This is a genomic window from Kitasatospora sp. NPDC001664 (assembly GCF_053596675.1).
This window is the reverse complement of sequence record NZ_JBSFGS010000047.1, coordinates 1-42,970: the sequence shown is the minus strand read 5'-3', so window position 1 is coordinate 42,970 and position 42,970 is coordinate 1. Positions and strand designations below refer to the sequence as shown.

Genomic DNA, 42,970 nt, shown 5'->3' with positions numbered 1-42,970 from the left:
CTCTCCCCCCCCCCCCCGCTCTCCCCAGGGGGGGCGCCCCCCCCCCCCCCCCGGGGGGGGGGGGGCCCGCCCCCCCCCGCCCCGCCCGCCCGGCCCACGTCCGAAACACCCTCAGTCCGAAACACCCTCAGTCGGAAAGCAGGACAGCCGCGATGACCCGCGAGGTACCGTTCGTCCGCGTCACCACCGCCGATGGCGTCACCACCCTGGAGCTGGACTCCCCGCACAACCGCAACGCCCTCTCCACCCGGCTGATGGCGGAACTGACGCGGGGTCTGGCCGACGCGGCCGCCGACCCCGGCGTGCGGGCGGTCGTGCTCGGCCACACCGGCAAGGTGTTCTGTGCCGGGGCCGACCTCTCCGAGGCCACCGGCGACGACCCGACGGTCGGACCGCGCGGGCTGGTCGACCTCCAGCGGGCCCTCGTGGACTGCCCCAAGCCCGTGGTCGCGGCGGTCGACGGCCACGTCCGGGCGGGCGGCCTCGGCCTGCTCGGCGCCGCGGACCTGGTGGTGGCCGGCCCGCAGTCCACCTTCGCCTTCACCGAGGTCCGCCTCGGTCTGGCCCCGGCGGTCATCTCGCTCCCGCTGCGGCCCAAGCTCGACCCGCGCGCCGCCTCGCGGTACTACCTCACCGGCGAGACCTTCGACGCGGTGGAGGCGGCCCGGATCGGCCTGGTCACGGAGGCGACGCAGGACGTGGCGGCGGCGCTCAAGGTCTTCCTGGACGCCTTCCGCCTGTGCTCGCCGCAGGGCCTGGCCGAGACCAAGCGGCTCGCCAACGCCGGGGTGGTCGCGTCGTTCGAGCAGGACGCCGAGGAGCGCGTCGCCCAGTCGGCGCGGCTGTTCGGCTCCGCGGAGGCCCAGGAGGGCATGCGGGCCTTCCTGGAGCGCCGCCCGGCCCCCTGGGCGCAGTAGGCGTCCCGCAGGGGAACGGCAGCACCTGGCTGGTGACGGTGGTCACCCCGGGGGCGCGAGGCTCTGCTGACCTGCGGCTCCGCCGCGCGGGCGCGGGTACGGAAGGCGGACCAGCGTGAGATCGGGGCACGTCAGCCGGTTGCACGTACTGCCGTTCCCCCGCGCGCCCCGGGGCGGAGCCGCCGATCAGCAGGGCCCCGCGCCCCCGGCACCACCACTTCCTCAGCGCGCGGCGACCGAGGCCAGCCGGCGGGCCGCCCGGTAGTCACGCATGATCTGGGCGAAGGTGGTGTGCCCCTGGGTGGTGCGGGCGAAAGCCCGCCAGGCCGGGCCGACCAGGCAGACGGCGGCGTGGAAGAGGTGCGGCCGCTTCTCGAAGGCGCCGAGCATCACCTTGCCGGCCCGCATCTCCACGCCCAGCCCGGCCTTGACGGCGAAGGCGTAGTTGAGCGCCTGCCGGCGGACGTCCGTCGTGCCGTCCGCCTCGGCCACCTTGACCGCCCACTCGCCGGCCAGCCGGCCCGACCGCAGCGCGTACGAGATGCCCTCCCGGGTCCACGGCTCCAGCAGCCCGGCCGCGTCGCCCGCGACCAGCACCCGCCCCTTGGAGAGCGGTGAGTCCTCGGCCCGGCAGCGGGTCAGGTGGCCGGACTCCACGCTCGGGGTGAACCCGCTCAGGCCCAACTGCCGGATGTACTCGGCCAGGTACTGCTTCGTCGCCTCGCCGTCGCCGCGGGCCGAGATGACCCCGACGGTCAACGAGCCGGAGTCGGTCTTCGGGAAGACCCAGCCGTAACTGCCGGGCAGCGGCCCCCAGTCCAGGTGGATGCGGCCCTCCCAGGCCCGGGAGACCTGCTCGGGGACGGGGATCTCCGCCTCCAGGCCGAGGTCGATCTGGTCGAAGGAGACCCCGACGTGGCGGCCGATCCGGCTGGCGCTGCCGTCGGCGCCGACCACCGCGCGCGCCTCGATCCGGCGGCCGTCCGCCGTGGTGACGGTGACGGTCCGTCCGCTGCCGAGGCCGGGGCCCTCGGGCTGCTCGACCCCGCTGACCGTGACGCCGGTGACCAGCACCGCCCCGGCCTGCTCGGCGGACTGCACCAGGCGCAGGTCGAACTCGTCACGGTTCACCAGGCCGAAGAGCATCCGCTTGGAGCGACGGGTGCGGGTGAAGCGGCCGCCGAGCGCGAAGGTGACGGCGTGCACCCGGTCCTGCAGAGGGAGCTTGAAGTCCTCCGGCAGGCTGTCCCGGGAGGGGCCGATGATGCCGCCGCCGCAGGTCTTGTACCGGGGGTGCTCGGCCTTGTCGAGCAGCAGCACCCGGCGCCCCTGCTTCGCCGCCGCGTACGCGGCCGAGGATCCGGCCGGGCCCGCGCCGACCACCACCACGTCCCACACGCCGCCCAGCGGGTCCTGCTCCCGCGCCACGGCGTCCGACGCGGCGTCAGGATCGGGCCCGGGCACGGCGGGCTGGTCGGAGAGGTCCTGGCCGAGGGTGCTACCGGTGTCAGTCACAGGCAGCAATCCTAGTGCGCCGGACCTGCGGAGGATCCAGCCCTCCAAGAGTGGCGGCCTATGATCGAAACCACCCGAACACCTGGTTTCCCACGGTGCCCTCCCCACCCCCGGAGCACTCCTGATGACCGAGCAGTCCCTGGCGACGGCCGTCCGCGACCTGATGCCGCGGGCCAAGGCCGACCTCACCGACCTGGTCGCCTTCGCCTCCGTCGCCGACCCCCGCCAGTTCCCCGTCGAGGAGTGCCACAAGGCCGCCCGGTGGGTCGCCGACGCCTTCGCCGCCGAGGGCCTGACGGACGTCCGGCTGCTGGACACCCCCGACGGCACCCAGTCCGTCTACGCCGAGTTCCCCGGACCGGCGGGTGCCCCGACCGTACTGCTCTACTCGCACTACGACGTGCAGCCCCCGCTGGACGAGTCCGGCTGGCACTCCCCCGCCTTCGAGCTGACCGAGCGCGACGGCCGCTGGTACGGGCGCGGCGCGGCCGACTGCAAGGGCAACGTCCTGATGCACCTCACCGCCCTGCGCGCGCTGCGGCAGGTGGACGGCGGCTACCCCGTCGGCCTCAAGGTGATCGTCGAGGGCTCCGAGGAGCAGGGCACCGGCGGCCTGGAGCGCTACGCCGAGGCCCACCCCGAACTCCTCGCCGCCGACGTGATCGTGATCGGTGACACCGGCAACTTCGCCCCCGGCCTGCCCACCGTCACCGCCTCGCTTCGCGGCATCGCCGAGGCCTCGATCAGCATCACCACCCTGGCCGGGAACCTGCACTCCGGCGCCTTCGGCGGCGCCGCCCCCGACGCGCTGCAGGCCCTGGTCAAGGTGCTCGCCTCGCTCCACGACGAGAACGGCGACTGCGCGGTGGCCGGTCTGACCACCGGTCAGACCTGGCAGGGCGTCCAGTACTCCGAGGAGCAGTTCCGCGCCGACGCCAAGGTGCTGGACGGCGTCGCCCTCACCGGAACCGGCACCGTGGCGGACCGCCTCTGGGCCCGCCCGGCCGTCACCGTCCTCGGCATCGACTGCCCGCCGGTGGTCGGCGGCGCCTCCTCCGTCCAGTCCGCCGCCACGGCCCGGGTCAGCCTGCGCGTCCCGCCGGGCACCGAGGTGAAGGCCGCCCAGGACGCCCTGGTGGCCCACCTGGAGGCGGCCGTCCCGCTCGGCGCCCACGCCGTGGTCGAGCGGCTCGGCAGCGGCTCCCCGTTCAGCGCCGACACCAGCGGCCCCGCCTACGCCGCGATGGCCGAGGCCATGCGGGAGTCCTTCGGCACCCCCATGGTCGTCTCCGGCGAGGGCGGCTCCATCCCGCTCTGCAACACCCTGCGCACCCTCTACCCCGAAGCCGAGATCATCCTCATCGGCGTCGAGGACCCCACCACCCAGATCCACGCCGTCAACGAGAGCGTCGACCCGCGGGAACTGGAGAAGATGTCCCTCACCGAGGCCCTCTTCCTCCGCAACTACGCCGCCTCCCGCACCGCCTGACCCACCCTCCGCCGGCCCGGCCCGGCTGCCGGGCCGGGCACGCTCTCCGTCATCATGGGAGCATGTCCGCGATCACCACCGTCCTGCTCAGCCCCGGCAGCTGGGAGGAGGACCAGCAGGTCCTCGACTAACCAGGAGGACCGCTACCGGGTGCTCACCCTGGCCGACCTACGGGCGGCGGCCCGCCGGGGCTGACCGCCGCAGGGCGCCGAGCAGCGTCGCGCCGAGGGCCGCGCCGGTGCCGGCGCCGAAGCAGAGCTCGTCGATCCGGCCGCGTTCGTGGCGGGCCAGGCGGTGCAGGGCGCCCGCGGCGGCGGCCGCGGTCAGGACGGCGGCGGCGCCGGGGGTCACGCGGCCGAGGGCGGAGCGGTGCGGGGCCAGGGCGGCCAGGCCGAGGAGCGAAGTGCCGTACTGGAGCACGGTGTGGAGGGGGACGCCGGCCACCCGGGTGTCGAGCACCGGAAGGACCCGGACGCCCCAGCGGCCCTCGTGGGTGAAGGAGTCCCAGAGCACGTGGGTGCCGGCCCCGACGGCCGCCGAGAGGGCGAACCACCCGAGCGGCGCCGCGCTCCGCCGCTCGGGCCGGACCACCCCGTACCACCAGGCCGCCGCCGCCCCGGCGATCACCACGTCCACCGTCGGCACGGCCCACCACCGGTGCGTCAGCCCGCCGTAGCGGTAACTCCCCCGCAGCACCGACTCGGCGAAGAACGGCGCGTCCGGCGCCATCGCCCCCGCCACCAGCCCGGCGGCCACCCACGACCCGCGCCCGAGCAGCGGCAGGACGGCGGCGGGGTGGCTGAAGGTGAAGGGCACACCGCCGATGCTAGGAGCCGCAGCTCGGACACGCCGTCAGGTGGCCGGTGTGCAGTGCTTGGAGTCGCGACAGCCGGGCCTCCTGGGCGGCGCCGTCCCCCGGCGACGGGGCGGTGGAGGCGAGGTGGGTGTCCCGGCCCTGGCGGTCCGTCAGGACCAGGCCGGCGGCTCCGGCCGGGCCCCAGGTGTGGCGCGGGCGGTACCCGATGGCGGCCACCTCGCACCACGGCGTCGTCCGGGTCTCGACCAGCGACCGGTTGACCAGTCCCTGCGCGTCGGCGCGGAGGCCGAGCAGGCAGACCCGGCAGAGCAGCGCCGAGCCCACCGCGGCGGGCCCCCCGAACATCACCCAGAACATCCACTGCGGGAAGTGGATCAGCTCGTCCTCGGGGACGCCCCAGGCCCGCACCAGTTCCGGCAGTTGGGGCAGCCCGAAGGCCAGCAGCAGAACGGCGAGCACGGTCAGCCTGATCCGCTCGTCCCGGGGCACGAACTCCACGGTGCGGTCGTCGTTCACGGTGCGTCCCCGAGGTGGTCGAGCTCCTCGGTGATCGCGCTGCGCAGCGCGTCGTGCCGCGGGCCGAGGGCGTGGGCCGGCCCGGTCCAGTGCTCGCGCGGGTAGAGCCAGACGGGGTGGCCGACCTTGTCGGCGGGCTCCCAGTCGTAGCGGGGCCAGACGTGGGCGTGCAGGAACGGGTCGGTGTTGCCGAGGATCTCCAGGTTGACCCGGCGGAAGGCCGGATCGAGGCGGGCGCAGGCCCGTTCGACGGCCTCGCCGAGCAGGGCCATGGAGTCCAGGAAGGCGGTGCGCTGAGGGCGGGTCAGGTCGGAGAGCCGTCCGGCGGCGGGGTCCTCGCCGAGCAGGACCGTGTACCCGGGAAGGAACTGCACGTCGCCGATCACGGCGAAGCCGCCGGGGAGCCGGCGCAGCACCGTGGGGTTCTCACCCCGCAGCGCCGCGCCGATCCGGTCCTTCTTCCAGCCGTCGTCCATCGGTTCCGTTCCGTTCCGTGCTGTTCGTGCGGTTCGTGCGGTTCGTGCTGTGCGTCGAGCCGGGTCAGGCTCCCGCTCCCACCGCGGCCGGCAGTCCGGCCTCCAGGTAGCGGAGTTCGCCGCGCTCGCGCGCGTCGAGCGCGGCGGCCAGGCGCCGCAGCCGGTTGGGCGGGAGCAGGCCGGCGGCCTCGTCCAGGGTGACGAAGCGCCAGCCGCGCAGCTCCTCGGCGGGCAGCCGCAGGGCGGCCCGGGCAGTGGCGTCCAGGTGGCCGCCGTCGTACATCAGCCGCAGGCCGCCGCGGCGCGGACCGGTGCGCGGCTCCCAGTCGACGGCGAGCAGCCGCAGCGCGGAGGCCTCCAGCCGCAGGCCGAGCTCCTCGACGGTCTCCCGCAGGGCGGCGTCGGTGGGGGCCTCACCACGCTCGACCACGCCGCCGGGGAACTCCCAGTCGGGCTTGTAGACCGGGTCGACGAGCAGCACCCGGTCCTGGTCGTCGAAGAGCAGGACGGCGGCGGCCACGGTGTCGCCGGTGGAGTCGGCGCTCTGCACGATCGGGCAGCGCGCGGTGCCCTGCTCGACCAGTTCGGCGAGCCGTTCGGCGGTCTGACGGGGCGTCAGCCCGGTCGTGTCCACCAGGTGGGCGTCCCGGCTGAGCCAGCGGCGGGCGGCACGGTACTGGGGCAGGTGCTCCTCGCACCAGCTCCGCAGCCGGGCGCTGGCGGCCGGGTCGTCGGGGCACTCCTCGCGGGCGGCTATCCGCTCGCGCAGGACCGTTTCGTCGGCGTCCAGCACCAGGTGGTGGACGGCCAGGCCGCGGGCGGCCAGCGCGCCGAAGATCTCGTCCCGGTAGTCCTCGCGCAGCAGCGTCATCGGCACCACCAGCGGCCCGGGCACCTCGGCCAGCAGGGCCGCCGCCACCTCGGGCACCAGCCGCCGCCAGGCGGCCAGGTCCTGGAAGTCCGAGACGGTGGCCATCCGGTCCGGCGGCAGGATGTGCCGCAGGCCGTAGCCGACCAGCTCGGGGTCGTAGAGCACGCTGCCCGGCAGCAGGCCGACCAGTTCCCGGCAGGCGCTGGTCTTGCCCGCGCCGAACGTCCCGTTGACCCAGACGATCACGTTTCCCCCGCCCTTCGCCGGTCGTGCACCGGCCCTCACCTCCCGGTCGTCCCCCGCCCGGACCCGGCCCATGCCTGCCCGGTCGGGCGACCGTCGCTTCCCGGCCGTACGGCATGTGTCAGCCGCACGCGCCAGCTTCCTGACCTGTTCAGGGCAGGCACGCCTGCCCACCGGGCCGGTCGCTCAGTCCAACTCGGGCAGCCGCTTCTTCAGCACCTTGCCCATCGCGTTCCTCGGGAGGTCGGGCACCAGCACCACCCGCCGGGGCCGCTTGTGCACGGAGAGCCGTTGCGCCACGAAGGCCGTGAGCTGATCGCCCGTCACCGAACCGTCGGCGACGACGTAGGCGACCACGGTCTGACCGAGGTCCGGATCGGGCGCACCGACCACGGCCGCGTCGGCCACCGCGGGGTGGTCGCGCAGCGCGGCCTCCACCTCGCCGGCGCCGATCTTGTAGCCGCCGCTCTTGATCAGGTCCACCGAGGCCCGGCCGACGATCCGGTGGAAGCCGTCCGGCTCGACCACCGCGACGTCCCCGGTGCGGAACCAGCCGTCGGCGGTCCACGCCTCGGCGTCCGCGTCCGGCCGGTTCAGGTACCCCGTGAACAGCGTCGGCCCGGCCACCTGGAGCTCGCCGACGCTCTCGCCGTCGGGCTCGACCGGGACGCCGTCCTCGCCGACCAGACGGGTGCGCACCCCGTCCAACGGCAGACCCACGCTGCCGGGGCGGCGCTCGCCGTCGGCCCGGGTGGACACGGTGATCAGCGACTCGGTCATCCCGTACCGCTCGATCGGCGCGTGGCCGGTCAGCGCGTGCAGCCGCTCGAAGACCGGCGTGGGCAGCGGGGCGCTGCCGGAGACCAGCAGCCGCGCCCCCGCCAGCGCGCGGGCCGACGGCGCGTCAGCGGTGACGCGGGACCAGACGGTCGGCACCCCGAAGTAGAGCGAGCCGCCCGCCGCGGCGTACGCCTGCGGCGCGGGGCGGCCGGTGTGCACCAGCCGGCTGCCGGTGCGCAGCGCTCCCAGCACGCCGAGCACCAGGCCATGGACGTGGAACAGCGGCAGGCCGTGCACCAGGGTGTCCTCGGCGCTCCACTGCCAGGCCTCGGCCAACGCGTCCAGGCCGGCCGCCACGGCGGAGCGCGGGATCACCGCGCCCTTCGGGGCGCCGGTGGTGCCGGAGGTGTAGAGCACGAACGCGGGCCGGTCGGCGGCCGGCTCGGCGTACGTCGCGGCCGAACGGACCGTCAGGTCCACCGGCAGCGCCTCGATCCCGTCCACCGGCGCGGCGCCCGCGGCCTGCGCCAGCAGGGCGGCGCCCGAGTCCCGGAGGATGTGCTCGCGCTCCTTGGGCCCGGAGTCCGGCGGCAGCGGCACCACCGGCACCCCTGCCAGCAGCCCGCCCACCACGGCCACCACGGTCTGCGCGCTCGGCGTGGCCAGCACCGCCAACGCGGGGGCCCCGGCCACCCGGTCGGCCACCGCGGCGGCGGCACCCAGCAGGTGCTCCCGGGAGAGCGGATGACCGTCGATCACCAGGGCGTCGGCGGCATCGCCGTACGCACCGTCCAGTGCCGTCAGGAGTCCCATGGCCCGGACTCTACCGGCGTGCCGTCACCCACCAGCCACGAGGTGCGTCCCACCGACCCACCGACGGACGGCAGGGCAACACCCCAGGGGCGCGAGGAACTGCGCGAGCCCGGAAGGCAGCCCACTGCGAGATCGGGGCAGACGAGCCAGCTGCACGCACTGCCGTCCCCCACCGCGCAGTTCCCCGGCTCCCTGACGTCAGAGGCCCGCCATGCCCCGGCCGGCGGCCTCCGAGCACTGTGGGTTCCGGCAGGCGCCGCCCCGCCAGGTGTGCAGCCGACGGCCTTCGGCGTCCACCGTCTCCCCCGCGTACTCCGCCTCGACGGCGGAGTTGCAGCGGGCACAGGTGAGGTGCCTCGGCTTGGTCGCGCCGGTCTGGAGCTCTTCCATCGGGATGCCATCCACTCTCCGCTCGGGGCACGCCACCGAGCGGTCGTCGTCCGGTCGTACCGCCATCGTCGGGCGGGCGGCGGCGGCCGGTCCACGGGCCGCCACCCGCCCGGGGCATCCGTCGGATGAACGCCGACCGGCTCCTGACCACCCGTCACCCCCGCCGACCTGCGGTTCCTCCGTCAGCGGGTGCTTGACACGGCGGCGTTCTGCACAGCACCGGGGAGGCCCGCCGTGACACCACGGACCTCGCTGGCCGCCCGGCGGTCCACCGTGCTCAGCGGGCCGAGACCGCCGAGCACCGTCAGCAGCCCGGCCGTGGTCAGCGAGCCGGGCGGGCCCGGCACGGGTTCGAGGACCGTCAGGGTGGCGGCCTCGGCGAGCAGTTCGGGCCGCAGCCCGGCCAGGCCGCCGGGGCGGACCGTGCGGCCGGCCGGGAGCCAGTCGGGCAGCACCGGGCCGAAGGAGCCGAGCAGCAGCACGAGGTCGCTCTGCCGGACCGCCGACTCGGCCGCGTCGCGCAGGTCCGAGGCGCGGTAGCACCACTGGTCGGGGTGCTGGCCGCGCAGGGTCGGGAACCTGCGGCGCAGCACCGTCAGGATGTCCCGCACCTCCTGCACGGGAGTGCAGGGCGCGGTGACGAAGGCCAGCCGCTCCGGGGTGGCGGGTGCGATCCGTTCGGCCTGCTCCACCGTACCCACCGTCAAATCCTCGGGGTGGCCGGGGAGCACGACCCGGGGCAGCCCGGTGCCGTAGGCGCCGGTGCCGGTGCCCACCAGCAGCAGCGTCTCGCCCTCCGCGAGGCGACTGTCGGCGGTCCGCCGGGCCTGGGCGGCGGCGGAGCAGCCGGCGGACCGTCCGGCGGCGAGCGGACCGACGGCCGGCGGCGGCAGGACCGAAGGACCGTCAGGCGCGCCGGCCGGACGCGGCCTCGGGGTGGTGACGGGCGGCCAGGCCGCGCAGGGGGCGGGCGGTCCGGGCAGCAGGACCCGGCGGGTGCGCAGCGCCGCCGTGAAGCCGAGCACCGCCCGGCGGGCCGCCCCGGCGAGGCGGGCGGGCGCGGCGGCCGCCAGGCCGACCGGGCGGCCCGCCGGGTCCAGGTAGGTGGTGGCCAGCAGGCCGGGGCGGCCCTGGTGCCGCTCGGCCGGTTCGGCCGCGCCCCGGGGCACGACCGGGCCGGTCGTGTGCGGGATGCCGAGCACCTCCAGCCAGGCCGCCAGCAGGGGCGCGGCCGGGCAGTGAACGGTGCCCCGCGCCGGGTGGTCGAACGCGGTCACCACGGTGACCTGGTCCGTCATGGCGCCTTCCGTTCGGAAGAACTCCGTCCTCGTCGACCGGTGCACGTGCCGTCTCCGTCCTTGGTCCGATGGCCGGACACCCCGCCCGGCACACCCCGTGATCTTCGGAATCGGACCGGCCCCGGATCGTCTCCACCCAGGGGCGCACGGTGGTGTGCTGACGGAGCGTCGGAGCGCTCGCCTCGACGGCCCGTGCGCCCCACCCGTCACCAGTGGCTCCCCCGGCCCGGGCGGGAAAGGCATTGCCGCCCGGGATCCCGGCTGGGAGAGTCGCGCGGGTGAGCGACGAACCCGAGGACCTGGTGCTCGAAGGCGGCCTGACCCCCGAGGAGGCGGTCGAGCTCGGCGGCCTCCTCGACGACCTGTTCGGCATGGCGGTGTGCGTGACCGTGGAGGCCGAGGTGCCCGTCCCCGGCTCGGCGGAGCGACTCGCACGGGCGGTCCGGGCCCGGATCGGCGAGCCGGGCTGCCGGATCCAGACGGACTCCGACGGCCTCAGCGCCCTGCTCGGCCCCACCGGCCTGGACCGCGACGACCCCCTGGGCGCGCTCGCCACCGCCACCGCCGCCCTCGGCGGCACCTGGGAGGCCCCCGTGGTCACCGACACCGACCTGGGGCAGGTGGCCCACGCGTCGCGGCGAGCCGAAGACGGCCCCGACGGGACCGGCACCACCCGGATCCACGTGTGGACGGGCTGCGCCTACGCGTTCACCGCGTACGCGGAACAGGAGGCGAGGCGGACCCCGCCCCCATGACCGCACGCCCCACCACCCGCCATCACCCGACTCGCCGTCCCCCCTCCCTCCGCCTCACCACCTCCGACTCCCACCCCACCTCCGACTCCCCCGGTCAGGGCCGGAAGCCCCCCGTGGAGCGGGAGTTGAGCAGGTGCGAGGCGTGCGGGCTGCGCCGGTGCGGCAGCAGGGCCGCCCGCATGGCGGCCTGGGCCTCGTCGATCCGACGGGACCGCAGCCCGGTGCGCAGGCTCAGGAAGCGTTCCCAGGCCAGGCAGGCGGCGTCCAACTCCCCCGCCTCGAGGTGGAGTTCCCCGAGCCGGGCGAGCACCAGCGCCTGTGCCCGGGGCTCCTGGGCCGGCCGCAGCCGGGTGGAGAGCCGCAGATCGCTGAGGGCCCCGGCCCGATCGCCGATGCGCTGCCGCACCTCGGCCCGCTGGTGGGCCAGGGCCGCGGCGTTGTAGCCGCCGATGCTGGGCCACGGGCCGGTGGCCCGGTCGAGCTCCCGCTCGGCCTGCCGGATCGCCCCGACGGCCTCCCGGTGCCGGCCCACCGAGGCGCGGGCCAGGGCGAGTTGACCGTGCAGTAAGGCCAGCGTGCGCGGGTCGGAGCGGCCCGCCACGGACAGTGCCCGATCGGCCAGCCGGAGCGCGGCCTCGTGGTGGCCGAGCCGGTGCGCCTGCACGCTGAGCGCCCGCAGCACCAGGGCGAGGGTCTTCGGTTCACCGCTCTCGTCGGCGAGTTCGGCCGCCGTGAGGTACCAGCGCTGGGCCGTCCCGTTCCGCCCGTGGTCGAGGTGCAGGAAGCCGCCGAGGGTGACCAACCGGGCACAACTGCCCAGCAGCGAGCGGCGGGTGACGGGGCTGGCGCTGAGCCGCAGCCAGGGCAGCGCGACGCTGGCGGTGAAGCCGCTCAGGGCCCGGAGCACGGTGCCCGAGCCGGTCAGGTGGTCGCTGTACGAGAACTGTGCGGTCAGCTCCTCGACACAGGCCACGTGCCGTCCGCCGAGCCGCTCGCCGCCGCCCTCCACCGGGCGCCGGGGGCGGACCACCCCGGGCCTCGGCGGCAGCAGCTCCAGGTCGGCGGTGCGGTACACCGCGGCCCCGGCCCGCAGCAGCCCCGGCGCGTACCGAGCCTCCGCCCCGTCCCCCGACGTCCCGTCGGAGGACGCCCCGTCGGACCCGACACCTCCCGACCCGAAACCTCCCGCCCCGGCCCCGGCCAGCCCGGCCTCGACGGGGTCGACCGGCCGCCCCAGCCGCCGGGAGAGCGCCTCGGCGATCAGCAGCGGCACCGGCGGCCTGGGCCGGGTACCGCTGAGCCACTGGCTGACCGAGGCCCGCTGGTAGTGCAGGCGCAGTCCGCTCTCCCTCCCGACGGCGTTGACGGCCCGGGCGAACTCCTCCCCGGTCCAGCCGGCCTGCGCCAGCAGCAGGCGCAGGGCCGCGTTGTCCTGGGGTGTTCGGGGCATGGCGGCCTCCACTGTTCGACCTGCCGGGCGGCGGGGTGCCGATCCCGTCATGCCCGGTGGAACGAGCCGGTGAGCGCCCAGCGAACGGTGGTTCATCGGCGCAGGGGAGCACGCGCTGGTGGTGCGCCGCTCCCCGCACTCCGCGCTCGCCCCGCAGAACCGTCGGTGCACGACCTCTTGACGGCGCGCCAGTCTTGACACACCGCTCCCCCCGGACCACTGGAGTCGTCCCCCGTCCCACCCGATGCATCAGAGTGGCCCGGCCGCCACGTGCCGGAGCCCGCGCCCCGCACACTCCGGGGCGCCGCCACGACAGAGCCGAGGAGATCGGTGTGACGCACCATCTGGCCCGCCGGATCGAGCGAGCCTTCGACACCCTGGACCGGGCGGCGGCCGACGCCCTGTGCGCCCCGCACTACCGCGAGCACGGGGCCGTGACCGACCCCGGCCCGGCCGACCGGCTCGGCGCCGTCCTCACCGGGCTGCCGCCGGACTTCCGGTACGGCCTCGAACTGACCCTGTGCGAGGGCGAGCTCCTCGTTCTGGTCGGCGTCTGCGAGGGCCTGCCCGGCGGCCCGCTCGGCGCGGTCGACCTGTTCCGGGTGCACGACGGCCTGCTGGTCGAGCACTGGGACGCCCTCGGCGCCCTGCCGGAGCGGCCCTTCGCCCCGCTCCATCTGCGGCGCTACGAGATCCCGGCCCCCGATTCCCATCGGCGCCTCACCGAACGGGCGCTGGCGCTGCTCGGCGCCGAGGGCGAGTTCGCGTACGCCGAGCGGCTGTGCGGCCGGTTCGGCGCACACGGGTACGGACCGCGGCAGCTGCGGACCGGCACCCGGCGGCTGGAACGGACCGTCACCGACGGGGACCAGGTGCTGCTCCAGTCGACCCTGGCCACCGCCACGGGCCCGCGCACCGAGTACCGCCTCTACGACCTCGGCCGGGAGGACGCACCGACCTGCTGGCGGCTGACGGCCCCTCAGGTCCCGGTGTCCGGGGTGTCCGGGGTACCCGCGGTCCCGCACGGTGACCTCCGGCCGCACCCGGACGCGGTCCTGACCCACTGACCCACCAGCCGGCCGGACCACCGGCCTACGGCCGGGCCCTCCGGGAAGGGCCCGCTCGCGAGAACGGCGGAGCCCCCGCCGGAGCGTGACGCTCCGACGGGGGCTCCGGGTGCCTGGAGGCGGGCTCAGCCCTTGCGGGCCTTCACCTCGGCGGTGAGCTGCGGCAGGACGGCGAACAGGTCGCCGACCACGCCGTAGTCGACCAGCTCGAAGATCGGGGCCTCGGGGTCCTTGTTGACGGCCACGATGGTCTTCGAGGTCTGCATGCCGGCCCGGTGCTGGATCGCGCCGGAGATGCCCGCCGCGACGTACAGCTGCGGGGAGACCTGCTTGCCGGTCTGGCCGACCTGGTTGGTGTGCGGGTACCAGCCGGCGTCGACGGCGGCGCGCGAGGCACCGACGGCCGCGCCGAGCGCGTCGGCCAGCTCCTCGACCACGCCGAAGCCCTCGGCGGCACCGACGCCGCGGCCACCGGAGACCACGATCGCGGCCTCGGTCAGCTCCGGGCGGCCGGAGGAGACGCGGGCGGTGCGGGCGGTGACCTTGGCGGCCTTGCCGGTGAACTCGACCGCGACGTTCTCGACGGCGCCGGCGGCCGGGGCGGCCTCGGGGCTGGTCGAGTTCGGCTTCACGGTGATGACCGGGGTGCCCTTGGAGACCTTCGACTTGACCTGGAAGGAGGCCGCGAAGACCGACTGGGTGGCGACCGGACCGCCGTCGCCGGCCTCCAGGTCCACCGCGTCGGTGATGATGCCGGACTCGAGGCGCAGCGCCACGCGGGCCGCGACCTCCTTGCCCTCGCCGGAGGAGGTGACCAGGACGGCCGCGGCACCGGAGGCCTTGGCGATCTGGGTCAGCGCGTCGACCTTGGGGACGACCAGCTGGGAGGTGAACTCGTCGGCGTCGGCGACGTACACCTTGGCCGCACCGAACTCGCCCGCCTTGGCGGCGATGTCGGCGGCGGCGGCACCGGCGCCCAGGACGACCGCCGAGGGCTCGCCGATGCGGCGGGCCAGGGTCAGCAGTTCGAGGGCCGGCTTGCGGACCACACCGTCGGCGTGGTCCACGAGAACCAGGATCTCAGCCATGATTTCTTGCTCCTGATGGATCGTGGGGCACTAACGGGTGGTCAGATGAACTTCTGCTCGGCCAGGTAGGAGGCCAGCGCCTTGCCGCCCTCGCCCTCGTCCTTGACGATGGTGCCGGCGGTGCGGGCCGGGCGGGCCGCGATGGCCTCGACGGCGGTCCAGGAGCCGGCCAGGCCGACCTCGTCCGCCTCGATGCCCAGGTCGTCCAGGTCCAGCGACTGGACCGGCTTCTTCTTGGCGGCCATGATCCCCTTGAAGGAGGGGTAACGGGCCTCGCCGGACTGGTCGGTGACCGAGATCACGGCCGGCAGCTCGGCCTCGAGCTGCTCGGTGGCGGCGTCGCCGTCGCGGCGGCCCTTGACCGTGGTGCCCTCCAGGGAGACCTCGGAGAGCAGGGTGGCCTGCGGGACGCCCAGGCGCTCGGCGAGCAGGGCCGGCAGGACGCCCATGGTGCCGTCGGTGGAGGCCATGCCGCAGACGACCAGGTCGTAGCCGACGTTCTCCAGGGCCTTGGCGACGATCGCCGAGGTGCCGATCACGTCGGTGCCGTGGATGTCGTCGTCGTTCACGTGGACGGCCTTGTCGGCGCCCATCGACAGCGCCTTGCGCAGCGCGTCCTTGGCGTCGTCCGGGCCGACGGTGAGGACGGTCACCTCGGCGTCGCCGTGGGCCTCGGCGATGCGGAGCGCCTGCTCCACGCCGTACTCGTCCAGCTCCGACAGGAGGCCGTCGACGGCGTCCCGGTCGGTGGTGGTGTCGTCCGCGAAGCGACGGTCACCGGTCGCGTCGGGCACGTACTTCACACAGACAACGATCCTCAAGCTCACGGCCTGTCTCCTGTACTGGTCTCGTCCGGCGGCAGCGGCCGCGCGAGTGGATGCGAACACGCCACGCACCCACTCCGGGCAGCGGATTCCTGTGCCCGTCCGGAACTTGCTGGCAGCATACTCGCGAGTAGCTTAGCCGTCACTACTGGCCAGTAGCTTAGCTCTGCCGCAGTCCGGCCGGGCGCTCCGCACCCCGTGCCGCCCACGGCCCGGAGGGCCCAGGACGACCGCACTGCCGTCTGCGCCCCATCCTGCCCCAGGCGGCGCCGCGTACCCCCTGACGGGGCGGCCGATCCGCTGTGAGATTGAACGAGATCGGACGGTATTGACAAGATCCACCCGAGCGGACGGGGGCTCGGACCGTCCGTCAGATCGCCTCGCCCAGGGCGGCTATGACGTCCGCGCGGCGGGGCTGGCCGGAGGCGCGGCGGACCACCCGGCCGGCCGCGTCCAGGACCAGGACGGTCGGTGTGCGCAGGATGTCCAGCCGGCGGACCAGGTCGAGGTTGAGCTCGGCGTCCACCTCCACGTGCGCCACGCCCGGCACCATCTGGGCCACCTCGCCGAGCACCCGTTTGGTGGCCCGGCAGGGCTGGCAGAAGGCGGTGGAGAACTGCACCAGGGTGGCCCGCTCCCCGAGCTCCGCGCCCAGCTCGTCCGCCACCAGCACCTGCGAGGCGTCCTTGGTCCGCACCTTCACCCTCCCGTCCCACCGCTTCCTCGCCAGGCCGAATCCGCCCGCGAGCACCAGCACTCCGACGCACACCCACAACCCGGTCACCGCACCAGTGTGCGGCATCTCACCCGGAAGGGGGCCACGCCCCCGGCCCGGGGTCGCCCGCGACCACCTGCCGGACACCCCTGGGCCGCACCCGCCGCCGGGCGTACGATCCGGTCCATGGACTCCGCCCGTCTGACCCGCCGTCGAGTGATCGACCTGTGCCGGGTCACGACGAGCCACTGTCGCTGAGACTCCGTCAGCTCGCAGTCCGTTCCGTCACCTCGGAGTCCACGTGCAGATCGACCCGCGCGGGCCGCGCTTCGCCGCCGCGCTCACCTCCCTCGTCCTGGCCGCCGTCCTGGTCACCGGCAGCTGGTGGCCGCTGGCCGCCCAGGCCGCCGTCTTCGCCCTCTCCCTCGCGGGCCGCTCCCCCTACGGATGGCTCTACCGGGTGGCCGTCCGCCCGCGGCTCGGCCCGCCGGCCGAGCTGGAGGACGACCGCCCGCCCCGCTTCGCCCAGGGGGTCGGCCTCGCGTTCGCCCTGGTCGGCACGGTCGGGTACCTCGCCGGAGCGCCCGTCCTGGGCCTGGCGGCCACCGCGGCCGCGCTCGGCGCCGCCTTCCTGAACGCGGCCTTCGGCTACTGCCTCGGCTGTGAGATGTACCTCCTGCTGCGCCGGAACCAACTCCGCCCCGGCGGCTGAGCACCCGCGATCCCGCCCGCCGCGGCGGCCACGGTGCGGACCGGCGTGACATCGACCCCCGCTTCGGGGGATCATGCGCCTGTATCACCCCGTGGCCACCGCGGCGTGCCCGCCTCCGGTCGGCCCCACCCGCACCCCGGGGCCACCCGACCGGGCCCAGGCCCGCTGGAAGTAGGGCTGACCGTGGCAGAGTTCGTCTACCCGCCGGTGATCGCGGCGGCGCTGACCGCCTTCAGAGCGCTGGACTGCCGGATCGAGATCGTCGGCGCCGAGCACATCCCCGCCAAGGGCGGCGCGGTGCTGGTGAGCAATCACATCAGCTACCTGGACTTCCTCTTCGCCGGCCTCGGCGCCTTCAAGGGCGGCAGGCGCAAAACCCGCTTCATGGCCAAGGACGACGTCTTCAAGCACGCCGTCTCCGGCCCGCTGATGCGCGGCATGAAGCACATCCCGGTGGACCGCGCCGACGGCCAGCCCGCGTACGAGGCGGCGGTCAAGGCGCTGCGCGAGGGCGAGGTGGTCGGGGTGTTCCCCGAGGCGACCATCAGCCGCTCGTTCACCCTGAAGAAGTTCAAGACCGGCGCGGCCCGGATGGCGGCCGACTCCGGGACCCCGCTGCTGCCGGTGGTGCTCTGGGGCACCCAGCAGCTGTGGACCAAGGGCCGGCCCAAGACCCTGACCAAGCGTCACGTCCCGGTCACCATCATGATCGGCGAGCCGATCGTGCTGACTCCCGAGGACAAGCCGGTGATGGTCACCCGGCGCCTGCGGGCCGCGATGACCGAGATGCTCGACCGCGCCCAGCGCGAGTACCCGGGCAAGCCGGCAGGCCCGGACGACACCTGGTGGATGCCCGCCCACCTCGGCGGCACCGCTCCCACCCTGGAGCAGGCGGAGGCCGAGGACGAGGCGGAGGCCGCCGCCAAGGCCGAGCGCCGCGCCCAGCGCTGACCCCTCCGGGCGGGGCGGGCCACCGGATCCGTTCCGGCGGCCCGCCCCGTCGGCTCACAAGGGCCACCACCGGCTCCGGGACTCCTCCGCCGCGGGCGAGTGCGGCCGGTCCCGCCCTCCGACCGGCCGGAGCAACCACCGCAGGAACGCCCACCGCCGCGCTCCCCGTCCCTGACCTTCCATCACGCCACCCCCGCAGTAGCTCCGTCCGTGCTCCGACGGTATTCCCGGAACGTCTCCGACCTGACACGGCCGGGTACCGGTCCTGCCCCGGGAGGGCGGAATCTCGCCATCCTCATCCCGCCGTGCATGAGCTCCCCCCACCGGGGCAGCGATTGCGGACAGTGTCCTGACGAACTGTCGGCGGAGGTGACGGCCCGTGTCAGCGTGGTGCGAAGAAGAGGAGACGGCCCGGTTCCTGGCCGTCTCGGCGGAATTGACGGGCCACACCGAGGGCGAACTGCTCGCCACCGGCCGGGCCGCGGAGTACCGCGCGGTGGCCCTGCGCGAGCTCGGCCCCGAAGGGCTGCGGCAGGTGCTGCGGGACGGCGCCCGCCCGGGTGCGCCGCTGGACGGCGCCCGGGCGCTCGCCCTGCTCTGGTACACCGGCAGCTGGGCGCTGGGCGGCGGGCTGCCCGTCCCGGTCTCGGCCCGGGCGTACGAGGCCGGGCTGGTCTGGCGGGCCGTCGGCACCCACGCCCCGGGCGCCGGGGCGGACGGTTTCGGCGGCTGGTCGCAGCCGCCGGTGCCGGGGGCCCGGCCGTGAGCGCCGGGGCCGCGGACCGGCACTACGACGTGATCGTGGTCGGCTCCGGGGTGGCGGGCTCCCTGGTGGCCGCCCGGCTCGGTGCGCTCGGCCGGCGGGTGCTGGTGCTGGAGGCCGGGGCCCGGCCGCCCGGTACGGCCGAGCTGCTGGCGGCGCAGTCGGCCGGGCCGCTCAAGCTGCCGACCCTCGCCTTCCCGCAGACCGCCGGCGCGCCCTGGCCGGAGGTCACCGACCCGCCCGCGCCCGGCGGCTACCTGGTCCAGGCCGGACCGCTCCCGTACGGCAGCGGCTACCTGCGCGCCACCGGCGGCACCGGGAACGTCTGGACGGGGCTGGCCCCGCGGATGCTGCCGGAGGACTTCCGCCCCTCGCGCTACGGCCGGGGGCGGGACTGGCCGCTGGACTACACCGCCCTGGAGCCCTGGTACCGGGAGGCGGAGCGGGAGTTGGGCGTCTGCGCGGACGTCACCGAGCAGCGCGAGCGGCTCGGCCTGGAGTACCCGGACGGGTACGTCTACCCGATGCGCGCCCTGCCGCCCAGTCACCTCGACACCGTGATGGCCTGCAAGCTGGACACCCGCAAGGTCACCGACCCGGTCACCGGGGAGCTGGTCGAGCTGCGGGTCACCGGCACCCCGCAGGCCCGTAACGGGCTCCCCCACCCCGGCTACGACCGCGGCCGCGGCTTCCTGCCGCAGGGAGCGGACGGCCGCCCCGACCCGGAGAGCCGCTGCCAGGGGCACGCGTCCTGCATCCCGCACTGCCCCTCGGGCGCGAAGTACACGCCGCTGCGCACCCAGGGCACCTGGGCCCGCTCGGTGACCCTGGTGGAGCAGGCCGTGGTGAGCCGGGTGCTGGTGGACGGCACCGGCCGGGCCACCGGCGTGGAGTGGCTGGACCACCGGGGCGAGGTCCGGCGCCGCGCCGCCACGGCCGACGTGGTGGTGCTCACCGCGCACGCCGTCGAGAACGCCAAGCTGCTGCTGCTCTCCGGTCTGGCGAACCGCAGCGGCCAGCTGGGGCGCAACCTGATGGACCACCCGGTGCTGCTCACCTGGGGCCTGATGCCCGATCAGACCGGCCCCTACCGGGGACCGGGCTCGACCTCCGGTCTGGAGGGCTTCCGCACCGGGGCGGGCCGGGCCCGCCGCGCCGGGTTCCGGGTGGAGATCGGCAACTGGGGCTGGGCCTGGGCCGCCGGCGCGCCCTCGGGCGAGATCGCCCGACTGCTGCGCGAGGGCGGGCCGGACGGGCGCGGGCACTTCGGCCCGGAGCTGCGGGCCGCCGTGACGGACCGGATCGGCCGTCAGTTCGCCCTGCAGTTCGAGCTGGACCAGCCGCCGGACCCGGCCAACCGGATCACCCTGCACCCGACCCTGCGGGATCCGCTCGGCCTGCCCCGCCCGGTGGTCCGCTACGACGTCGACGCGTACGTCCGGGACGGCATGGCCGCCGCCGCGGCCGTCTCCGACCAGCTCTTCGCCCTGCTCGGCGCCGAGGACCACACCGACTACTCGCCGGCCGCCCTGTGGCCCGGGCGCTTCGAGCGGGACGGCCGCGCCTACGCCTACCGGGGCGCCGGGCACGGCGCGGGCACCCACCTGATGGGCCACTCCCCCGCCGACTCGGTGGTGGACCAGTGGCAGCGCTGCTGGGACCACCCCGGCCTGTACGCGGTCGGCTGCGGCTCGATGCCCTCGGTGGCCACCTCCAACCCGACCCTGACCATGGCCGCGCTGGCCCTGCGCTCCACCGAGCGGATCGAGGCCGAGCTGGCCGAGCGCGACCGCCCCGCCACCGTCTCGCCCACCGGAGTGCCCCGATGAGCCCCCTGCCCCTGCCGCCCGTCCCCGAGCCGTACCGGGTGCCGTTCCACTACGGCGCGCTGCACATGGTCGGCCTGGACTTCCTGGTCGACCCGGGCCCGGTCCGCGCCCTGCTGGGCAAGCACCACCCGGCCCTGGCCGCCGCCGAGTTCGAGGGCAGCGCGGTGGTCTCCGTCAACTACCAGCTGTACTTCGCGCAGTACCCGGGCGGCGGCGGCATCACCCAGGAGATCGAGGTCAACCTGCTGGCGCACCCCGTCGGCGCGGCAGACCGGCTCCCCGAGCTGACGTACCGCCAGTACGCCCACGGCTGGGAGCGGACCGGGCTGACCGGCATCGCCCGGATCCACGTGCTCTGCGACAACCCGCTGGCGATCGACGCCGGCCGCCGCCTGTACGCCGAACCCAAGTACCCGGGGAGCTTCGAGTCCCTGATGCCCTCGCCGAACGGGCCGGATGACGGCCGCACCTGGCGGGTGGACTGCCGGGACGGGAGCGGGCCGCTGCTCTCCTTCGAGGTCGACCTGACGGACCGTCCGTCCACCGTGGTCAACCACACGCCGATCACCGGCTACGGCACCACCGCGGAGGGCCGGGCACTGGCCGGCCCGATGGCGGTCCACCACCCCGGCACCTGGTACGACCTGGAGGGCACCGGAACCCGCCTGGCCCTGCACGCCCCCGGCTCCCCGGTCGGCCAGGACCTGGCCGCCCTGCTCGGCGACACCCCGGCCACGGCGGCCTGGGCCTACCAGTCGCCCCCGGTCGCCGCCCACCAGCGGCCCTACTACCTGCCCACCCGCTGACGGGAGGTCAGAGCGAGCCGGTCCAGTAGATGGTCCGGCGGTTCGTCAGGTCGTAGTCGAAGGAGACCTCGACCTTGTCCGTCGCGCCGGGCGGAACGGCGAAGGCCTCCCGGCCGGTCATCGTCTGCCCGGCCGGGACGGAGCGGCCCAGCGGCTGGTGCCGCCCGCTGCCGTCGACCACGGTCTCGGCGCGGCCGCCCACGCCGTCCGTGAGCTTGAGGTAGTTGAACTGCATGGTGCGCTGCTCACCGGTGGTGTTGGTCACCGTGATGACCACCTCCACCACCTTGTCGCCCTTGGCGATCCCCTGGGCGAACTCGTCCGGGGAGAACGGCCCCGGCTTCTCCACCGTGAACCTCAGGCCGTCCGGGGTGGTGTAGCTCTGGCCGAAGGCCAGGTGCCGGGACCGCTCCTCGGCGGCCTTCCGCTCCTGCTCGGCCTCGGTCCGCTTGCGCTGCTCCTCGATCTCGGCGCGCCGCTTCTCCAGGTCGGCCTGCCGCTGCTTCTCCTGGGCCTCGATCCGCTCCCGGGCGGCGTTCTCCGTCGCCTTCACCTCCTGCCTCGCCTCGTGCACCTGCCAGGCGAAGAACCCGCCACCGGCCGCCGAGAGCAGCAGGCCCGAGACGCCGAGGACCACCCCGGCCAGCGCCGTGCCCCGGTTCGTCGCGACGCCCTTGCGGACCTGGCCCATCGCGACCACGCCGAGGACCAGGCCGACCAGCGCGGGCAGCCAGGCCACCCAGAACAGCACGTAGGTCAGCGCCATCACGGTGCCCACGATGCCGAGCACCATGGCCGAGACGCCCAGCCCGTTCCGGGGCGCCGGCGGCATCGGGTAGGAGTGCGGCCAGTACGGGACCGCTCCCGGGTACGGGGGAGCCTGACCGGGCACCCCGTTCCCGGGCGCCTCGTTTCCGGGCGCCTCGTTTCCGGGCGCCTCGTTTCCGGGCTGCCCGTCGGGCGCGGCGAACGGGTTGGCGGCAGGAGCGGGGGGCGCGGCGGGGACCTCGGCCGGTGCCGCCGCCTCGGGGGCGTCGGGGGTGCCGGGGGCGTCGGGGGCTTCGGGCAGCGGGGCGGGAGTGGTCATGCGGGGTCCTTCTGGCGGTTCGTGTGCGGGAACGTGGCGGAGCGTCAGACCGAGCCGGAGCGGTCGGTGGTGCTCCACCGGGCGGTCTTGTGGCCGACGAGGTCGGGGGTGTACTCGACCGTGAGCTGCTCGGGGGCGACCAGGACGGCGTAGGCGTACTTGCCGACGCTCTGCTGGCCGGGCTGGAGCGGGTCGGAGCTGAGGAACTTCGCCCGTCCGCTGCCGTCGATCAGCAGCTGGTACCAGTTGCCGCTCGGTTCGCGCACGGTGGGCAGGCCGGCGATCTTGGCCGGCTGCGAGCCGGTGTTGACCACGGTGATGGTCACCTGGAAGGCCTTGGCCCCGTCGAGCAGCCTGGTGTACCGGTCCACCGCGTAGGGCTCCGGGCTCGACACGGTGACCTTCAGACCGTCGGGGTAGGTGTAGCTCTGACCGAAGACCAGCTGCCGGGCCCGCTCCTCCGCGGCCTCCTTGGCCGCCTTCTCCTCGGCCTCCTTGCGGCGGCGCTCGCGCTCCTCGTCCAGCCGCTTGATCTCGGCCTCGGCCCGCTGGCGCGCGGCGTTCTCCTCGGCCTTGCGCTCCTGGACGGCCTCGTGCGCGGCCCAGGCGACGAAGCCGCCCTCGACGACGGCGCCGAGCAGGCCCAGGACGCCGAGGATCACCCCGGCCAGGGCCATGCCCCGGTTGGTCGCCAGACCCCTGCGGACGTTGCGCAGCCCGATGCCGCCGAGCACCACCGCGACCAGCGCGGGCAGCCAGGCGACCCAGAACAGGAGGACCACCAGCACCATCACCACGGCGACGATGCCGAGCACCAGCGCCGCGACCCCGGGCCCGTTGCGCGGCTGCGGCGCCGCCACCGGGTACGGCGGCCAGTACGGCGGGACGCCGGGCGCACCGCCGGGGTACTGGCCCTGGGCCTGGTGCGGGACGGGGCCGTACCCGGGGGCGGGCTGGGGGGCGACGGCCGGCTCGGCCGGTGCCGCGTCCGCGGCCGGTGGCGACCACGGGTCGGTGGCATCCGGCGGCGGGGCTTGCGTCGTCATGCAGGGTCCTTCTGGCGATCGATGATCAGGCCCCTGAACGTACCAGTCACCGCACGAACACTTCTCCGCCATTTCCGCACGCCACGGCCCCGCCTCCTTGACGTCCCGTCAGGGTGGCCGCCGGTTCACCGGCCGAAGGTGTCGATGGCCTCGATCCGCCAACCCCCGCCGGAGCGGACGGCGTCCAGGGCGAACATCGCGGCCGAGTAGGTCGGCCCGCCCTTGGCGTCGGCGGCGGTGCTGGTGTTGCGCTGGTCGGCGAAGACCAGCAGCCGGGCCCGGTCGCCGTCCAGGGCCGAGACGGCGGCGTCGGTGACGGTGGTGGTGAGCACCAGCTTCTTCGCCTCGGCCTGGGTCCGGACCTCGGCGAGCAGCGCCTTGTGCCGCTCCACCGCGCCGCCGGTCAGGTAGCGGGCGGCGGCCCGGTCGGTGCGCGCCGGGTCGGCGTGGTCGTAGGAGAAGAGGGCGTTCACCGCCTCGCTGAGCTGCCCCTTGGCCTCGCTGGTCCGGGCCGGGTCGGTGAGCGCCGTGTTGTGCCGCCCGGAGTCGGCCCGCAGCCCGGCGGCGGCGTAGGAGGCGTAGGCGGCGAACGCCGCGAGCAGCAGGGCGAGGGCGAGCAGCACGGCCGACAGCCGACGGCGGCGGCGCACCGGCGCGGGGACGGGGGCGGGGGCCGGGGACGGGACGGCCGTCGCCGGGGGCCGGGCGGCCGCGGCCAGGCGGCGCTGACGGTTGATCAGGTGTCGGGTGGTGGTGGACATCGCTGCTCGCTCCTTACCGGCCGGTGGTGGTGGTGCCCATCGGGGCCTGGCCGAGGGCGCTGAGCTTCCAGCCCTCGGCGGTCCTGGTCAGACGGGCCAGCATCCGGCTGTCCTTGCTGGTGGGCTGGGTCTCCTTGGCGGTGCGGACGGTGATCCGGACCGCGACCATGACGGCCGCCTGGCCGGTGCGCTCGTCCAGCTCGGTGACGGCGCCGTCCAGCACCCGGGCGGTGGTGGTCGACTGGGCCTGCTGCACCTGCTTCTCGAACTCGCCCCGCCCCTGCACCAGTTGGGCGTGCAGCTCACCGGTGGTGGAGCGTTCCCAGAGGTCCAGGCCCGGGGCCAGCGCGGCGTGGTCGAGGGTGTTGAGGTTCTGCACCGCCTGCTCCCCGGCGGCCAGCACCTGGTCCCTGGCCCGGGCCAGCTCGCCGGTGCGGTCGTGGGCGGCGGCGTACCAGGACCAGCCGCCCCAGGCCGCGAGCAGGGTGGTGACGGCCAGCAGGGCGACGGCGAGCAGCTGCAGGCGTTCACGGATCGGGCGCACGGGGCGGGGGCGGCGTCGCACGGGTCTTCCTCCGGTGGTGGTGGGGCGTTCAGAGGGACGTCAGGTCGCTGATCACCCAACGGCCGTCCACGGGGCGGGCGGTGACGCGGAGTTGGGCGCCGGTGAGGACCGGCGGGTCCGCACCGCGACGGGCGCTCTGGTCGAGCAGCACCAGCAGCTCGGCCCGGTCACCGGTCAGCCGGATCACCCCGGTGGCCACCGCACGGGTGGTGAGGGTGAGCCGCTGCTCGGCCGTCCAGCCACGGAGTTGCTCGCTCAGCCGGCGGTACTGCTCCTCGGCCGCGCCGGTGAACGCGGCACGGGCGGCCGACCGCCCCGCCTCGTCCTGGTCGGCGCTGTAGGAGAAGGCCCGCCCGAGGGCGGCCTCCACCTGCCCGACCACCTGGCCGGCCAGCTGCTCCCGGGCGGCCGCGTCCCGGTCGCGGGCCCCGGCGCGCACGCTCCAACCGGCGGCGGCCATCGCCAGGCCGAGCAGCAGGGCCAGCGCGGGCAGCCCCCAGCGGAGTAACTCCCCTGCCCGGGAGGCCGGTTGCTCTTCGGCAGCGGCCGTGCCGGGGACGGTCTCGACGGCCGTCACGGCGCCCCCACCGGCACGGTGGTCAGCGCGGTCGCCTTCCAGCCGCCGCTCCGGCGGGCCAGCTCCACCGCCACCCGGCGGCGGTCGGTGGTCACGGTCCCGTCCGCGAGGGTCTGCCGCAGCCGCAGCACGGCGATCAGGCCGGCCGTGCCGGAGGCACGGTCCAGCCGGGTCAGCGCGGCCTCCGCGACGGTGGCCGAGGTGGTCGAGTCCGTTGCCGCCGCGCCGAGTTGCGCGAGCAGCGGCCCGTCCGCGACCGCCCGCCAGCGCGACCGGGTGCCGTCCGGGTCGCGGCCGTCGGCGCTGCCGAGCACCTCCGCCGCGCTCCGCCCGGCGGCCAGTACGGCCTCCCGCTCGCGCACCCCGTCCTCGCCGCGCCCGGCCTGCCACCACCAGCTCAGGGCGCCCGCCGACAGCACCAGTACGGCCAGGACCCGGAACACCCGCAGCCTCACCGGCCCGCCCCCGGGGTGGCCGGTGCGACAGGGGTCGGCACCCCGCCCTTGGGGGCGTTGGCCGAGCCGCGCACGGCGGTGCCGGAGGAGGCGGAGGCCGCGCACCGCGCTGCGGTGTTCAGCGGCGGGGCCGCGCCGGTGTCCAGGCCGTTCCGGTAGGTGGTGGCCCCGTACCCGTCGGTGCAGGGCAGCGGGGAGAAGAAGGTGACGGCCATCCCCATCCTCGCGCCCTGCTCGGTGACCGCGGTGGAGCCGGCCGCCGCCACCGCCGGGAGCCGGACCAGCAGTTCCTCGATGCCGTGCTGGCGGGTGACGCCGAGTTCGGCGGTGGTCAGCAGGTTGGCCAGCAGCACGCTGGTGGACGGGTCGAGCTGCTTCATCAGCGCGCTCACCTGCCCGGCGGCCTGCGGGCCGCCCGCGATCACCCGCTGCAGGTCGCCGTCCGAGCGGGCCAGTTGGGCGGCCAGCTCGGAGGCACCCGTGGCGAAGGAGCGGATCGCGTCGGCCTCCTCGGCCTGGGTGCGCAGCACCGTCTCGCCGTCCACGATCAGCCGGGTGGTGGCGGGCAGCGCGGCGTCGGCCGCCTTGAGGAAGGTGCGGCTGCCGTCGAGCAGCGCCTGGAGGTTGTCGGCCTGGCCGTTGAAGGCGGTGCCGAGTTCGTCGACGACGGTGCGCAGCGAGGCGAGCGGCACCGAGCCGACCAGCGCGTCGGTGCGGGTCAGCAGGTCGGTGACGGGCGCGGGCACGCTGGTGGCGGAGCGGGGGATCCACGCGCCGTCGGCCAGGTAGGGGCCCTGGTCGGTGCTGGGCCGCAGGTCGAGGTACTGCTCGCCGACGGCAGACAGGCCGGCCACGGCGGCGGTCAGCGTGGCCGGGATGCGGGGCGCGTCGGAGGAGATCCGCAGTTCCGCCCGGACCCCGTCGGGGGTGAGCCTGATCGCTCCCACCCGGCCCACCGAGACGCCCCGGTAGGTGACGTCGGCGTGCTCGAACAGGCCACCGGTGCGCTCCAGTTGGACGTCGACCCGGTAGTAGTCGCGCAGGCCGACGTAGCGGCCGAGGTCGGCGTGCTGGACGGCGATGTAGCCGAGCACCAGCACGGCGATCAGCAGGAAGGCGAGGTTCTTCGCCCGGACGGCCAGGTTCGGCATCAGCGCGCCTTTCCGGACGGGCGGCCCACCGAGGGCAGCGGCAGCGGCAGGCGCCGGGCCTCCGGGGAGGCCGGATCGGTCGGCTGGTCGGTGGGCGGATCGGTCGGAGGGTCGGTGGGCGGGTCGGTGGGCGGGTCGGTGGGCGGGTCCGTCGGCGGGTCGGTCGGCGGGTCCGTGGGCTCCTCGGTGGGCTGCGGGGTGGGCTGGGGCGGCGGCGCGGCGGTGTCGTCCGGGTCCAGCTCGGGGAAGATCCGGGTGCCGGGAGCGGCGGCCAGGTCGAGGTAGACGTTCAGGTAGTCACCCTTGACCCCGCGCAGCACCTCGTCGGTGAACGGGTAGGTGAGCAGCACCTGGAGCGAGTCCGGCAGCGCCTTGCCCGCGTCCGCCAGGCCGCGCAGCACCGGGGCGATCGCCTTGAGGTCGGCCACCACGTCCTCCTTGCTGCGGTTGACGGTGTCCACCGCGACGCCCGAGAGGGTGTCCAACGCGCGGAGCAGGGTGACCAGTTCGCCGCGCTGCTGCTCCAGCACCCGCAGGCCGGGGCTGAGCTCGGTGAGCACGGTGCCGATCTGCCGGTCCCGGGTGGCCAGGGTGGCGGCCAGCCGGTCGATCCCGTCGAGCGCGGCGGTCAGGTCGGCCCGGTGGGCGTCGAGCTCGCCGGTGAAGGTCTTCAACCGGTCGAGGACGGACCGCAGTTGGGCCTCGTTCCCGGTCATCGCCCGGCCCAGTTCGGTGGTGATGGTGCGCAGCTGGTCGATGCCGCCGCCGTTGAGCAGCATGGAGAGCGCCCCGAAGACCTCCTCCACCTCGGTGGAGCGGCCGGTGAGCTGGGCCGGGATCACCGCGCCGTCGCCGAGCCGTCCGCCGCCCTGGGCCTGCGGGTCGGCGGGGGTGGTGAGCCGGACGTACTTCTCGCCGAGCAGGCCGGCCTGGGCCACCTCGGCCCGGCTCCCTGCGGGCAGCCGGACGTCGCCGTTGACTCGTAGGGTGACCACCGCGCTCCAGTCCTCGGCCAGCGTGATGGCGGTGACCCGGCCGACCGCGACGCCGTTCACCTTGACCGCCGACTGCGGCACCAGGCTGAGCACGTCGGCGAACCGGGCCTCCAGGCGGTAGGAGTGGTCCCCCAGTTCGGCCCCGCCGGGCAGCGGTGCGTCCTGCAGGCCGCCGAACCCGCCGCAGCCCGCGGTCAGGCCGGCGGTCAGCACGGTGGCCAGCGCCAGGGACAGGTGGTGCGGTCGACGGGTCATCGGTCCACCCCGGGCAGTGGCAGCGGCAGGGTCAGTTCGGTCAGGTTCGCCCGGCCGGTGATCGTGCCGGCCTTCGGGTCGTAGGCGCGCAGCAGGTTGCCGGCCGCCAGCGGGGCGGTGTCCAGCAGTTCGGCCAGGGAGGCCCGCTGGTCCACCAGGCTCTGGGTGATCGGCACCAGCTGGTCGATCCCGTGGGCGAGGCGGGTGCGGTTGTTCTCCACGAAGGTCTTCACCTCGCCGAGGGCGACGGCCAGTTGGTGCAGGGCCTGGCCCAGCTCCTCCTTGTCCTCGGCCAGGTAGGAGCTGACGGCGGCCAGCCGGTCGGTGACGGTGCGCACCCGGCCGTCGTTCTCCTTGAGCATCGCGGCGAAGGACTCCAGCTGGGTCAGCGTGGCGAACAGGTCCTCGCTGGAGCCGGAGAGGGTCTTGGCGGCCCGGCCGAGCTGCTCGATCGAGTCGCCGATCAGCTTGCCGTTGCCGTCCAGGTTCCGCGCCCCGGTGTCCAGCAGCCGGGAGAGCGCGCCCTGGGAGTTGGCCCCGTCCGGGCCCAGCGCGGTGGCCAGCTCGGTGAGGCTCTCGTAGAGCTGATCGATCTCCACCGGCTGGGCGGTCCGCTCGACCGGGATCACCGCCCGGTCGGCCAGCAGCGGCCCCTCCGTCCAGGCCGGGGTGAGCTGCACGTACCGGTCGGCGACCACGCTGGGGGCGACCACCACGGCGGAGGCGGAGGCCGGCACCTTCACGCCGTGGTCCAGGCCGAGTTCGACCCGCACCTTCGCCCCCTCGGGGTGGACCGAGCGCACGGTGCCGACCTTGACGCCGAGCACCCGCAGGTCGGATCCGGCATAGACCCCGACGGCGTGGTCGAAGTACACCGTCACCCGGCTTCCCTCCGGGCCGGGGACGGCGATCAGGGTGGCCGCCACGGCGGCCGCGGCGGCGGCCAGGGCGATGAGCGCCCGGCCGCGGCCCGAGAGCACGCTCATCCCCGGCCCCCCGTCGGCCGGACCGGGCGGCAGCCGGTGGCGGGCGCCGTCCCCTCGGGCAGGTAGGAGGGCGGCACCACCCCGCACAGGTAGGCGTCGAACCAGCGGCCGTTGCCCAGGGTGTTGCCCATCAGCCGGTAGTACGGGCCGAGCAGTGCCAGGGTCTGGTCCAGGCTCTGCTGATTGGCCCGCAGCACCCCGGTGACGCGCTCCAACGCGCTGAGGGTGGGCGCCAGTTGGCGCTCGTTGTCCTTCACCAGGCCGGTCAGCTGGGTGGCCAGCGCGCCGGTGCCGGTGAGCAGTTGGTGCACCGCCTCGCGGCGGCGCTGGAGCTCGGCCAGCAGCGAGTCGCCGTCGCTCAGCAGGGCGCTGAAGCGCTCGTTCTGGTCCGCCACGGTCTTGGTCAACTTGCGGCTCCCGGCGAGGAGTTCGGCCAGCCGGGCATCCCGGTCGGCGATGGTGCGGGAGAGCCCGGCCAGGCCCTCGGCGGCGCTGCGCACGGATTCGGGGGTGGTGGCGAAGGTGTCCGAGATGGTCCGGAAGGACTCGGCCAGCTTGGCGGTGTCGATCGCGCCCACCGTCCGGCCGAGGCCCTCCAGGGCCTGGGTGACGTCGTAGGGCGAGGTGGTCCGGCTCGCCGGGATGGCCACCTTGGGGTCCTGCTCGCCGGCGCCCAGCGGGTCCAGCGCGAGGTACTTGGCGCCGAGCACGGTGCGGATGCCGATCGCGGCGGTGGTCGCGTCGCCCACCCACACCTCGCGGACCCGGAAGCCCACCCGGACCTTGGCCCCGCTCAGCACGACCTCGGTCACCTTGCCGACCTTGGCCCCCGCCACCCGGACCTCGTCGCCCGGCCGCAGCCCGCCCGCCTCGCTGAACTCGGCCGTGTACGCGGTGCCCCGGCCGAGCAGCGGCAGCCGGTCGCCCTGGTAGGCCAGGCCGCAGACCAGCAGGATCAGCAGCAGCCCGACCGCGCCGACCACCACCGGGTTGCGCTCGCGCAGCGGCCGGAAGAGCGGCCCGCGCACGGCGGTGCCCCCGTCGGAGCGGCTCATCCCCGGCACCTCGCTTCGTCCACGGTGACCCCGGTCGGCGGCACGGAGCCGTCACCGGTGGTCACGCCGGTCACGGTGGCCTGGCACAGGTAGAGGTTGAACCAGGAGCCGTAGGAGGCCAGCCGGCCGAGGGTGGTCAGCTTCTCCGGGCTGCGCCGGAGGAAGTCCTCCAGCTGGGTGCTGTTGTCGGCCAGTCCGGCGGAGAGCCGGCCCAGCTGGCCGATGCTCTCCTTGAGCGGTGCCCGGCCCTCGGCCAGCAGCCCGGCGGTGGAGGTGGTGAGCGCGCCCACGGCCTGCACCGCCTCGCCGATCGGCTGCCGGTCGCGGTTGAAGCCGGCCACCAACTGCTGGAGGGTGGAGACCAGTTCGGTGAAGCCCTGGTCGTGGGTGTTGACGGTGGCGACCACCGTGTTCAGGTTCTCGATCACCCGGCCGATCACCTCGTCCTTGGCGGCCAGCGTGCCGGTGAGCGAGCCGACGCTGCGCAGCAGCCCCTCGACCGTGCCGCCCTGGCCCTGGAGGACCTGGACGATCTCCTCGGCCAGCTTGTTCACCTCGTCCGGGGCCAGGCCCTGGAACAGCGGCTGGAATCCGCTGAACAGCTGGGTGAGGTCCAGCGCGGGGTGGGTGCGCTCCACCGGGATGGTGGCGCCGGGCGCCAGCTTCTCCTCCAACGGGCCGGTGCCGCGCGCCAGTTCGAGGTAGCGGCGGCCGACCAGGTCCAGGTACCTGACCGAGGCGGTGACGCTGCCGGGCAGCGGGGTGCCCTTGCGGACCTTGAACCGCACCAGCGCGTAGCGCCGGTCGGTGACGCCGACCGACTCGACCTCGCCGACCCGCACGCCCGCGATCCGCACGCCGTCCCCGGCGGCCAGGCCGGTGACGTCGGTGAACCGGGCCCGGTAGGCGACGGTCTCGCCCACCCCGGTGTCGGCGATGCCGAAGGCCAGGGCGGTGGTGGCGAGCGCGGTGACCACGACGAAGACCAGTGACTTGACGACCGGTCCGATCAGGCTGCGGCGCCTCACTTCAGCCTCACCTCCGCCCCGCGCAGCAGCGGCCCGGCCAGCACGCTGCTCCAGTCGGGCAGGTCACCGGCCGGCGCGAGCAGTTCGTTCACCAGGGCGTTCTCCTGCGGTGAGTTGGGCAGGCCGAGGCCGGCCTCGCCGGGCGCCGGGAAGCCCTGGCCCGGCGGCACCGCCGCCGGGGTGGTGCCGCGCCCGGTGTAGGGGGTGTCGTAGCACTTCGGGCCGCCGGTGGCGGTGTAGGCCGGGGCGTCCTTGCCGGGCCGGTAGGCGCCGGGGCTGGGCACGGTGTTCACGGTGACGTGCAGGCCCGGCCGGTCGGTGCCCTTGCCCAGCGCCTTGTCCATCACCGGCACGAAGTCGGCCAGGGTGCGCAGCGTGCACGGGTAGGCGGGGGCGTACTCGGCCAGCAGCCCCAGGGTGCCCCGGCTGTCGGCGGAGAGCCGGATGAGCGTGTCCCGGTTGCGCGTCAGGAAGTCCGTGACGTCCCCGGCGGCGGCCGTGGAGGAGGCGTAGAGCGCGCGCAGCCCGGCCCGCTCGCGGGCGATCGTGCCGCTGGTGGTGGTGAAGTCGGTCAGGGCCTGGAGCAGGTCGGGCGCGGCGTCCCCGTAGGCCTGGCTGACCGTCACCAGCTGCGCGATGTCCCGGTTCAGGGCCGGGAGTTCGGGGTTGAGCCGGGCCAGGTGGGCGTCCAGTTCGGTGAGCGTGGCGCCGAGCTGGGCGCCGCGGCCGCGCAGGGCGGTGGCCACCGCGCTCAGGGTGGCGGCCAGCTTGTCCGGCTGGACGGCGTTGAGCAGCGGCAGCAGGTGGTCCAGCACCTGCTCCAGCTCGGCGGCCTCGGCGGTGCGGTCCTGGGCGATCACGGCCCCGGCCCGCAGCGTCCCGCCCGCGGTGGCGGTGGTGTCGGGCACCAGGGCGACGTAGCGCTCGCCGAAGAGGGTGGTGGGCAGCAGACGGGCCGTCACCCCGGCCGGGATCTCGGCCAGCCGGGCCGGGTCGAGGGCCAGGGTGAGCCGGGCCCGCTCGCCGTCGGCGCCGATCCGGCTGACCCGGCCGACCACCACGCCGCGCAGCTTGACGTCGGCGTTCACCCGCAGCTCGTTCCCGGTGGCGTTGGTCTCCAGCAGCACGGTGCTCTCGTCGCTGAAGGCCTTGCGGTAGACCGCCACGCAGAGCCCGGCCAGCAGGGCGGGCACCAGCAGGAAGACCAGGCCCAGCACGGCCCGGGCGGGGCGGCGCCGGTCGGTGGCGCGGAAGGCGTTCATCCGGTCACCCGCACGGTGGTGGTGGCGCCCCAGATCGCCAGCGAGAGGAAGAAGTCGGTGATGCTGATGATCACGATGGCGTTGCGGACCGAGCGGCCCACCGCGATGCCGACCCCGGCCGGGCCGCCGGTGGCGTGGAAGCCGTAGTAGCAGTGCGCCAGGATCACGATCACGCTGAACAGCAGCACCTTCAGGGCCGACAGCAGCACGTCCTCCGGGGCCAGGAAGAGCCCGAAGTAGTGGTCGTAGGTGCCGGGTGACTGTCCGTTGACGGAGACCGTGACGGCGCGGGAGGCGGCGTAGGAGGAGAGCAGCCCGACCCCGTACAGCGGCACCACGGCCACCACCCCGGCGATGATCCGGGTGGTCACCAGGTACGGGAGGCTGCGGATGCCCATGCCCTCCAGGGCGTCCACCTCCTCGTTGATCCGCATCGCGCCGAGCTGGGCGGTGAAGCCCGCGCCGACGGTGGCCGAGAGTGCGAGGCCGGCCACCAGCGGGGCGATCTCCCGGGTGTTGAAGTAGGCCGAGATGAAGCCGGTGAAGGCGGTGGTGCCCAGCTGGTCCATCGCGGCGTGGCCCTGCAGGCCGACCACCGTGCCGGTGGCCGCGGTCATCCCGACCATCACCCCGACGGTGCCGCCGATCACCCCCAACCCGCCGCTGCCGAAGGCGACTTCGGCCAGCAGCCGCTGCACCTCGCGGAAGTAGCGGCGCAGCGCGCGGGGCACCCAGAGCAGCGCGGCCAGGTGGAAGACCAGGTGGTCCCCGACGGTCTCCAGCCACCCGAGCGGGCCCCGGGCCGCACGGCCGGGCAGCGCCATCTCAGGCTCCCTTCTGCGGGATGATCCGCAGGTAGACGGCGGTGATCACCACGTTGATCACGAACAGCAGCAGGAAGGTGACCACCACGGTCTGGTTCACCGCGTCGCCCACGCCCTTGGGGCCGCCGCGCGGGTTGAGGCCCCGGTAGGCCGCCACGATCCCGGCCACGAAGCCGAAGACCAGCGCCTTGAACTCGCTGACGTACAGGTCCGGGAGCTGGGCCAGGGCGGAGAAGCTGGCCAGGTAGGCGCCCGGGGTGCCGTCCTGGAGCATCACGTTGAAGAAGTAGCCGCCGAGCGTGCCGACCACCGAGACCAGGCCGTTGAGCAGCACCGAGACCGCCATCGCGGCCAGCACCCGGGGCACCACCAGGCGCTGCACGGGCGAGACGCCCATCACCGCCATCGCGTCCAGCTCCTCGCGGATCTTGCGCGAGCCGAGGTCCGCGCAGATCGCCGAACCGCCCGCACCGGCGATCAGCAGCGCCACGATCAGCGGGCTGGCCTGCTGGATCACGGCCAGCACGCTGGCCCCGCCGGTGAACGACTGCGCGCCCAACTGCTCGGCCAGCGAACCCACTTGGAGTGCGATCACGGCACCGAACGGGATCGACACCAGCGCCGCCGGCAGGATCGTCACGCTCGCCAGGAACCAGAACTGCTCGATCAGCTCCCGCCACTGGAACGGCCGCCGGAACACGTCCCGCACCGTGGTGGCGGCCAGCGCCAGCAGCTGCCCGCTCTGCCGCAGCCCACCCGTCAGCGGGTTGCCCTTCACCGGGTCGGCCGCGCTCACCGCAGCACCGCCCCGCGGCGCGGCGGCAGGCCCGGCGATGGCTGCAACTGCTGTGGCAGTGGCCCCGGTTCGGCCTCCTGGTAGGGCTCCTCCAGCGCCAGCTGGGCCTCGTCCTTCTCCTCCGACATCCCGATCGGCCCCTCCCGGCGCCCGCCGAGGAACTGCCGCACCACTGGCTGACGGCTGGTCAGCAGCTCCTCCCGGGAGCCGAAGGCCACCAGCCGGCAGCGGAACAGCATGCCGATGTGGTCCGGCACGGTGGCCGCGATGTCCAGGTTGTGGGTGACGATCAGCATGGTGGCGCCGATCTGCGCGTTCAGGTCCACCAGCAGCTGCGACAGGTAGGAGGTGCGCACCGGGTCCAGGCCCGAGTCCGGCTCGTCGCAGAGCACGATCTCCGGGTCCAGCACCAGCGCCCGGGCCAGGCCCGCGCGCTTGCGCATCCCGCCGGAGATCTCCCCCGGCAGCTTGGCCTCGGCGCCGTTCAGGCCGACCATCTCCATCCGCTCCAGCACGATCCGGCGGATCTCCGCCTCGGTCCTGCGGGTGTGCTCGCGCAGCGGGAAGGCCACGTTGTCGTAGAGGCTCATGGAGCCGAACAGCGCGCCGTCCTGGAACATCAGGCCGAAGCGCCGGCGGGCCCGGTAGACCTCGCGCTCCGGGCCGCGCACCATGTCGACGCCGTCCACCAGCACCCGGCCCCGCTCGGGCCGCAGCAGACCGATCACCGACTTCAGGAAGACGGTCTTGCCGGTGCCCGAGGGCCCCAGCAGCACCGTCACCTCCCCGGGCGGCAGCGTCAGCGTGACGTCCTCCCAGACGGTCTGGCTGCCGAAGGACTTGGTCAGCCCCTCGACGGTCACTTCGATCCCCATCCCGGCTCCTAGCCCTGGTCCGTGGTGCGGCGGTGCGGCAGGGCCGGCAGCTGGATCTCCGGCTCGCAGCCGTTCGGCTGGTCACTGGTCGGGGTGCAGATCGCGCCCTGCACCAGGTTGAGCGAGTTGCCCGGCCCGGAGACGGCCGCGGTGAAGAGCGCGTCCAGGTTCTCCGCCCCGTTCCCGCAGCCCTTGAACTCCGGTATCACCAGGTCCCGTTGGGAGAGCGGCCCGCCGCCGATCAGGGTGTAGTCGGGCTTGCCGTCGCCGCCGCCCGGCAGGTGGTCGTCCTGGCGGCCCTTCAGCTCCAGGTTCACCGGCCGGGCCGTGCGGCAGTTCGGGCCGACGTCCAGCGGGGTCCCGTTCACCTTCACGTCCCGCAGCCTGATCGACTGGTAGCCGCCGATGGTGAACTCGACCGGCTGGTCCCAGTCGGTGTTCCCGGTCGCCACGATGGTCAGCAGGCCCCGCGGCTCCAGCTCCATGACGGCGGTGGTCGGCATGAAGCCGTAGGTGAGGAAGGTGGTCTCGCTGGGCGGGAGTTGGAGGTAGCCGAGGTTGTCGGCCTCGAAGTACGGCTGCTGCCCCTCCGGCGGGTCCCAGAGCGTGACGAACCGCCGGCTCATGTTCACCGCGGTCAGCGCGGGATGCCCGGCCGGGTCGTTGAGCACCGAGGCCTGGTGCTGCTTGCGCACGTTGGCGAAGCCGACCGCGTAGGCGCAGGCCCCCACCGGCGGGAACGGGCCGGTCTCCTCGTTCGGCACCACGAACGCGCCCTCGGGCACCGGCGGCAGCCTGGCCTGGTCCAACTCGCCCTCCGGGGCGGGCGGGCAGGTGTTCACCCCCGAGTGCGGCTGCTCCTGCGCCGCCACCGCGGCCGGAGAGCTCCCGGGCACGGCCCCGGACGGGGCACCCGGCACCGTGCCCGCCAGCAGCGCGGCCGCCAGGACGGCGGCCGGCTTCACGGGCACGGCAAGGCGACGCACCGCGTCCCTCATCTCAGGACTCCTCTTGGCTCGGGACGCAGGACAGTACGGCCGGGTAACAAGCCCTCACAAGCGATCGCACGCGGATCGTCGGGAGCGCTCTCCCCGGCCCGGATTTCCTGTCACCGGATGACAAAAGGACCCTGACGGCCTGTCATCCGGTGCGTGTGTTCGTACCCGGACCCGGGTGGTGGCCCGGGCCCGGGTACGGATGCCTCACGGGGAGGTGATGACCTGCGGGGCGCTCAGCACGTACGCGGCGTTGTAGACCGCCGGGTCGTTGTTGTTCAGCAGACCGAGGCAGGAACCGGAGACGTTGTACGCCCGCAGGTCACCGCCGCTGATGGTGAGGGTGTTGGTGGAGTTGCTGTAGCTGCCGGTCAGGGTTGCCGTCGAACCGGCGGTCGGGCCCTGGAAGTCGGCCGTGCAGCCGGCCCCGCTGATGTGGGCCTTCACCCCGGTCAGGGTGCCGGTGGTGACACCGGTGCCCGCGTTGTAGCTGACCGCGTTCAGCGACCACGGCAGGCCCTGCGGGGTGACGCTGAAGGTGATGCCCAGCGGACCGGAGCAGCTGGTCCAACTCACCGAGGTGATCGAGGAGATGCCCGCGCCGGTGGCGGAGCTGGTGGCCAGCGTGCCGGCCGCGGAGGAGGAGGTACAGGTCAGCTTGGTGCCGGTCTTGGTGTCGGTCAGCTTCGGCGAGGTCGCCTTGGCCGTCCAGGGGCCGCCCGGGCTGGCGGTCCAGCCGGCCAGCAGGCCGGAGGAGGCGGACTGGGTGCCGGCCGTCGCGGTGGTCGGGGCGAGCGTCATGCCGGCCACGGCGGCGAGAGCCGCCGCAGCCACCAGGGCGCCCTTGACAGGCTTGCGCACGATGGGTCCTCTCTGTGGGGGCGGACCCGCCGGGGCACGACCAACTCTCCTGACGAAGAAATGAGTTGGCGCCGAGGCGAATCCGGGGAAGCGAGGCGAACGGGTGGGGCCGTCCTCGCTGGTCCCGGACATTACGCGCCGGTAATCAGGCCCCGCAACGGAGCCGGAACAGTTCCGGGATTCCCGGCCGCGCGCTGCGGATTTCTTGTTCCGGCGCTACCAGAAAACCCCCGCGCCGTTGTCCCGGAGTGAGCCCCGAGTCCCCCTCCGCGGCGCAGAGTGCCAATCCGGTAGCGGAACGCCGACCGGCAGTTCGACGTCACGACTGGTGCGCTGACGACCACTCGTGCCCTATCGTCAGCGAACCACCACACGTCGTATGCGTCCGGCCGCCCCCGGACGCCAGGGGGACTCATGGCCACGCCACGCCGGGCGCCCGGCTCCAGCTCGCCGCTCGACCAGGTGCCGCGCGAACTCGCCGCCGTGATGCGGCCCGAACTCCCGGGCCTGCTCAAGGAGATGGCCGCCGAGATCGTCGCCACCATCCCCGAGTACCGCGAACTGCTGGAAGGACCCGCCGCCCGCGTCATCCGGGTCGGCATCGAACAGAACATCGCCACCTTCGTCGACCAGGTCGCCGCCCCGACCGCCACCACCTCCCTGCGCGACGAGATCTGCCGCCGCTTCGGCCGCCACGAGGCCCTGGAGGGCCGCAGCCTCGACATGCTCCAGGACGCCTACCGGATCGGCTGCCAGGTCGCCCTGCGCCGGGTGCGCGCCGTCGGCCGCCGCCACAACCTCTCCGCCACCGTCCTGATGGCCTTCGCCGACGCCCTCTTCGCCTACATGGGCGAGATCGCCGAACTCTCCCGCGAGGGCTACCTCCAGGCCATGGCCGAACTCGGCGAGGAGCCCGACAACCGCCGCCGCCGGCTGCTGCGCCGCATCCTCAGCGGCACCGGCGCCGCCCGCACCGCCCTCGCCGAACTCGCCGACCACGCCGCCTGGCCGCTCCCCGACCACGTCACCCTGGTCGCCCTCGCCCCCGGCGCCCGCCCCCACCGCGGCGTCCTCGACCGCGACGTGCTGCTCGACCTCTCCGACCGCGAACCCCACCTGCTGTTACCCGGCCCGCTCACCCCCGCCCGCCGCGAGGGCCTCACCGCCGCCCTGGCCGGCTGCCGCGCCGCCGTCGGCCTCACCACCCCGCTCGCCGAGGCCGCCGACTCGCTGCGCTGGGCCCGCCGGCTCCTCCCGTACACCACCGGCCCCCTGACGTACTGCCAGGACCACCTCGTCCACCTCTGGCTGCTCAGCGACCCGGCCCTGCTCCACCAGCTCGACCGGCACTACCTCGCCCCGCTCGCCGCCCTCACCCCCACCCGGCGCTCCCGGCTGCTCGACACCCTGCGCGCCTGGCTCACCACCCGGGCCAGCGCCCCCGACCTCGCCGAACAGCTCGGCGTCCACCCGCAGACCGTCCGCTACCGGCTGCGCGTCCTGGACCGCGCCTTCGGCGAACGGCTCGCCGACCCGGAGTCGCGCTTCGCCACCGAGATCGTGCTCCGCGCCACCGCGCTCACCGGCCCGCCCCCGCCCGCGCGTTGACCGCCCGACCGCCCCTCGGTCCCCCGCCCGGGGTGCGGCGGCACCCTTCCGCTCCGTGCGCGGAGCACCCAGGATGACCCCATGACGACCGCGATAACGCACCGCTACGTCGAGTCCGCCAGTGGCCTGCGCATGCACGTCGCCGAGGCCGGCACCGGACCGCTCGTCCTGCTCCTGCACGGCTTCCCCGAGGGCTGGTACTCCTGGCGCCACCAGCTCACCGCCCTCGCCGAGGCCGGCTACCACGCCGTCGCCCCCGACCAGCGCGGCTACGGCCGCACCGGCGGCCCGGACGCGGTGGACCAGTACACCATCCTCCAACTCGCGGGTGACGCCCTCGGGTTGATCCCCGCCCTGGGCGCCGACCGGGCCGTGGTGGTCGGCCACGACTGGGGCGCCCCGGTCGCCTGGCACACCGCCCTCTTCCGCCCCGACCTGGTCCGCGGCGTGGCCGGCCTCTCCGTCCCGCCCTACCCGCGGATGCCGGTACGGCCCACCGAGCTGTTCCGCAAGGTCTTCGGCGACGCCTACTACATGCTCCACTTCCAGCGGCCCGGCGTCGCCGACGCGGAGCTCGCCCGCGACCCCGCCACCACCTTCCGCCGCCTGCTGGCCGGCCGCGCCGCCGACCCGGCCGGCCTCACCCCGCTGGTCCCCGAGGGCAAGGGCTTCCTCGACGCCTTCCGCTCCCCCGAGACCCTCCCGGCCTGGCTCACCGAGGCCGACCTCGCCCACTTCGCCGCCGAGTACACCGCGTCCGGCTTCACACGCCCGCTCAACTGGTACCGCAACCTCGACCGCAACTGGGAGCTCACCGCCCCCTGGCAGAACGCCCGCATCCGCACCCCGGCCCTGCTGGTCGTCGGCGACCGCGACCTGGTCGTCGCCAACGACGCCGCCAAGGCGCTCATCGCCACCCTCGACCAGCACGTCCCCGAACTCGCCGCGCCCGTCTGGCTCACCGACTGCGGCCACTGGACCCAGCAGGAGAAGCCCGCCGAGGTCAACGCCGCCCTGCTCCGCTTCCTCGACGACCTGGGCTGACGGAACGCCGGAGGGCCCGGGCGGCCTCATGAGCGCCCGGGCCCTCCCTCCGCATCCGCCTACTGCCCCATCACGTACCGGACCGTGGGACCGGTGGTCCACCCACCGTCCACCGCCAGCTCCGCACCGGTGATGTACGAGGCCTCGTCCGAGAGCAGGAACACCGTGGCCGCGGCGATCTCCGGCGCCTCGCCGACCCGGCCCATCGGGGTGTTCGGGTAGTTCCCCTCCCCGCGCTCGATGCCCACCTGCGCCGTCATCGGCGTGTAGGTCATGCCCGGGTGCACCGAGTTGACCCGGATCCGGTCGACGCCGAGCTCCACCGCGCCGATCTTGCTCAGCCCGCGCACCGCCCACTTGGAGGCGCCGTAGCCCGCCGTCAGCGCCAGGCCCATCAGCCCGGCCGCCGAGGAGATGTTCACGATCGAGCCGCCACCGGCCTCCCGCAGAGCCGGGACCACGGCCTTCATGCCGATGAACACCCCGGTCAGGTTGATGTCCACCACCTTCCGGAAGTGCTCCACCGACTCGTCCACCAGGAAGCTCCCGGTGGAGATGCCCGCGTTGTTCACCAGCCCGTGCACCCCGCCGAACTCCGCCACCGCGAAGGCGACCACCGCAGCCCAGTCCGCCTCCGAGGTCACGTCGTGGTGGTGGTAGCGGGCCCGCTCCCCCAACTCGGCGGCGGTGGCCCGGCCCTCCTCGTCCAGCACGTCGGTGATCACCACGTTGGCACCGGCCGCCACCGCCTGGCAGGCCGCCTCGGCACCCAGGCCGCGGGCTCCGCCGGTGATCAGGACGGTCTTGCCGTTGAGCTCGGTCATGACTTCTTGCTCCCTTGCGATGGTGGTGCTCGGTGCTCCCGGACGGCGGGGTGGTGCCGCCCGGCGTGTGTGGCGCCGCGTCCGGGCGGGTCAGCCGTCGATGTCGAGCGCGGGCAGCGGTGCCGTGAGCATCGCCCCGGCCATCGCCACCAGATCCGCCCGGAACAGCGCGTCCCCCGTCAACAGCCGCTCGCCCGCCTCCAGTTGACGGGCCCGCTCCGCCAGCGCCGCGCCGACCAGGATCAGCGCCAGGTCGATCCGCTCCAGCCGTACCGGCTCGGGCAGTTCGAGCAGCGAGGTCTCCAACTCCCCGATCAGGCGCCAGTACCCGCCCCCCGCGAGGTGCGGATGCGGCTCCCGCGTCCGGATGCCGCTCCGGTAGCTGATCTGCGCCGCGATCCGCAGCCCGTCCCGCCCCGCGTCACTCGCCAGCTCGGCCGCCTCGGATGCCACCAGCGCGTCCAGCAGCACCGGGAGCGGCTGCCCCTCCGGCCGCGGCAGCAGCGCGTGCAGCGACCGCTCGGCCCGCTCCTGCCGTTCGCGCATCACGGCGTCCAGCAGCCCCTCCCGCGAGCCGAAGTGGTACTGGACGGCGGAGGGGTTGGACTGCCCCGCCAACCTGACCACGTCGCGCAACTGGGCACCGTGCACGCCCTGTTCGGCGAACAGACGGGCACCGGCCCGGATCAGTCGGTCACGGGTGGGCGTGCCACCCGCCGGAGTTCTCGGCATGCCTCCACTCTAATGCTCACCATTATTAAAGTCGAACGCCCGTCGGGCCGACCCCGGATTGCCGAAGGAAGATCATCAACTAGTAGGCTGCCTGCGCAACACGGCGCGACGAAGGGGAGAGCGATGGCGCGGGTTGCGGTGGTCGGCGGAGGAATCAGCGGGCTGGGCACGGCCCTCATGCTCGGACGGCGCGGCCACACGGTCACCCTCTTCGAGCAGGACGACCGGCAGGCCGGGGCCGATCTGGAGCAGGACTTCTACCACTGGAAGCGACCCCGGGTACCGCAGGCCAACCACCCGCACTCCTTCCTCGCACCGGTCCGCACCGTCCTGCGCGCCGAACTCCCGGACGTCCACGCCGAGCTGCTGGCACGCGGAGCCCGCGAGTACCACGACTTCGACTGGTTCGGGCAGCACCCCCCGTACCGGGCCGGCGACGAGGACCTGGTCACCCTGCGCACCCGCCGCATCGTCCTCGAGACCGCCCTGACCACGGCCGTCCGGCACGAGCCCGGCGTCCGGGTCCGGCGCGGCTGCCGCGTCGAGGGCCTGACCTTCCGTCAGGACTCCCCCACCCGGGTCACCGGCGTACGGACGGACTCCGCCACCCACCCGGCGGACCTCGTCGTCGACGCCTCCGGCCGCCGCTCCCCTGTCCCCGGCTGGCTGACCGCTGCCGGCCGCCGCCCACCCGTGGTCGAGAGCCACCGCGCCGGCATCGCCTACCTCTGCCGCTGGTACCGCCTGCGCCCCGACGGCCCGCGCGACCCCGGGCGGGTGAAGACCGGCTCCGACGCACCGTTCGCCCTCGCGGGCGTCTTCCCCTCCGACAACGACACCTTCGCCGTCAGCGTGGTGCTCTCCACCGGCGACCCGACCCGCAGCGCACTCCTCGACCCCGCCGTCTTCGAGACCGTCGCCCGCCGCTTCCCCGCCCCCGCCGCCTGGCTGGCCCTCGACCCCGAACCGCAGACGCCGGTCCTGGCGATGGCCGGGCTGGACAACCGCTGGACCTCACTCGTCGACGACACCGGCCCCGTGGTGACGGGCCTGGTCAACGCCGGCGACAGCCTCGTCCACACCAACCCCACCCTCGGGCACGGCGTCGCCCTCGGCCTGCGCGCCGCCCAACACCTCGCCGCCCACGCTGACCGGATCGCCGCCGACCCCACCGAGTACCACGCCTGGACGGTCCGCGAACTCCGCCCGTGGTTCGACGCCCAGGTGACCGCCGACCGCGGCAACGAGCAACGCCTCACCGGGACTTCGCCCTCCCCCGACCTCCGCGCCGCCGCCCGCGCCGCCTGCGCCTTCGACGACCCGGTCGTCATGCGCGCCCGCGCCCAGGTCCGCCACCTCCTGAAGCCGGCGGCGGACGCCTACGGCACCGAGGAGGTGGACCGCGCCGTCACCGACTGGCTTGCCGCCCGCCCTGACTTCGCACCGACCCACGACGGTCCGACCCGGGCCGAGTGGGACGCCCTCATCCCCGGCTGAGCCGAGAGGGCGAAGGGCCCCGCCCCCGTCAGTCGAGGCAGAACTCGTTCCCCTCGACGTCCCGCATCACGATGCAGGACTCGTTCTCCTCGTCGGCGTACAGCACCACGTCGCATACGGCGCCGAGCGCCACCAACCGGTCGCGCTCGGCCTCCAGCACCGCCAACCGCTCGGCCCCCACCAGCCCGGTGCCGGCCCGCACGTCGACGTGCACCCTGTTCTTGGCGACCTTCCCCTCCGGCACGGACTGGAAGAAGAACCGCGGCCCCTCCCCCGTGGGATCCACCGCCGCCGACCAGGCCCCCACCCCCGAGGCCGGCAGCGTACTCACGTACTCCTCCCAGTCGGCGAAGCCCTCCGGCGCCGCCGGAGCGACGTAACCGAGCACCTCCCGCCAGAAGCGGGCGACCCGCTCCGGCTCGGCGCAGTCGAACGTGATCTGGACTTTCCTCAGTGCGGCCATCCGGCCACCGTAGCAACGAAGACGATCACAGGCACCAGGATTTTCCGCCCCGGAAACGCAGAGAAGCCCCCTGACGAATCGTCAGGGGGCTTCTCTTGAATGATTGTTCGGCGGCGTCCTACTCTCCCACAGGGTCCCCCCTG

General features: G+C 74.6%; 43 protein-coding genes and 1 pseudogene. 12 read left to right on the top strand and 32 right to left on the bottom strand.

The window, feature by feature from the left end:
• The first annotated feature begins 152 nt into the window (after positions 1-152).
• Positions 153-917, top strand: a complete 765-nt coding sequence (locus ACWCYY_RS38365) for an enoyl-CoA hydratase family protein (protein WP_345289481.1) — start codon at positions 153-155, stop codon at positions 915-917.
• Positions 918-1,139: 222 nt separating this feature from the next.
• Here the strand turns inward: ACWCYY_RS38365 and ACWCYY_RS38360 are convergent, their stop codons facing one another.
• Entirely contained in the window at positions 1,140-2,381 is a 1,242-nt protein-coding gene (locus tag ACWCYY_RS38360; RefSeq protein WP_380148773.1) for a geranylgeranyl reductase family protein, read from the bottom strand.
• Between the two features lie 175 nt (positions 2,382-2,556).
• Between ACWCYY_RS38360 and ACWCYY_RS38355 the strand changes: the two genes are divergently transcribed.
• Positions 2,557-3,921, top strand: a complete 1,365-nt coding sequence (locus ACWCYY_RS38355; RefSeq protein ID WP_449798686.1) for a M20/M25/M40 family metallo-hydrolase — start codon at positions 2,557-2,559, stop codon at positions 3,919-3,921.
• 168 nt (positions 3,922-4,089) lie between these two features.
• On the opposite strand, the gene ACWCYY_RS38350 is transcribed toward ACWCYY_RS38355, so the two are convergent.
• The 7 genes from ACWCYY_RS38350 to ACWCYY_RS38320 form a co-directional block, all read right to left on the bottom strand.
• Complete coding sequence (locus ACWCYY_RS38350) at positions 4,090-4,737, bottom strand: DUF4184 family protein (protein WP_449798685.1); 648 nt, start codon at positions 4,735-4,737, stop codon at positions 4,090-4,092.
• A 10-nt stretch (positions 4,738-4,747) separates the two neighbouring features.
• Complete coding sequence (locus tag ACWCYY_RS38345) at positions 4,748-5,254, bottom strand: PH domain-containing protein (protein ID WP_449798684.1); 507 nt, start codon at positions 5,252-5,254, stop codon at positions 4,748-4,750.
• Positions 5,251-5,730 carry a diadenosine tetraphosphate hydrolase gene (locus tag ACWCYY_RS38340; protein ID WP_345289477.1) on the bottom strand — a complete coding sequence of 160 codons (480 nt, stop codon included), beginning with the start codon at positions 5,728-5,730 and terminating at the stop codon, positions 5,251-5,253. Before ACWCYY_RS38340 ends, ACWCYY_RS38345 begins: the two co-directional genes overlap by 4 nt.
• Positions 5,731-5,794: 64 nt before the next feature.
• A complete protein-coding gene (locus ACWCYY_RS38335; protein WP_345289476.1) occupies positions 5,795-6,847 on the bottom strand; it encodes an NUDIX domain-containing protein in 1,053 nt (350 codons plus the stop codon).
• A gap of 183 nt (positions 6,848-7,030) precedes the next feature.
• Complete coding sequence (locus ACWCYY_RS38330; protein WP_449798683.1) at positions 7,031-8,437, bottom strand: acyl-CoA synthetase; 1,407 nt, start codon at positions 8,435-8,437, stop codon at positions 7,031-7,033.
• 198 nt (positions 8,438-8,635) lie between these two features.
• A complete protein-coding gene (locus tag ACWCYY_RS38325; RefSeq protein WP_345289474.1) occupies positions 8,636-8,827 on the bottom strand; it encodes a hypothetical protein in 192 nt (63 codons plus the stop codon).
• 182 nt (positions 8,828-9,009) lie between these two features.
• Positions 9,010-10,125 (bottom strand): hypothetical protein, encoded by a 1,116-nt coding sequence (locus ACWCYY_RS38320; protein ID WP_449798682.1) that lies wholly within the window; start codon positions 10,123-10,125, stop codon positions 9,010-9,012.
• Positions 10,126-10,403: 278 nt separating this feature from the next.
• On the opposite strand from ACWCYY_RS38320, the gene ACWCYY_RS38315 reads away from it, so the two are divergent.
• Positions 10,404-10,880, top strand: coding sequence for a hypothetical protein (locus ACWCYY_RS38315; RefSeq protein WP_449798681.1), 477 nt, complete (start codon positions 10,404-10,406; stop codon positions 10,878-10,880).
• Positions 10,881-10,974: 94 nt separating this feature from the next.
• Here ACWCYY_RS38315 and ACWCYY_RS38310 read toward each other — a convergent pair whose 3' ends face one another.
• Positions 10,975-12,330: a hypothetical protein gene (locus tag ACWCYY_RS38310; protein WP_449798680.1), complete on the bottom strand. Its 1,356-nt coding sequence runs from the start codon at positions 12,328-12,330 to the stop codon at positions 10,975-10,977.
• 332 nt (positions 12,331-12,662) lie between these two features.
• Here ACWCYY_RS38310 and ACWCYY_RS38305 point away from each other — a divergent pair, with 332 nt between their 5' ends.
• Complete coding sequence (locus tag ACWCYY_RS38305; RefSeq protein WP_449798679.1) at positions 12,663-13,397, top strand: nuclear transport factor 2 family protein; 735 nt, start codon at positions 12,663-12,665, stop codon at positions 13,395-13,397.
• Between the two features lie 125 nt (positions 13,398-13,522).
• Here the strand turns inward: ACWCYY_RS38305 and ACWCYY_RS38300 are convergent, their stop codons facing one another.
• The 3 genes from ACWCYY_RS38300 to ACWCYY_RS38290 form a co-directional block, all read right to left on the bottom strand.
• Positions 13,523-14,485 (bottom strand): electron transfer flavoprotein subunit alpha/FixB family protein, encoded by a 963-nt coding sequence (locus ACWCYY_RS38300; protein ID WP_345289469.1) that lies wholly within the window; start codon positions 14,483-14,485, stop codon positions 13,523-13,525.
• Between the two features lie 41 nt (positions 14,486-14,526).
• A complete protein-coding gene (locus tag ACWCYY_RS38295) occupies positions 14,527-15,312 on the bottom strand; it encodes an electron transfer flavoprotein subunit beta/FixA family protein (protein WP_345289468.1) in 786 nt (261 codons plus the stop codon).
• A gap of 367 nt (positions 15,313-15,679) precedes the next feature.
• Entirely contained in the window at positions 15,680-16,093 is a 414-nt protein-coding gene (locus ACWCYY_RS38290) for a TlpA family protein disulfide reductase (RefSeq protein ID WP_345289467.1), read from the bottom strand.
• A 232-nt stretch (positions 16,094-16,325) separates the two neighbouring features.
• On the opposite strand from ACWCYY_RS38290, the gene ACWCYY_RS38285 reads away from it, so the two are divergent.
• The 5 genes from ACWCYY_RS38285 (at position 16,326) to ACWCYY_RS38265 (ending at position 21,085) form a co-directional block, all read left to right on the top strand.
• On the top strand, positions 16,326-16,736 hold the full coding sequence (locus ACWCYY_RS38285) for a DUF4395 domain-containing protein (RefSeq protein ID WP_345289466.1): 411 nt from the start codon (positions 16,326-16,328) through the stop codon (positions 16,734-16,736).
• A gap of 183 nt (positions 16,737-16,919) precedes the next feature.
• Entirely contained in the window at positions 16,920-17,687 is a 768-nt protein-coding gene (locus ACWCYY_RS38280; RefSeq protein WP_449798678.1) for a lysophospholipid acyltransferase family protein, read from the top strand.
• A 379-nt stretch (positions 17,688-18,066) separates the two neighbouring features.
• Entirely contained in the window at positions 18,067-18,453 is a 387-nt protein-coding gene (locus ACWCYY_RS38275) for a hypothetical protein (RefSeq protein ID WP_345289464.1), read from the top strand.
• Entirely contained in the window at positions 18,450-20,279 is a 1,830-nt protein-coding gene (locus ACWCYY_RS38270; RefSeq protein ID WP_345289463.1) for a GMC family oxidoreductase, read from the top strand. Before ACWCYY_RS38275 ends, ACWCYY_RS38270 begins: the two co-directional genes overlap by 4 nt.
• On the top strand, positions 20,276-21,085 hold the full coding sequence (locus ACWCYY_RS38265) for a hypothetical protein (protein WP_345289462.1): 810 nt from the start codon (positions 20,276-20,278) through the stop codon (positions 21,083-21,085). Before ACWCYY_RS38270 ends, ACWCYY_RS38265 begins: the two co-directional genes overlap by 4 nt.
• 7 nt (positions 21,086-21,092) lie before the next feature.
• Here the strand turns inward: ACWCYY_RS38265 and ACWCYY_RS38260 are convergent, their stop codons facing one another.
• The 17 genes and pseudogenes from ACWCYY_RS38260 to ACWCYY_RS38180 form a co-directional block, all read right to left on the bottom strand.
• Positions 21,093-22,172, bottom strand: coding sequence for a DUF4190 domain-containing protein (locus ACWCYY_RS38260; protein WP_449798677.1), 1,080 nt, complete (start codon positions 22,170-22,172; stop codon positions 21,093-21,095).
• A gap of 44 nt (positions 22,173-22,216) precedes the next feature.
• The gene (locus ACWCYY_RS38255) at positions 22,217-23,218 is read right to left on the bottom strand and encodes a DUF4190 domain-containing protein (RefSeq protein ID WP_345289460.1); all 1,002 of its coding nucleotides are present in this window, start codon (positions 23,216-23,218) and stop codon (positions 22,217-22,219) included.
• Between the two features lie 125 nt (positions 23,219-23,343).
• Complete coding sequence (locus tag ACWCYY_RS38250) at positions 23,344-23,979, bottom strand: hypothetical protein (RefSeq protein WP_449798676.1); 636 nt, start codon at positions 23,977-23,979, stop codon at positions 23,344-23,346.
• Between the two features lie 13 nt (positions 23,980-23,992).
• A complete protein-coding gene (locus ACWCYY_RS38245; RefSeq protein ID WP_380148699.1) occupies positions 23,993-24,544 on the bottom strand; it encodes a hypothetical protein in 552 nt (183 codons plus the stop codon).
• Between the two features lie 28 nt (positions 24,545-24,572).
• Positions 24,573-25,121, bottom strand: coding sequence for a hypothetical protein (locus ACWCYY_RS38240; RefSeq protein WP_345289457.1), 549 nt, complete (start codon positions 25,119-25,121; stop codon positions 24,573-24,575).
• Entirely contained in the window at positions 25,118-25,576 is a 459-nt protein-coding gene (locus tag ACWCYY_RS38235; RefSeq protein ID WP_345289456.1) for a hypothetical protein, read from the bottom strand. Before ACWCYY_RS38235 ends, ACWCYY_RS38240 begins: the two co-directional genes overlap by 4 nt.
• Positions 25,573-26,727, bottom strand: coding sequence for an MlaD family protein (locus ACWCYY_RS38230; RefSeq protein ID WP_345289455.1), 1,155 nt, complete (start codon positions 26,725-26,727; stop codon positions 25,573-25,575). The genes ACWCYY_RS38235 and ACWCYY_RS38230 overlap by 4 nt, the downstream gene beginning before the upstream one ends.
• On the bottom strand, positions 26,727-27,977 hold the full coding sequence (locus ACWCYY_RS38225) for an MCE family protein (RefSeq protein WP_449798675.1): 1,251 nt from the start codon (positions 27,975-27,977) through the stop codon (positions 26,727-26,729). The genes ACWCYY_RS38230 and ACWCYY_RS38225 overlap by 1 nt, the downstream gene beginning before the upstream one ends.
• Positions 27,974-28,963, bottom strand: coding sequence for an MCE family protein (locus ACWCYY_RS38220; RefSeq protein WP_449798674.1), 990 nt, complete (start codon positions 28,961-28,963; stop codon positions 27,974-27,976). Before ACWCYY_RS38220 ends, ACWCYY_RS38225 begins: the two co-directional genes overlap by 4 nt.
• The gene (locus ACWCYY_RS38215; RefSeq protein ID WP_449798673.1) at positions 28,960-30,018 is read right to left on the bottom strand and encodes an MCE family protein; all 1,059 of its coding nucleotides are present in this window, start codon (positions 30,016-30,018) and stop codon (positions 28,960-28,962) included. The genes ACWCYY_RS38220 and ACWCYY_RS38215 overlap by 4 nt, the downstream gene beginning before the upstream one ends.
• Positions 30,015-31,046: an MCE family protein gene (locus ACWCYY_RS38210; RefSeq protein ID WP_449798672.1), complete on the bottom strand. Its 1,032-nt coding sequence runs from the start codon at positions 31,044-31,046 to the stop codon at positions 30,015-30,017. Before ACWCYY_RS38210 ends, ACWCYY_RS38215 begins: the two co-directional genes overlap by 4 nt.
• On the bottom strand, positions 31,043-32,308 hold the full coding sequence (locus ACWCYY_RS38205; RefSeq protein WP_449798671.1) for an MCE family protein: 1,266 nt from the start codon (positions 32,306-32,308) through the stop codon (positions 31,043-31,045). The genes ACWCYY_RS38210 and ACWCYY_RS38205 overlap by 4 nt, the downstream gene beginning before the upstream one ends.
• Positions 32,305-33,132, bottom strand: a complete 828-nt coding sequence (locus ACWCYY_RS38200) for an MlaE family ABC transporter permease (protein ID WP_345289447.1) — start codon at positions 33,130-33,132, stop codon at positions 32,305-32,307. Before ACWCYY_RS38200 ends, ACWCYY_RS38205 begins: the two co-directional genes overlap by 4 nt.
• 1 nt (position 33,133) lies before the next feature.
• Positions 33,134-33,928 carry an MlaE family ABC transporter permease gene (locus ACWCYY_RS38195; protein WP_345289446.1) on the bottom strand — a complete coding sequence of 265 codons (795 nt, stop codon included), beginning with the start codon at positions 33,926-33,928 and terminating at the stop codon, positions 33,134-33,136.
• Positions 33,928-34,803: pseudogene (locus ACWCYY_RS38190) on the bottom strand (ABC transporter ATP-binding protein); the annotation flags it as partial. The pseudogene ACWCYY_RS38190 and the gene ACWCYY_RS38195, both read right to left, overlap by 1 nt.
• A gap of 8 nt (positions 34,804-34,811) precedes the next feature.
• Positions 34,812-35,801, bottom strand: a complete 990-nt coding sequence (locus tag ACWCYY_RS38185; RefSeq protein ID WP_449798670.1) for a hypothetical protein — start codon at positions 35,799-35,801, stop codon at positions 34,812-34,814.
• A gap of 204 nt (positions 35,802-36,005) precedes the next feature.
• On the bottom strand, positions 36,006-36,659 hold the full coding sequence (locus ACWCYY_RS38180) for a hypothetical protein (RefSeq protein WP_345289444.1): 654 nt from the start codon (positions 36,657-36,659) through the stop codon (positions 36,006-36,008).
• A 414-nt stretch (positions 36,660-37,073) separates the two neighbouring features.
• On the opposite strand from ACWCYY_RS38180, the gene ACWCYY_RS38175 reads away from it, so the two are divergent.
• Together ACWCYY_RS38175 and ACWCYY_RS38170 are read left to right on the top strand one after the other, a co-directional pair.
• On the top strand, positions 37,074-38,267 hold the full coding sequence (locus ACWCYY_RS38175; protein WP_449798669.1) for a PucR family transcriptional regulator: 1,194 nt from the start codon (positions 37,074-37,076) through the stop codon (positions 38,265-38,267).
• 81 nt (positions 38,268-38,348) lie between these two features.
• Positions 38,349-39,311, top strand: a complete 963-nt coding sequence (locus ACWCYY_RS38170) for an alpha/beta fold hydrolase (RefSeq protein ID WP_449798668.1) — start codon at positions 38,349-38,351, stop codon at positions 39,309-39,311.
• Between the two features lie 59 nt (positions 39,312-39,370).
• On the opposite strand, the gene ACWCYY_RS38165 is transcribed toward ACWCYY_RS38170, so the two are convergent.
• Together ACWCYY_RS38165 and ACWCYY_RS38160 are read right to left on the bottom strand one after the other, a co-directional pair.
• A complete protein-coding gene (locus tag ACWCYY_RS38165) occupies positions 39,371-40,135 on the bottom strand; it encodes a glucose 1-dehydrogenase (RefSeq protein WP_449798667.1) in 765 nt (254 codons plus the stop codon).
• Between the two features lie 90 nt (positions 40,136-40,225).
• Positions 40,226-40,867, bottom strand: a complete 642-nt coding sequence (locus ACWCYY_RS38160; RefSeq protein WP_345289439.1) for a helix-turn-helix domain-containing protein — start codon at positions 40,865-40,867, stop codon at positions 40,226-40,228.
• Between the two features lie 123 nt (positions 40,868-40,990).
• Here ACWCYY_RS38160 and ACWCYY_RS38155 point away from each other — a divergent pair, with 123 nt between their 5' ends.
• Positions 40,991-42,364 (top strand): FAD-dependent oxidoreductase, encoded by a 1,374-nt coding sequence (locus ACWCYY_RS38155; RefSeq protein ID WP_449798666.1) that lies wholly within the window; start codon positions 40,991-40,993, stop codon positions 42,362-42,364.
• Between the two features lie 28 nt (positions 42,365-42,392).
• Here the strand turns inward: ACWCYY_RS38155 and ACWCYY_RS38150 are convergent, their stop codons facing one another.
• Positions 42,393-42,827 carry a VOC family protein gene (locus ACWCYY_RS38150; RefSeq protein WP_345289437.1) on the bottom strand — a complete coding sequence of 145 codons (435 nt, stop codon included), beginning with the start codon at positions 42,825-42,827 and terminating at the stop codon, positions 42,393-42,395.
• Positions 42,828-42,970: the final 143 nt, after the last annotated feature.

Bases quoted from the DNA above. Each gene is read 5' to 3' on its own strand.
- ACWCYY_RS38365 (WP_345289481.1), top strand. From the start codon at position 153: ATGACCCGCGAGGTACCGTTCGTCCGCGTCACCACCGCCGATGGCGTC.
- ACWCYY_RS38355 (WP_449798686.1), top strand. From the start codon at position 2,557: ATGACCGAGCAGTCCCTGGCGACGGCCGTCCGCGACCTGATGCCGCGG.
- ACWCYY_RS38340 (WP_345289477.1), bottom strand. From the start codon at position 5,730: ATGGACGACGGCTGGAAGAAGGACCGGATCGGCGCGGCGCTGCGGGGT.
- ACWCYY_RS38330 (WP_449798683.1), bottom strand. From the start codon at position 8,437: ATGGGACTCCTGACGGCACTGGACGGTGCGTACGGCGATGCCGCCGAC.
- ACWCYY_RS38325 (WP_345289474.1), bottom strand. From the start codon at position 8,827: ATGGAAGAGCTCCAGACCGGCGCGACCAAGCCGAGGCACCTCACCTGT.
- ACWCYY_RS38320 (WP_449798682.1), bottom strand. From the start codon at position 10,125: ATGACGGACCAGGTCACCGTGGTGACCGCGTTCGACCACCCGGCGCGG.
- ACWCYY_RS38310 (WP_449798680.1), bottom strand. From the start codon at position 12,330: ATGCCCCGAACACCCCAGGACAACGCGGCCCTGCGCCTGCTGCTGGCG.
- ACWCYY_RS38300 (WP_345289469.1), bottom strand. From the start codon at position 14,485: ATGGCTGAGATCCTGGTTCTCGTGGACCACGCCGACGGTGTGGTCCGC.
- ACWCYY_RS38265 (WP_345289462.1), top strand. From the start codon at position 20,276: ATGAGCCCCCTGCCCCTGCCGCCCGTCCCCGAGCCGTACCGGGTGCCG.
- ACWCYY_RS38260 (WP_449798677.1), bottom strand. From the start codon at position 22,172: ATGACCACTCCCGCCCCGCTGCCCGAAGCCCCCGACGCCCCCGGCACC.
- ACWCYY_RS38255 (WP_345289460.1), bottom strand. From the start codon at position 23,218: ATGACGACGCAAGCCCCGCCGCCGGATGCCACCGACCCGTGGTCGCCA.
- ACWCYY_RS38250 (WP_449798676.1), bottom strand. From the start codon at position 23,979: ATGTCCACCACCACCCGACACCTGATCAACCGTCAGCGCCGCCTGGCC.
- ACWCYY_RS38230 (WP_345289455.1), bottom strand. From the start codon at position 26,727: ATGCCGAACCTGGCCGTCCGGGCGAAGAACCTCGCCTTCCTGCTGATC.
- ACWCYY_RS38225 (WP_449798675.1), bottom strand. From the start codon at position 27,977: ATGACCCGTCGACCGCACCACCTGTCCCTGGCGCTGGCCACCGTGCTG.
- ACWCYY_RS38220 (WP_449798674.1), bottom strand. From the start codon at position 28,963: ATGAGCGTGCTCTCGGGCCGCGGCCGGGCGCTCATCGCCCTGGCCGCC.
- ACWCYY_RS38215 (WP_449798673.1), bottom strand. From the start codon at position 30,018: ATGAGCCGCTCCGACGGGGGCACCGCCGTGCGCGGGCCGCTCTTCCGG.
- ACWCYY_RS38205 (WP_449798671.1), bottom strand. From the start codon at position 32,308: ATGAACGCCTTCCGCGCCACCGACCGGCGCCGCCCCGCCCGGGCCGTG.
- ACWCYY_RS38200 (WP_345289447.1), bottom strand. From the start codon at position 33,132: ATGGCGCTGCCCGGCCGTGCGGCCCGGGGCCCGCTCGGGTGGCTGGAG.
- ACWCYY_RS38185 (WP_449798670.1), bottom strand. From the start codon at position 35,801: ATGAGGGACGCGGTGCGTCGCCTTGCCGTGCCCGTGAAGCCGGCCGCC.
- ACWCYY_RS38175 (WP_449798669.1), top strand. From the start codon at position 37,074: ATGGCCACGCCACGCCGGGCGCCCGGCTCCAGCTCGCCGCTCGACCAG.
- ACWCYY_RS38170 (WP_449798668.1), top strand. From the start codon at position 38,349: ATGACGACCGCGATAACGCACCGCTACGTCGAGTCCGCCAGTGGCCTG.
- ACWCYY_RS38165 (WP_449798667.1), bottom strand. From the start codon at position 40,135: ATGACCGAGCTCAACGGCAAGACCGTCCTGATCACCGGCGGAGCCCGC.
- ACWCYY_RS38160 (WP_345289439.1), bottom strand. From the start codon at position 40,867: ATGCCGAGAACTCCGGCGGGTGGCACGCCCACCCGTGACCGACTGATC.
- ACWCYY_RS38155 (WP_449798666.1), top strand. From the start codon at position 40,991: ATGGCGCGGGTTGCGGTGGTCGGCGGAGGAATCAGCGGGCTGGGCACG.
- ACWCYY_RS38150 (WP_345289437.1), bottom strand. From the start codon at position 42,827: ATGGCCGCACTGAGGAAAGTCCAGATCACGTTCGACTGCGCCGAGCCG.